62 protein-coding genes (1 of these 62 cut by a window edge) are annotated in these 56,773 nt (G+C 36.5%); 44 read left to right on the top strand and 18 right to left on the bottom strand.

Going from position 1 to position 56,773, the window contains the following annotated elements; translation table 11 throughout:
* Window positions 1-587, bottom strand: the 5' portion of a protein-coding gene (locus D7V20_RS09420; protein WP_120384039.1) for a DedA family protein. 64 nt of this gene lie to the left of the window's left edge; only the first 587 of its 651 coding nucleotides appear in the window; it begins with the start codon at window positions 585-587; its stop codon lies beyond the left edge, outside the window.
* Window positions 588-794: 207 nt separating this feature from the next.
* Here D7V20_RS09420 and D7V20_RS09415 point away from each other — a divergent pair, with 207 nt between their 5' ends.
* From D7V20_RS09415 to D7V20_RS09370, 10 genes are all read left to right on the top strand, one after another.
* Complete coding sequence (locus D7V20_RS09415; RefSeq protein ID WP_120384038.1) at window positions 795-1,211, top strand: DoxX family protein; 417 nt, start codon at window positions 795-797, stop codon at window positions 1,209-1,211.
* 247 nt (window positions 1,212-1,458) lie between these two features.
* Window positions 1,459-3,027 carry a glutamine-hydrolyzing GMP synthase gene (gene guaA / locus D7V20_RS09410; protein ID WP_120384037.1) on the top strand — a complete coding sequence of 523 codons (1,569 nt, stop codon included), beginning with the start codon at window positions 1,459-1,461 and terminating at the stop codon, window positions 3,025-3,027.
* A 247-nt stretch (window positions 3,028-3,274) separates the two neighbouring features.
* Complete coding sequence (locus D7V20_RS09405) at window positions 3,275-4,207, top strand: restriction endonuclease (protein ID WP_120384036.1); 933 nt, start codon at window positions 3,275-3,277, stop codon at window positions 4,205-4,207.
* A 167-nt stretch (window positions 4,208-4,374) separates the two neighbouring features.
* Complete coding sequence (locus D7V20_RS09400) at window positions 4,375-4,866, top strand: PadR family transcriptional regulator (RefSeq protein WP_120384035.1); 492 nt, start codon at window positions 4,375-4,377, stop codon at window positions 4,864-4,866.
* A 19-nt stretch (window positions 4,867-4,885) separates the two neighbouring features.
* Window positions 4,886-5,182 (top strand): DUF3861 domain-containing protein, encoded by a 297-nt coding sequence (locus tag D7V20_RS09395; RefSeq protein WP_120384034.1) that lies wholly within the window; start codon window positions 4,886-4,888, stop codon window positions 5,180-5,182.
* 41 nt (window positions 5,183-5,223) lie between these two features.
* Window positions 5,224-5,508 carry a DUF2798 domain-containing protein gene (locus D7V20_RS09390; protein ID WP_120384033.1) on the top strand — a complete coding sequence of 95 codons (285 nt, stop codon included), beginning with the start codon at window positions 5,224-5,226 and terminating at the stop codon, window positions 5,506-5,508.
* A gap of 282 nt (window positions 5,509-5,790) precedes the next feature.
* Complete coding sequence (locus D7V20_RS09385) at window positions 5,791-6,738, top strand: pirin family protein (protein ID WP_120384032.1); 948 nt, start codon at window positions 5,791-5,793, stop codon at window positions 6,736-6,738.
* Window positions 6,739-6,769: 31 nt separating this feature from the next.
* Window positions 6,770-7,168 (top strand): OsmC family protein, encoded by a 399-nt coding sequence (locus D7V20_RS09380; protein WP_120384031.1) that lies wholly within the window; start codon window positions 6,770-6,772, stop codon window positions 7,166-7,168.
* Between the two features lie 99 nt (window positions 7,169-7,267).
* Window positions 7,268-7,909, top strand: a complete 642-nt coding sequence (locus D7V20_RS09375) for a glutathione S-transferase family protein (RefSeq protein WP_120384030.1) — start codon at window positions 7,268-7,270, stop codon at window positions 7,907-7,909.
* Window positions 7,910-7,942: 33 nt separating this feature from the next.
* Window positions 7,943-8,545, top strand: coding sequence for an alpha/beta fold hydrolase (locus D7V20_RS09370; RefSeq protein WP_120384029.1), 603 nt, complete (start codon window positions 7,943-7,945; stop codon window positions 8,543-8,545).
* Between the two features lie 77 nt (window positions 8,546-8,622).
* On the opposite strand, the gene D7V20_RS09365 is transcribed toward D7V20_RS09370, so the two are convergent.
* From D7V20_RS09365 to D7V20_RS09355, 3 genes are all read right to left on the bottom strand, one after another.
* The gene (locus tag D7V20_RS09365) at window positions 8,623-9,231 is read right to left on the bottom strand and encodes an SPOR domain-containing protein (protein WP_120384028.1); all 609 of its coding nucleotides are present in this window, start codon (window positions 9,229-9,231) and stop codon (window positions 8,623-8,625) included.
* Window positions 9,232-9,258: 27 nt separating this feature from the next.
* Window positions 9,259-11,058 (bottom strand): arginine--tRNA ligase, encoded by a 1,800-nt coding sequence (gene argS, locus D7V20_RS09360; protein ID WP_120384027.1) that lies wholly within the window; start codon window positions 11,056-11,058, stop codon window positions 9,259-9,261.
* A gap of 219 nt (window positions 11,059-11,277) precedes the next feature.
* Window positions 11,278-11,874 (bottom strand): hypothetical protein, encoded by a 597-nt coding sequence (locus tag D7V20_RS09355; RefSeq protein WP_120384050.1) that lies wholly within the window; start codon window positions 11,872-11,874, stop codon window positions 11,278-11,280.
* Between the two features lie 343 nt (window positions 11,875-12,217).
* On the opposite strand from D7V20_RS09355, the gene D7V20_RS09350 reads away from it, so the two are divergent.
* The 14 genes from D7V20_RS09350 (at window position 12,218) to D7V20_RS09285 (ending at window position 27,772) form a co-directional block, all read left to right on the top strand.
* Window positions 12,218-13,915 (top strand): NAD-dependent malic enzyme, encoded by a 1,698-nt coding sequence (locus D7V20_RS09350; protein WP_120384026.1) that lies wholly within the window; start codon window positions 12,218-12,220, stop codon window positions 13,913-13,915.
* 160 nt (window positions 13,916-14,075) lie between these two features.
* On the top strand, window positions 14,076-17,450 hold the full coding sequence (locus tag D7V20_RS09345; protein WP_120384025.1) for a type VI secretion system Vgr family protein: 3,375 nt from the start codon (window positions 14,076-14,078) through the stop codon (window positions 17,448-17,450).
* Between the two features lie 5 nt (window positions 17,451-17,455).
* Window positions 17,456-17,992, top strand: coding sequence for a hypothetical protein (locus tag D7V20_RS09340; protein ID WP_120384024.1), 537 nt, complete (start codon window positions 17,456-17,458; stop codon window positions 17,990-17,992).
* Window positions 17,989-20,382, top strand: a complete 2,394-nt coding sequence (locus D7V20_RS09335) for a M23 family metallopeptidase (RefSeq protein WP_120384023.1) — start codon at window positions 17,989-17,991, stop codon at window positions 20,380-20,382. The genes D7V20_RS09340 and D7V20_RS09335 overlap by 4 nt, the downstream gene beginning before the upstream one ends.
* Window positions 20,383-20,392: 10 nt before the next feature.
* Window positions 20,393-20,857 (top strand): hypothetical protein, encoded by a 465-nt coding sequence (locus D7V20_RS09330; protein ID WP_120384022.1) that lies wholly within the window; start codon window positions 20,393-20,395, stop codon window positions 20,855-20,857.
* Window positions 20,858-21,302: 445 nt separating this feature from the next.
* Window positions 21,303-21,674: a hypothetical protein gene (locus D7V20_RS09320; protein ID WP_147395796.1), complete on the top strand. Its 372-nt coding sequence runs from the start codon at window positions 21,303-21,305 to the stop codon at window positions 21,672-21,674.
* A 78-nt stretch (window positions 21,675-21,752) separates the two neighbouring features.
* A complete protein-coding gene (locus D7V20_RS09315) occupies window positions 21,753-22,301 on the top strand; it encodes a hypothetical protein (RefSeq protein WP_120384019.1) in 549 nt (182 codons plus the stop codon).
* A gap of 13 nt (window positions 22,302-22,314) precedes the next feature.
* Window positions 22,315-23,229, top strand: coding sequence for a hypothetical protein (locus D7V20_RS09310; RefSeq protein WP_147395795.1), 915 nt, complete (start codon window positions 22,315-22,317; stop codon window positions 23,227-23,229).
* Window positions 23,230-23,284: 55 nt separating this feature from the next.
* Entirely contained in the window at window positions 23,285-24,028 is a 744-nt protein-coding gene (locus D7V20_RS09305) for a hypothetical protein (protein ID WP_120384017.1), read from the top strand.
* Window positions 24,029-24,360: 332 nt separating this feature from the next.
* On the top strand, window positions 24,361-24,492 hold the full coding sequence (locus D7V20_RS20310; RefSeq protein ID WP_268877892.1) for a hypothetical protein: 132 nt from the start codon (window positions 24,361-24,363) through the stop codon (window positions 24,490-24,492).
* 238 nt (window positions 24,493-24,730) lie between these two features.
* Complete coding sequence (locus D7V20_RS09300; RefSeq protein WP_120384016.1) at window positions 24,731-25,459, top strand: lysozyme inhibitor LprI family protein; 729 nt, start codon at window positions 24,731-24,733, stop codon at window positions 25,457-25,459.
* A gap of 88 nt (window positions 25,460-25,547) precedes the next feature.
* Window positions 25,548-26,264: a hypothetical protein gene (locus D7V20_RS09295; protein ID WP_120384015.1), complete on the top strand. Its 717-nt coding sequence runs from the start codon at window positions 25,548-25,550 to the stop codon at window positions 26,262-26,264.
* 207 nt (window positions 26,265-26,471) lie between these two features.
* On the top strand, window positions 26,472-27,092 hold the full coding sequence (locus tag D7V20_RS09290; RefSeq protein ID WP_120384014.1) for a LysE family transporter: 621 nt from the start codon (window positions 26,472-26,474) through the stop codon (window positions 27,090-27,092).
* Window positions 27,093-27,151: 59 nt separating this feature from the next.
* A complete protein-coding gene (locus D7V20_RS09285; RefSeq protein WP_120384013.1) occupies window positions 27,152-27,772 on the top strand; it encodes a LysE family translocator in 621 nt (206 codons plus the stop codon).
* 253 nt (window positions 27,773-28,025) lie between these two features.
* Here D7V20_RS09285 and znuB read toward each other — a convergent pair whose 3' ends face one another.
* Genes znuB through D7V20_RS09270 form a run of 3 tightly spaced genes read right to left on the bottom strand, consistent with a single transcriptional unit; the run spans window position 28,026 to window position 30,097 of the window.
* Window positions 28,026-28,826, bottom strand: a complete 801-nt coding sequence (gene znuB, locus D7V20_RS09280) for a zinc ABC transporter permease subunit ZnuB (RefSeq protein WP_120384012.1) — start codon at window positions 28,824-28,826, stop codon at window positions 28,026-28,028.
* Window positions 28,827-28,829: 3 nt separating this feature from the next.
* On the bottom strand, window positions 28,830-29,627 hold the full coding sequence (gene znuC, locus D7V20_RS09275; protein WP_120384011.1) for a zinc ABC transporter ATP-binding protein ZnuC: 798 nt from the start codon (window positions 29,625-29,627) through the stop codon (window positions 28,830-28,832).
* On the bottom strand, window positions 29,600-30,097 hold the full coding sequence (locus tag D7V20_RS09270) for a transcriptional repressor (RefSeq protein WP_120384010.1): 498 nt from the start codon (window positions 30,095-30,097) through the stop codon (window positions 29,600-29,602). Before D7V20_RS09270 ends, znuC begins: the two co-directional genes overlap by 28 nt.
* 148 nt (window positions 30,098-30,245) lie before the next feature.
* Between D7V20_RS09270 and D7V20_RS09265 the strand changes: the two genes are divergently transcribed.
* The 10 genes from D7V20_RS09265 (at window position 30,246) to D7V20_RS09220 (ending at window position 38,453) form a co-directional block, all read left to right on the top strand.
* Complete coding sequence (locus tag D7V20_RS09265; protein WP_120384009.1) at window positions 30,246-31,088, top strand: metal ABC transporter substrate-binding protein; 843 nt, start codon at window positions 30,246-30,248, stop codon at window positions 31,086-31,088.
* 170 nt (window positions 31,089-31,258) lie between these two features.
* Window positions 31,259-31,657 (top strand): ATP synthase subunit I, encoded by a 399-nt coding sequence (locus tag D7V20_RS09260; protein ID WP_120384008.1) that lies wholly within the window; start codon window positions 31,259-31,261, stop codon window positions 31,655-31,657.
* A gap of 103 nt (window positions 31,658-31,760) precedes the next feature.
* On the top strand, window positions 31,761-32,636 hold the full coding sequence (gene atpB, locus D7V20_RS09255) for a F0F1 ATP synthase subunit A (protein WP_120384007.1): 876 nt from the start codon (window positions 31,761-31,763) through the stop codon (window positions 32,634-32,636).
* An 83-nt stretch (window positions 32,637-32,719) separates the two neighbouring features.
* Complete coding sequence (gene atpE / locus D7V20_RS09250; RefSeq protein WP_089606191.1) at window positions 32,720-32,965, top strand: F0F1 ATP synthase subunit C; 246 nt, start codon at window positions 32,720-32,722, stop codon at window positions 32,963-32,965.
* Between the two features lie 39 nt (window positions 32,966-33,004).
* Window positions 33,005-33,475 (top strand): F0F1 ATP synthase subunit B, encoded by a 471-nt coding sequence (locus D7V20_RS09245; protein ID WP_004723424.1) that lies wholly within the window; start codon window positions 33,005-33,007, stop codon window positions 33,473-33,475.
* Window positions 33,476-33,486: 11 nt separating this feature from the next.
* On the top strand, window positions 33,487-34,023 hold the full coding sequence (locus tag D7V20_RS09240) for a F0F1 ATP synthase subunit delta (RefSeq protein ID WP_120384006.1): 537 nt from the start codon (window positions 33,487-33,489) through the stop codon (window positions 34,021-34,023).
* Between the two features lie 62 nt (window positions 34,024-34,085).
* Window positions 34,086-35,630, top strand: coding sequence for a F0F1 ATP synthase subunit alpha (gene atpA / locus D7V20_RS09235; protein ID WP_120384005.1), 1,545 nt, complete (start codon window positions 34,086-34,088; stop codon window positions 35,628-35,630).
* An 85-nt stretch (window positions 35,631-35,715) separates the two neighbouring features.
* Window positions 35,716-36,585 carry a F0F1 ATP synthase subunit gamma gene (gene atpG / locus D7V20_RS09230; protein ID WP_120384004.1) on the top strand — a complete coding sequence of 290 codons (870 nt, stop codon included), beginning with the start codon at window positions 35,716-35,718 and terminating at the stop codon, window positions 36,583-36,585.
* 26 nt (window positions 36,586-36,611) lie between these two features.
* Window positions 36,612-38,006: a F0F1 ATP synthase subunit beta gene (gene atpD / locus D7V20_RS09225; protein ID WP_120384003.1), complete on the top strand. Its 1,395-nt coding sequence runs from the start codon at window positions 36,612-36,614 to the stop codon at window positions 38,004-38,006.
* A gap of 27 nt (window positions 38,007-38,033) precedes the next feature.
* Window positions 38,034-38,453 (top strand): F0F1 ATP synthase subunit epsilon, encoded by a 420-nt coding sequence (locus tag D7V20_RS09220; RefSeq protein ID WP_120384002.1) that lies wholly within the window; start codon window positions 38,034-38,036, stop codon window positions 38,451-38,453.
* 45 nt (window positions 38,454-38,498) lie between these two features.
* Here D7V20_RS09220 and D7V20_RS09215 read toward each other — a convergent pair whose 3' ends face one another.
* Window positions 38,499-39,575 carry a hypothetical protein gene (locus D7V20_RS09215; RefSeq protein WP_120384001.1) on the bottom strand — a complete coding sequence of 359 codons (1,077 nt, stop codon included), beginning with the start codon at window positions 39,573-39,575 and terminating at the stop codon, window positions 38,499-38,501.
* Window positions 39,572-39,967: a hypothetical protein gene (locus D7V20_RS09210; RefSeq protein WP_120384000.1), complete on the bottom strand. Its 396-nt coding sequence runs from the start codon at window positions 39,965-39,967 to the stop codon at window positions 39,572-39,574. The genes D7V20_RS09215 and D7V20_RS09210 overlap by 4 nt, the downstream gene beginning before the upstream one ends.
* 120 nt (window positions 39,968-40,087) lie before the next feature.
* On the opposite strand from D7V20_RS09210, the gene D7V20_RS09205 reads away from it, so the two are divergent.
* Window positions 40,088-40,384 carry a hypothetical protein gene (locus D7V20_RS09205; RefSeq protein WP_120383999.1) on the top strand — a complete coding sequence of 99 codons (297 nt, stop codon included), beginning with the start codon at window positions 40,088-40,090 and terminating at the stop codon, window positions 40,382-40,384.
* 10 nt (window positions 40,385-40,394) lie between these two features.
* On the opposite strand, the gene D7V20_RS09200 is transcribed toward D7V20_RS09205, so the two are convergent.
* Window positions 40,395-40,838 (bottom strand): ATP-binding protein, encoded by a 444-nt coding sequence (locus tag D7V20_RS09200; protein WP_120383998.1) that lies wholly within the window; start codon window positions 40,836-40,838, stop codon window positions 40,395-40,397.
* Between the two features lie 102 nt (window positions 40,839-40,940).
* On the opposite strand from D7V20_RS09200, the gene D7V20_RS09195 reads away from it, so the two are divergent.
* The gene (locus D7V20_RS09195; RefSeq protein ID WP_120383997.1) at window positions 40,941-41,402 is read left to right on the top strand and encodes a hypothetical protein; all 462 of its coding nucleotides are present in this window, start codon (window positions 40,941-40,943) and stop codon (window positions 41,400-41,402) included.
* Window positions 41,403-41,434: 32 nt separating this feature from the next.
* Here D7V20_RS09195 and D7V20_RS09190 read toward each other — a convergent pair whose 3' ends face one another.
* From D7V20_RS09190 to D7V20_RS09175, 4 genes are all read right to left on the bottom strand, one after another.
* Complete coding sequence (locus tag D7V20_RS09190; RefSeq protein ID WP_120383996.1) at window positions 41,435-42,031, bottom strand: hypothetical protein; 597 nt, start codon at window positions 42,029-42,031, stop codon at window positions 41,435-41,437.
* Window positions 42,032-42,200: 169 nt separating this feature from the next.
* Window positions 42,201-42,746: a glutathione peroxidase gene (locus D7V20_RS09185; protein WP_120383995.1), complete on the bottom strand. Its 546-nt coding sequence runs from the start codon at window positions 42,744-42,746 to the stop codon at window positions 42,201-42,203.
* 162 nt (window positions 42,747-42,908) lie between these two features.
* On the bottom strand, window positions 42,909-43,433 hold the full coding sequence (locus D7V20_RS09180) for a hypothetical protein (protein ID WP_120383994.1): 525 nt from the start codon (window positions 43,431-43,433) through the stop codon (window positions 42,909-42,911).
* 183 nt (window positions 43,434-43,616) lie between these two features.
* On the bottom strand, window positions 43,617-44,390 hold the full coding sequence (locus D7V20_RS09175; protein ID WP_120383993.1) for an AraC family transcriptional regulator: 774 nt from the start codon (window positions 44,388-44,390) through the stop codon (window positions 43,617-43,619).
* Between the two features lie 277 nt (window positions 44,391-44,667).
* On the opposite strand from D7V20_RS09175, the gene D7V20_RS09170 reads away from it, so the two are divergent.
* Complete coding sequence (locus D7V20_RS09170) at window positions 44,668-45,552, top strand: DMT family transporter (RefSeq protein ID WP_120383992.1); 885 nt, start codon at window positions 44,668-44,670, stop codon at window positions 45,550-45,552.
* Window positions 45,553-45,987: 435 nt separating this feature from the next.
* Here D7V20_RS09170 and D7V20_RS09165 read toward each other — a convergent pair whose 3' ends face one another.
* Genes D7V20_RS09165 through D7V20_RS09155 form a run of 3 tightly spaced genes read right to left on the bottom strand, consistent with a single transcriptional unit; the run spans window position 45,988 to window position 48,917 of the window.
* Window positions 45,988-46,557, bottom strand: coding sequence for an L-threonylcarbamoyladenylate synthase (locus D7V20_RS09165; RefSeq protein ID WP_120383991.1), 570 nt, complete (start codon window positions 46,555-46,557; stop codon window positions 45,988-45,990).
* A 46-nt stretch (window positions 46,558-46,603) separates the two neighbouring features.
* Complete coding sequence (gene dprA, locus D7V20_RS09160; protein ID WP_120383990.1) at window positions 46,604-47,731, bottom strand: DNA-processing protein DprA; 1,128 nt, start codon at window positions 47,729-47,731, stop codon at window positions 46,604-46,606.
* Between the two features lie 25 nt (window positions 47,732-47,756).
* Window positions 47,757-48,917 carry a LysM peptidoglycan-binding domain-containing protein gene (locus tag D7V20_RS09155; RefSeq protein ID WP_120383989.1) on the bottom strand — a complete coding sequence of 387 codons (1,161 nt, stop codon included), beginning with the start codon at window positions 48,915-48,917 and terminating at the stop codon, window positions 47,757-47,759.
* Between the two features lie 123 nt (window positions 48,918-49,040).
* Here D7V20_RS09155 and def point away from each other — a divergent pair, with 123 nt between their 5' ends.
* The 4 genes from def to D7V20_RS09135 all read left to right on the top strand — a co-directional run bounded on the left by def (window position 49,041) and on the right by D7V20_RS09135 (window position 52,613).
* Entirely contained in the window at window positions 49,041-49,571 is a 531-nt protein-coding gene (def, locus tag D7V20_RS09150; protein ID WP_120383988.1) for a peptide deformylase, read from the top strand.
* 99 nt (window positions 49,572-49,670) lie between these two features.
* Window positions 49,671-50,123 carry a DUF2946 family protein gene (locus D7V20_RS09145; protein ID WP_171407794.1) on the top strand — a complete coding sequence of 151 codons (453 nt, stop codon included), beginning with the start codon at window positions 49,671-49,673 and terminating at the stop codon, window positions 50,121-50,123.
* Window positions 50,124-50,212: 89 nt separating this feature from the next.
* The gene (locus D7V20_RS09140; RefSeq protein ID WP_120383987.1) at window positions 50,213-52,279 is read left to right on the top strand and encodes a TonB-dependent copper receptor; all 2,067 of its coding nucleotides are present in this window, start codon (window positions 50,213-50,215) and stop codon (window positions 52,277-52,279) included.
* Between the two features lie 67 nt (window positions 52,280-52,346).
* Window positions 52,347-52,613: a DUF4199 domain-containing protein gene (locus D7V20_RS09135; protein ID WP_089606171.1), complete on the top strand. Its 267-nt coding sequence runs from the start codon at window positions 52,347-52,349 to the stop codon at window positions 52,611-52,613.
* A gap of 136 nt (window positions 52,614-52,749) precedes the next feature.
* Here the strand turns inward: D7V20_RS09135 and D7V20_RS09130 are convergent, their stop codons facing one another.
* Window positions 52,750-53,949: an oxygenase MpaB family protein gene (locus tag D7V20_RS09130; RefSeq protein WP_120383986.1), complete on the bottom strand. Its 1,200-nt coding sequence runs from the start codon at window positions 53,947-53,949 to the stop codon at window positions 52,750-52,752.
* An 84-nt stretch (window positions 53,950-54,033) separates the two neighbouring features.
* Between D7V20_RS09130 and D7V20_RS09125 the strand changes: the two genes are divergently transcribed.
* The 3 genes from D7V20_RS09125 to D7V20_RS09115 all read left to right on the top strand — a co-directional run bounded on the left by D7V20_RS09125 (window position 54,034) and on the right by D7V20_RS09115 (window position 56,691).
* Window positions 54,034-54,642, top strand: a complete 609-nt coding sequence (locus D7V20_RS09125) for a TetR/AcrR family transcriptional regulator (protein ID WP_120383985.1) — start codon at window positions 54,034-54,036, stop codon at window positions 54,640-54,642.
* A 127-nt stretch (window positions 54,643-54,769) separates the two neighbouring features.
* A complete protein-coding gene (locus D7V20_RS09120; protein ID WP_120383984.1) occupies window positions 54,770-55,414 on the top strand; it encodes an ATP-binding cassette domain-containing protein in 645 nt (214 codons plus the stop codon).
* An 11-nt stretch (window positions 55,415-55,425) separates the two neighbouring features.
* On the top strand, window positions 55,426-56,691 hold the full coding sequence (locus tag D7V20_RS09115; RefSeq protein WP_147395794.1) for a hypothetical protein: 1,266 nt from the start codon (window positions 55,426-55,428) through the stop codon (window positions 56,689-56,691).
* The last annotated feature ends 82 nt before the right edge of the window (window positions 56,692-56,773 follow it).

Here is a 56,773-nt window from a genome sequence, read left to right as displayed (position 1 = left end):
GGTAAAATGCTAAGAATAATAATGCCGAAAATTAAATGCGTGAAATTATCTTTGACAATTGGCATATTGCCAAATAAATAGCCCAATGTAATAAATGAACCAACCCAACAAATCGCACCAATCACATTATAGGTCAGGAAGAATTTGTAATTCATGCTACTTGCACCTGCAACAAAGGGTGCAAAAGTACGTGCAAAAGGAATAAAGCGAGCAAAGATAATGGTTTTTCCACCATGGCGATCAAAAAACTGAGAGGTTTTAACCAGATGTTCTTTATTAATAAATCTTGACTCGATCTCGAAAACTCGAGGCCCGATATATTTACCAATATGATAATTCACAGTATCGCCCAGTACCGCAGCAATAAAGAGCAAAATAATCAAAACGACAGGATCCATTGCACCTGTTGATGCTGCTAATGCACCAGCTGCAAAAAGTAAACTATCTCCAGGCAGGAAGGGCATGACCACCAAGCCAGTTTCTACAAAAATAATCAGGAACAAAATTCCGTAAATCCAAACCCCATAATTGGTAATAAATTCAAAGAGGTGTTCATCTACGTGCAAAATAAAATCAATCAGATCCATAAGGCAAAAACTATGCGAAATTGTGCACAAATCCTAGCAGTGTGTGCTATGAAAGTCAGTATTAAAACGTAAATAATTAAAGTTAAAAATTAAACTTTTTAAGCGTTCTATTTATAAGACGATGAGTCTGATTATCAGTATTTCTAAAATTTTTAAACGGCGCTAATATGAGTTCATATTTTAAACAAATTCAAAAAGGGTCGAAAAATGTTTAATCCAAATGTCATTGTAAAAAACATTGTCAATCAACCGAATACAGATGCGAGTTTAGCTTTAATAGCACGTGTGCTTATGGCCTATATTTTTCTTGTCGCTGGCTGGGGGAAAATCACAGGTTATGCTGCAACAGTAGGTTATATGGAGTCGATGGGCGTACCCGGAGCGCTATTACCTTTAACGATTTTAGTTGAGTTTGGTGGTGGTTTAGCGTTGTTATTCGGTTTTCAAGCACGCTTTGCTGCGTTTGGTTTAGGCGTATTTAGTATTATTACCGCTTTTATATTTCATGAGGGTACGCAAGACAGTATCAATTTTATGAAAAACTTTGCGATGGCGGGTGGTTTATTCTTTTTGATGTTACATGGCGCAGGTAAATTCAGTCTGGATCATGCGATTGAAAAATAATTTGAAAGTCTGAATTTTTTAATAAAAGCCAGATCTGTATCTGGCTTTTTTGCATCTTTATTTATATAAAATAAATCACTTGGCTTGGTATAAATGGATTGAATCCATTCAAAAAGCATGAGCAACTTTTGAATAATCTTCAATAAATTCTGAAAATCCAGTGAAGTTGATGGAATGGTGTGCGTCTAGCGTATAAAAATGCTAGAATATGGCGCTTATATTCATTTGCCTGCATAGTTGTTTACCCATGACTACCAATACTCAAATTACTGAAGACCGCATCCTCATCTTGGATTTTGGTTCTCAATATAGCCAGCTTATTGCACGCCGTGTACGTGAAGCTGGTGTATATTCTGAAATGTATGCTTTTGATATGTCTGAAGAAGACATTCGCGCATTTAACCCTAACGGTATCATCCTATCAGGTGGCCCTGAAAGTGTGCATGAAGAAGGCAGTCCACGTGCGCCAGAAGTTGTATTCAATTTAGGTGTACCTGTGTTGGGTATTTGCTATGGTTTACAAACCATGTCAGAACAACTTGGTGGTAAAGTAGAGCCGGGTACCGTTCATGAATTTGGTTATGCCGCTGTTGATGTTTTAGAGCGTGATCAATTGCTTGGTGATTTGAATGATGGCGACAACAAACTCAATGTTTGGATGAGCCACGGCGATAAAGTCAGTGCAATTCCAGCAGGTTTTAAAGTTACAGCAAGCACGCCAAGCTGCCCATTTGCAGCAGTAAGTGATGAAGCTCGCCGTTTCTACGGTGTACAGTTCCATCCTGAAGTTACACATACCGCAAAAGGTGCAGAGTTATTGTCTAACTTCGTACATAGCATTTGTGGCTGCCGTAATCTTTGGAACTCAGAAAATATCATTGACTTACGTGTTGAGCAATTACGTGAGCAAATTGGTGATCAAAAAGTTCTATTAGGTCTTTCAGGTGGCGTGGATTCATCTGTTGTTGCTGCACTTTTACATAAAGCGATTGGCGACCAGCTTACTTGTGTATTTGTAGACAATGGCTTACTTCGTTTAAATGAAGGTGAGCAAGTGATGGACATGTTTGCGAAAAACATGGGTATCCGTGTAATTCGTGCTGATGCGGAAAATCGTTTCTTAACTGCGCTTGCAGGCGAAGTTGATCCTGAGAAAAAACGTAAAATCATTGGTCGTGAATTCATTGAAGTCTTTGCCGAAGAAGCACGTAAGCTTGATGGCGTAAACTTCCTTGCACAAGGAACAATTTACCCAGATGTCATCGAATCTGCTGCGACTAAAAATGGTAAAGCGCATGTCATCAAATCGCACCACAATGTGGGTGGTTTACCAGATGATTTGGCTTTTGAATTGGTTGAGCCAATTCGTGATTTGTTTAAAGATGAAGTACGTCGTTTAGGTACAACTTTAGGTTTACCGCATGAAATGCTTTATCGTCATCCATTCCCGGGTCCAGGTTTGGGCGTGCGTATTTTGGGTGAAGTGAAAAAAGAATATGCAGATATTTTACGTCTTGCAGATGACATCTTTATGCAAGAGCTACGTGCCAGCGGTTGGTATGATAAAACTGCTCAAGCCTTTGCTGTATTCCAACCTGTAAAATCTGTAGGTGTAGTGGGTGATGGTCGTCGTTATGCATGGGTGATCGCACTTCGTGCAGTGGAAACTGTAGACTTTATGACAGCACGTTTTGCACATCTTCCTTATGATCTTGTCGATAAAATCTCGACTCGTATCATGAACGAGATCAAAGATGTTTCACGTGTGGTATATGACGTTTCTTCTAAGCCACCAGCAACGATTGAGTGGGAGTAAAACTGGGGTTTCAAGCAGCAACGCTGCTTGCCAGTTTTACGCCAAGCGCTCTGCGCGCGGCAGTAGGATTTCAAGAAACGAAGCCTCATGCCAGTTTTACGCCATGAACGAGTTTTAAAATGAAACTTTAAAAATGATGTGTAAGGTGTTCTTGGTAGAACCCTAGAAAATTACTCTTAAAAGAGCGCTTAGGCGCTCTTTTTCTTTTATACTGTTTTAAAAATTAGTATTTCGATTAGAGAGAATAATGCCTTTACCAACTTATGACCAATTAATGCTCCCATTAATGAAATTACTTTCAGAACAACAAGAAGCGATTAAGTTTGGTGAAATGGCTAAGCTTTTGGCAGATAGCTCAGGTCTTAGTCAAGAAGAGCTAAGTTTAAGGTTATCAAGTGGTACAAAAACAGTTTTTTATGATCGGGTTGGTTGGGCTAAAACATATTTAGCTAAGGCGGGTTTAATCAATCAGCCAAAACGTGGGTTTTGTGAATTAAGTCCTATAGGGCGTCAATTAGATTTAACAAAGCTAACAGGTATTACAAATGAATTTTTGATGCAATTTGAGAGTTTCTCAAATTATAAGTTGGGTGTTTCTAAGGAAGATCGGGAAAGTCAGCAAGAGAAAGATTTACTGCTATTACATACTGCAGAAGATACAAGAACACCTGATGAAATTATTACCGAGACAACTGAATTATTGAAAGAATCATTAAAGAGTGATTTATTGAGGTTAGTAAAAGAAAATAGTCCTGCATTCTTTGAACGTTTAGTCGTCGATTTACTCGTTACTATGGGCTATGGAGGATCACATCAAGATGCTGCTAAAGCCATAGGTAAAACCAGTGACGGTGGTATAGATGGAATTATCAGTGAAGATCGTTTAGGTTTAGATAAAATCTATATTCAAGCGAAGCGCTGGGAAAATACGGTTGGTCGTCCTGATATTCAACAATTTAAAGGTGCACTAGCTGATCAAGTTGCTAAAAAAGGTGTATTTATTACGACATCAACTTTTAGCAAAGAAGCTAAAGAATCTGCACTCAAGTCAGGTATTGTTTTAATTGATGGAAAAAAGTTAACGTCTTTGATGATTGAGTTTGGTTTAGGTGTTCAGATTGAAAGAAGTTTTCACATTTATAAAATAGATCAAGATCGATTTGATGAAGATAATTTTTAAGGACGCCTAGCGTCCTTTTTCATATCTTAACCTCCTTAAATTCAATTTTTATAAAATATAAATTCATTATTTATCAGAATATTGGAATGCATTTTTACATACCAACTTTACAAAAGATATATTAAGATATATCTTATCAATCATTAAAGATACAGATATAAAAGCAAATGATTGAAGAACAGCATCATCATGGGCGCCGTGGACGTCTGTTTGAAGCAGGGCGAATGAAACTATTGGTTTTGCACTTAATCCAACAATCACCGAAGCATGGTTATGAAATCATTAAAGAAATTGGTGATTTAGTCGGTGGCGGGTATAGCCCAAGTGCGGGAACAATCTATCCGACACTGAATTGGTTAGAAGATATGAACTTTGTTACGGTAGAACATACAGCAGGTGATCGTAAGCAATATCACATTACGCCAACAGGTATTGCACATTTACAACAACAGCAAACGATCACGCAAGAATTACTTGAGAAATTGCAAACTCGAAGAGAAATCCATAACAACGATCAGCTTTTAGATATACATCGTGCGATGGAGAACCTAAAAACATCCTTACGTTTAAAACTGAAAAATCAAGATTTTAACCCTGAGCAAGTTCGACAAATTGCTGAAAAAATTGATCAAGCAGCGGTCGAAATTACCCATCTTTAAACTGAGAGCGAGAGAAAATATGAAACAACATCAATACCATGTCACAGTACAACACCTTGCAGATGCACAAGGTAATCCATCTACTTATACAGAAAAATTAGAATTTGATGTTGGTAACCATGATGATATCTTTGTCATTCTAGAACGATTACAACAAGCTGAATTATTTGATGAGCAAACCACAAAATCATTTGCTGTCGGTTTAAAATTATTTGGTGAAGTGATGTTAGAGAATAAAAATCACGAATTATTTAAAGATTTTCGACCGCAATTTGGACAATTTATGAAACATCTTAAACAACATGTTAAAAAGTAAGCATTGTCAAATAACGGGTAAACCAAGGCTGTGAGGAAAACATGCAGAAAAACCCAAGTATGATTATCGGTAATATTCCAAAACTACCTGCAAAACATGCAGCTTGGATTTTACCGCTAATACTTTCATGCTTAATGAGTGCAGCAATCTCGATGTTTAATCTTTGGAAAAACTTAGGATTGGTCGATGGATTTTTTTCCAAATGGCTTTCTGTTTGGTTACTCTCGTGGGCAATTGCCTACCCAACTGTGCTGATATTCTTACCGATCGTTCGTCGATTAACAGGTTTAATTGTAGATCTTACACCACCAGAAATACCTAAATAGTTTTCTTTATTCAGCAACACGGTCGATTTAAAACAGTTTTATTCAAATCTAAAATGAGTCATGGATGACTCCAAAACCATCAGCAGAATGCTGTGTTCGCAAGTACCTTATTCTAAAGATAAAAGAATATTTACAACAAAAACAAAACTACTATTGTCCTATAGATAATATTCAGCGTATTAAGTTAGCTATAGGTTAAAGCAAATTTAACCGCTATGATCAATAAAATGGAAAGATGTTGAATAAACATCCTAAGCTGAACAGCAACTTTAGGATAATAAAATGACCAATAGTAACTATACTGAAATTTCCAATTCTGACGATTGTGAAAAATATGTGAATCAATTTATTCAAGATTTTCAGATTCGTTCTGCGGAAATAGGCAAAGGCACTGTCATTAAACGCGCTTTACCAAGCCGTCAAAAACGTATGATTGGCGCATGGTGTTTTCTAGACCATGCAGGCCCTGTCAATTTCCCTCAAGGTGATGGTTTAGATGTTGGACCACATCCACATATTGGTCTACAGACATTCACATGGATGATCGAAGGGACCATGATGCATAATGATAGCCTCGGTTCTAAGCAGTTAATCCGACCGAAGCAAGTCAATCTGATGACGGCAGGGCATGGTATCTCACATACGGAAGTCGCACCTGAAACTGAAACCAAAATGCATGCGGCACAACTTTGGATTGCGTTACCTGATGATAAGATCAATATGGCTCCACAGTTTGATCATTATCCAGTTTTACCTGTTGTTGAGCAGGACGATGTTGAATTTACCGTATTGGTTGGTGAGTTTAAGGACACCATTTCCCCAGTAAAAGTACATACCGCATTGCTTGGTGTTGATTTATATGCAAAAGAATCGACCAGCACACGTATTCCGCTTAATCCTAAATTTGAATATGGATTCATGGCATTAGAAGGTGAGGCGGTCATCAATGGTCACGAATTAGATAGTGACAATATGGTGGTGCTTGAACCTGGTATTCAGCATATCGACGTGCAATTACACAAAGGGTCACGTTTATTGTTGATTGGTGGTGAGCCATTTGAATCACCAATTCTGCTATGGTGGAACTTTGTCGGTCGAACACAGGAAGAGTTGAAAGCTGCAACTGAGCAATGGATCAATCAAGATGCTCGTTTTGGTACAATTCCTGAGTATGATGGGCCACGTCTAGAAGCACCTGCTTTCTCAGATAAAATGCGGGCTTCAAAGTAATATTGATGACAATAAAGACAAGGAAAACAACATGGCAGTTATTGCGAGTGCAAAAGTAAAAACCTTTCCAGAACAGTGGTCAGGTGAAATCAGTAGCGGTAAACATCGTTTCATTACCGATAAACCAGAGTCAATTGGCGGACAAGATAAGGGGCCTGCACCTTATGATTTTATTTGCTCAGGTTTGATTTCTTGTACCATGATCACTTTACGGATGTATGCAAAACATAAAGAGTTTGATCTAGGTGAATTTACAGTTGAAGCTTTTTTCAATGCCAATAAAGAAGGTAAAGAATGGATTGAACGTCGTTTATCTTTTGTTGAGCCTTTGTCAGATGAAATGCATCAAAAGGTTTTAGACATTTGTCAAAAAACACCTGTAACCAAGACCTTGTTGAGAAGTGTGGAAATCAATACGTCAATTCTCTGATTTGATTCGTGTAACCCAAAATGACACTTTGTCCCAAACAAAGTGTCATTTTTTTATGTGAATCCGTTATAGTCGATATACAAAATTGAGGTCACAAAAATGATTACACTACACCACTTAGAGCAATCACGTTCTTTAAGAATTCTATGGGCACTTGAAGAGTTAGGTGTCGAATATCAAGTTAAATTTTATAAGCGATTACCTACCTTTGCAGCACCACCTGAATTAAAACAAATTCATCCTTTGGGTAAAGCACCTGTTTTGACTGATGGTGATTTAGTCATCGCTGAATCTGCAGTTATTTTGGAATATCTTCAAACCACTTATGATACCGAAAATAAATTTAAGCCACAGAATCCCAAAGATTTAATGCAATACAATTATTGGATGCATTATGCAGAAGGTTCTTTGATGCCTTATTTGGTGATGACTTTGGTGATGAGCAATGTACCGAAGCATGTCCCATTTTTAATTAAACCCATTGCCAATAAAATTTGCGATGGGGTAAAGGGTGGCTTTATCAATCCACGGTTAAAAGAACATTCTGCTTTTTTAGAAAATTACTTGTCTCAGCATGAATATTTTGTAGGTGATTTCTCTTTTGCTGATATTCAAATGAGCTTCCCAGTTGTTGCGATGCAAGAGCGAGTTAAAGCCAATAATCCACAAATGGTGGCGTATGCAGAAAGAATTCAACAACGTCCTGCCTTTCAAATCGCTAAAGCAAAAAGTAATTTTTAGAAAGAGAAGCGTTTGAATGTGCTCAGTGATGTAATGAATATAATTTTCTTAGCAGGCGCATCGGGGAATACCGAATTTTGGCAACCTGTAATTAAGCAGTTACCACAAGCATATCAAAAGGTTGCTATTGCTTACCCAAGCTTTGGTGGCCATCCAGATCATGTTGCTGTACAAAGCTTTCAATCACTGCAAGATTACGTACTTGAACATATTCAAAAACCATCGATTGTTGTTGCACAATCTATGGGGGGAATTTTTGCAGTACAAGCAGCTTTACAAAAACCACAACACATCAAGGCTTTGGTTTTGGTTGCAACATCGGGTGGGATTGATTTAAGCAGTTTTGATGTAGCAGATTGGCGAGAAGATTATCAGCAAACTTTTGCTGTACCTGATTGGTTTGTTCAACATCAGTCCAATTTGGAGGATTCGCTTGATCAAATCACTTGTCCAGTACTGTTGATTTGGGGAGATGCAGATCCTATTAGTCCTGTCGCCGTGGGGCAGTATCTACACAGTAAAATTGTGCATTCGGAACTGCATATGATTCAAAATGGACGACATGATTTAGCACATGTTTATTCTGATCAGGTTGCTGAATTAATGCAGCACTTTTTAACCAAGTATTTCCTTTAAAATGATTTATACATAAAAAAGGATGCTTTAGCATGAATACTGCAGCATCCTTTTCTAATTTATTTATGAATAATCAATCAATTGCGTTTTACCACAATCGAATCAATTCCACTGTGTTGCAAAGTTTGTTGGGCAATCACAGCAGCATTTTGAGAATCATAAGGGCCAGAAATTACGCGATACCAAGTTTTACCACCCTCAGAACTTTGTACCACATCGGCAGATAAACCATTGAGAATAATTTCTGCACGACGAGCATCCGCTGCATCAGGATCATCATAACTCCGCACTTGTAAAATGTATTCAGGCTGAACTTGCACAGGTGTTGCAGGTTGCACTGAACCATCAACGCCAACGTCTACATCATTCGATTGAGTTGGTGCTTCTACAATCAGCGGTTGTTGCTGAGTTTTGGTTTCAGGAACAGCTTGATCGGGAATAGGGGTGACTTGTTGTTGTGGTAACAAATCATAGAAACGGTAATCTTTATTGGTATCTTCTTGATAATGCTCAGAAGTGATTTCGTTTCGAGGCTGTACAGGTGCCCACGGTTTCCAGAGCAACAATGCAACTGCAAAACTTAACACGATTAATATGACCACAAGCATACCTAACCATTTGGGAATCAAAGGCTTTTTAGGCTTATTTGGTCGTTCTGACACACCGCGCTGCGTTTTTCCAAACACGTGGACTTTCCTCTTGTTCCTTATTGTTTACATGCTTTCAGGCGCTGAAACGCCAAGCAATGTTAAACCATTTTTTAATACTTGTTGTACATTTAATGATAACAATAAACGTGCTTGAGATAATGCAACATTTTGATCATCAATAAATTTAACGCCATCTTGGGCATACCAGCCGTGGAATAATGCTGCAAGTTCTTTCAAATAATTCCCCACTTGATGTGGTTCATAGTTATTTGCTGCACGTACCATAATTTCAGGATAAGCTGCAAGCTTGGCTAAGATTTCAGTTTCAGATTCAAGTGTAAGCTGATCTGCGTTTTCACGCGCAGTTACTACATTCAAATCGATACCCGCTGTATCCGCTTTTTGTAAAATACTTTGAATACGCGCATGCGCATATTGAATGTAATATACGGCATTGTCTTTACTTTGTGAAACAGCAAGATCTAAATCAAAATCAATGTGTTGTTCAGACTTACGCATCACATAATAAAAACGTGCAGCATCATTACCCACTTCTTTACGCAAATCACGCAAAGTCACGAATTGACCAGAACGAGATGACATTTGTACCATCTCACCACCACGCCATAAGCTCACAAACTGAACTAAAAGTACGGTTAGTTTCTTCGAATCATAACCCAGCGCATCGATTGCTGCTTTCACACGTGTAATATAGCCGTGGTGGTCAGAACCCCAAATATCGATCAGGTCAGTGTAGCCACGTTGTAACTTATTTAAATGATAAGCTATGTCCGATGCAAAATATGTGGTTTGACCGTTACGACGTTTGACAACACGGTCTTTTTCATCGCCAAATTCAGTTGATTTAAACCAAATATTGCCTTCTTTTTCGTATAAAAAACCACGTTGATCAAGCATTTGCAAAGCTTCATCAATTTTTTCTATCAGAGAATCTTCACTAAACCATTGGTTGAACGTAACGCCAAACTCACCTAGATCATCTTTAATATCATCTAAAATGGCATGTAAAGCGGCTTGATGGAAAACACGATAGCCTTCGCCAATCAATTTTTGCGAATTAAAAATCAATCCATCAATGTGCTTTTCTTTGTCACCTGAAACAACAACTTTGTTGCCGTCTGCATCGAGTTCTTCAGCATATTGAACATCTTCAGGAACATCTAGGTAAACATCAGCAACAGGGCGTACATAAGCATCGCCATCTTTGTCGATAATGCTTTGTGCGATTTCTTTTACATAGTCGCCTTGGTAAGCATTTTTAGGGAAAACTAATGTTTGACCTGTCAGTTCCAAGTAACGTAAATAAGTCGATGTCGCGAGAATGTCCATTTGACGACCTGCATCATTGACATAATATTCACGATCAACTTTTGCACCTGTTGCTTCAAGTAAATTCGCAACCGTCATACCATAGGCCGCGCCACGTCCATGACCGACATGTAGGCTTGAGGTCGGGTTTGCAGAAACAAATTCAACTTGAATTTTCTTTGCGGCATTGACTTGAGTTTTACCATATTGGTCTTTTTGTGCTTGAATTTGATCCAAAACAGCAAAACGCTGGTCAGCATTTAAAAAGAAATTGATAAAACCTGGGCCTGCAATTTCTGCTTTAGAAATATCAACGACTTCAGGAAGGTTCGCTAAGATTTTTTCAGCTAGATCACGAGGTTTCATACCCGCTGCTTTAGCGCCAATCATCGCAATATTTGATGCGAAATCACCGTGGCTTCGGTCTTTCGTTCGCGTCAAAGTGCTGGTGTTATTCCAGTCAGATGGAAGAGTCCCTTCAGCTTTTAGGGATTGCATTGCATGATCAAGAGCTGCTTGTATGGCCGTATTCATAATCTATCGAAAAATAAATGTCGCAGAAAAACGCTAAATATAGCAAATTTCCGAGGCTTTAGGTGAATGCATTTGTATAGAATAAAAGGTATTCGATCTGAAATATTGAACAACTCAAATAAAGTATGCTTTTTAGAGTTTATTTCAGCTGTATAGCGACACGCTTTCTTGATCAGTCGTGGATATCATTTCTGATACCTAACATCAGTGAGAAAAAAATCATTCTCTACAGGTCACAGGTTTGTTTAATAGCTCAGCATGTGCATTCTCAAATGTATAAAGTTTTGAATTATTGAAAATCTTAATCGTCTTTGCTGTTTTTAGGGCTTGTTTAAAAGCGGGCATTTTTTTCGCATTGACCAAATCAAATGGATTGCCGTAATTTTTATTGTCAACTAAGAACTGAATTTGACCTGTTTGCGGGTCATGCGCTTTAACAAGATCTTTGCCATCTTTATCTTGAATTGTAAAACCTGACTGTTGTGAAGGAATTTTACAATTGAGTCGAAAATACAGCATGTTACCATCGGTCGATTTATTTTGGAGGGTATAAATGCCTTGTAGATCATTTTCAACATATACCCACTGTCCAGTTGGCATATTCAGTGTCATTTGTTCTAATTTTTCAAGCGTGGCTTTGCTGGCATCCACGACACCTTGCTGATCTATTTCTGGGGCTTTTGTTTCACCCAAACCGACTAAGCTTTTAACTTTATCTGTGGTTTTGGTTACTCCCGAAGATACTTTTTGAACAGTTTGACAGCCTGAACAAACCAGTATTGTACTCATAAGCAAGATATTTAATTTGTAATTCATATTGTTATAGGTTTTGAGCTTTGTCATCTTGTTCATAAAATAGAGCCAATAGGGAAGAAAAGCAATCATTCATTAAAAAATCTAACAAATTAGATCAAGTCTTTTGTTATAAAAAAGATAATATTTTGATTGAGGAATATAAGTTGCTTGATGATTTGACCAATATTTGATGCTAGAAATAACTAAATTTAATTTATCAATTTGTAAAATACTCTAAATATCATTATCACGTATCTAAATACCCATTCCTGCAAAAATAGGCTTAAGCTTATATGTGACCAAAGTCTTAGTTAAGCAAGATATCGAAGTTGAATAGCGTATTGACTTCAAAATGAGAATGGAAATGACAACGGAAAATTTGAAAAAGTATCCTTTATATATTCCTTATGCAGGAAATACCCTGCTGGAACTCCCAATGTTAAACAAGGGTTCAGCGTTTTCTGAAGAAGAGCGAATTCGTTTTAACCTGCATGGTTTGATTCCTCAAGTGATCGAAAGCATCGAAGAACAAAGCCAACGCTCATATCAACAATATTGCTCATTTAGTGAAGCAATCAATAAGCATATTTATTTACGAAATATCCAAGACACAAATGAAACGCTTTTTTATCATCTGATTGAAAATCATCTCAGTGAAATGATGCCGATTATTTATACTCCGACAGTGGGTGAAGCATGTCAGCGTTTTTCTGACATTTATCGTCGCCATCGAGGTGTCTTTATTTCTTATCCTGATCGTCAACATATTGATGATATTTTACATAATGTAAATCGTAAAAATGTCAAAGTGATTGTGATTACAGATGGCGAGCGGATTCTTGGCTTAGGTGATCAAGGGATTGGTGGTATGGGAATCCCAATAGGTAAATTATCACTTTATACGGCATGTGGTGGTATTAGCCCTGCTTATACATTACCGATCACACTGGATGTAGGGACCAATAATCCGCAACTTTTAAATGATCCAATTTATTTAGGTTGGAATCAGCCACGTATCAATGGTGAAGAGTATTATACGTTTGTTGATGAGGTGATTGCTGCGGTTAAACGCCGTTGGCCAAAAGCATTGATCCAATTTGAAGACTTTGCGCAAAAGAATGCGATGCCTTTATTGGAAAAATATCGTGATCAGATTTGTTGTTTTAATGATGATATTCAAGGAACTGCTGCAGTTTCAGTCGGAACTTTAATTGCTGCTAGTCGTGCAGCAGGAAAACAACTGAAAGACCAAAAAGTTGCATTTCTTGGGGCGGGTTCAGCAGGTTGTGGTATTGCTGAACAGATCATTGCACAGATGGTGGCAGAAGGTTTAACCGATGCTGAGGCACGTGCGCAAGTCTTCATGATTGATCGTTTTGGTTTAATCACTGAAAATCAGCCTAATTTGTTAGATTTTCAACGTAAATTGGCACAAAAAACCGATCAAGTTGCGCATTGGGGCAATGCAGAAGAAATCATCTCATTACTGGATGTAGTGAAAAATGCGAAACCTACTGTATTGATCGGTGTATCTGGTCAGCCGGGGTTATTCACTGAAGAAATCATTAAAACTTTAGCTGAAAATTGTGAATATCCAATCGTTTTACCATTATCTAATCCAACTTCACGGGTAGAAGCTGTTCCTGCTGATATTATTGAATGGACCAATGGTAAGGCATTAATTGCAACGGGTAGTCCATTTGCACCAGTGAATTATCATGGTCAAACCTTTAATATTTCACAATGTAATAACTCTTATATCTTCCCAGGTATTGGCTTAGGTGTGATTGCTGTTCAAGCGACACGCGTGACGGATAATATGCTGAGTGCTTCGAGTACTGCACTGGCTGATTGTTCACCAAAATTGCATGATAAAAATGCAGATTTGTTACCTGATTTGAATGAGTTGCAGAAAGTATCCCGAATTATTGCTTTCAATATGGCGAAAGCTGCAATTGCGGATGGTGTTGCACCTGCAATCAGTGATGAGCAATTACAGCAAAACATTGAAAAGAACTTCTGGAAACCAGAATATCGTGAATATAAACGCGTGCCTTTCTAAAGTTGGTCTCTATTCATTTATGAGGGGGCGATATCGTCCCCTTTGTTTTATATAACTTAATAATAATTTGAATTTCTATCTTTTTCTTGATTTGTTGAGTTGTATTTTTAACTTTTTTGTTTAAAATATCTTTATATATAATTCACTACAAATAATTAAAATGTTAAAAAATATTCATGCATTACTAGAACGTTTTGGTTTAGGACCGCAAAAAAGAGCGATTCATGTTCAATTTTCGAATCCAGTGCTCAATGCCAATGTATTTCTACAGTGTATTCAAGGTACACAACATATCAATCAAGGCTTAAAGGCAGAATTATTGTGCCTATCGGTCAATGCACATATTGCACTCAAGCAATTTATTGGTTGCCAAGTTGCTGTAGATCAAGTGACTGATTTTGGTGAACTTTATCGAACTACGGGGATTATCACTGAAGCGAGTCAGGGGCAAAGTGATGGGGCACTCACTGTTTATAAAATCACACTCGAAGATGCAACCAGTTTATGGCACAAGCGCCGTAACAGCCGAGTATTCATGAATAAAAGTGTGCTGGAAATTTCAGAAATTTTATTCAAAGAATGGCAAACCAAAAGCGCATTATTTGCATCAAGTTTAAGTTTAGACTGCCGCAGTTTAACCAAAGACTACGACATACGACCGCTGATTATACAGATAAATGAAACAGACCATGAGTTTTTAACACGTCTTTGGCGTAGTGAGGGTATTAATTGGTTGATTGATGAATCAACACCAATTGTTCCTGTTTCTGCAACAGAAATTCAAGCACAGAAACTGCGTTTGATTGATGATAATTCTCAATACAAAGCGATACCACGACGAGTGGTTCGTTTCCATCGCAGTCATGCGACTGAACGTTTTGATACGATTACCAGTCTAATTGCAAAACGTTCCATTCAATCTACTGCAACTCAAGTTCAACGTTGGCAAGCCGATTATTTATCGCAAGAACAGCCTTATGCGATGTTAAGTCATCATCAGCACAGTGAGCAACGAGACAATGAAACTTTAAGTTTAGAACAGGCGTGGACACTGAGCCCTGCATGGACGAGTGATCTAAAAGGTGAGGATCAGACGACCATGTCGAGTTCGGCACAACTGGATCAGATGAATGCGCAACTGATGCGCTATCAGGAATTACAATCTAAATATTTTACTGCAATTAGTTCTGTACGAGATGCACAAGTCGGTTATTGGTTTGAGCTGAAAGAGCACCCAGAGATTGATCAGCATGAAGGCGCTGATCGAGAGTTTTTAATTACAGGAAAAACATTTTATAACCAAAATAATTTACCTAAAGAGCTACAAGATCAACTCTCAAAATTACTCAATTTAAGCTATTGGCATCACTTAATTAAAGATCAACGTCAAGCCAATGAATTGTCTTTGGTGCGCCGTAGAATTCCGATAGTCCCTGAATATAACCCTTTAACACACCGACCAGCAGTATTTCCGCAACGTGCCAAAGTGGTTGGGCCTGAAGGCGAAACGATTTATGTAGACCAATGGGGACGCATTAAAGTTCGCTTCTTATTTACCCGTCAGGAAGACAATACGCATGATTGCGGAGCGGGTTCGAATGATAATGATATGGATTCTGCTTGGGTCGATGTACTCACGCCATGGGCAGGCGAGGGGTATGGCACACGGTTTCATCCGCGGATAGGTGAGATCGTTGTGATTGATTTCTTTGACGGCAATGTAGATCGCCCATTTGTTGTGGGACGTTTGCATGAAGCCCAACGTCATCAAACCAAGTTTGATGGTAAAGGACAGCTCCCAGATACTAAAAAACTCAGTGGTATTCGTTCTGCAGAAGTAAATGGCTCAGGTTTTAATCAGCTTCGTTTTGATGATACTACAGGGCAGATCAGTGCCCAGTTACAAAGTAGTCATGCTGCGACTCAATTGAATTTGGGCAATCTAAGCCATCCGAAAGATAAAGCAAGTAGTGATGGTCGTGGTGAAGGCTTTGAGTTGCGTACAGATGCTTATGGTGCGGTGCGAGCGGGTAAAGGAATGCTGATTAGCACCTATGCGCAGGAAAATGCACTTGCTGAGCATTTGGAAGCAGCACAAGCTCAATCTTTACTGAAACAAGGTGCTGATAGCATGAATATGCTCAGTGAAATTGCAGTAAAACAGCAAACTGATGCGTTGAATGTACTGAATAGACTACCAAAACTGATCAATTCTTTAGAATTGAAAGGTGCTAATCAAGCGCTGCAAGCAACTGTTGGACTATTTAAAAATGCAGTGAGTCGTGATCCAATTTCGGCTTTGAAAGATTGTGGTGGCTTTATTGATGATATCCAAAAATTTGGTACGGACTCTAAAAATATTATTGATGAATTTAAAGACTTTTTTAATGAAGCAACAGAGTCTGTCGATAACTTAAAAGCGTTTATTGAAAACATGGAAGAACATGGTTCAGATTTGCTAAAGGTTAAACTCATAGGTTTAAAAGACCAATTTGATTCTGATCCTTTTGCTGGATTAAAAGGCTTAGGTAAAGTGATTAGCAATGTTGAAATCAAAGATTTTGATGTCATGAGCCCATGTGGAACATTTAGCAAAGGTAGTAAATTGGATGTTAATCCAATGCAGGCACTCAATTCTTTGCAAGGTTTTATGGAAGGTTATACCCAAGACTTAGAGAATAGTGATGATGAAAAGGATCAAGCGCAAGGCAAGATTTTCCGTCAAGCGTTGATGTTATTGGCATCTCCGAATGGTATTGCTTTAACCACACCAGAAGACATCATTTTACAAGCTTCTCAAGATATTGCTGAAAGTGCTCAAGGTTCGATTAATTTAAGTGCGCAGAAGAATATTGTCGCTCATGCGCTGGAGAAGCTGAGTTTGTTTGCAGCTGAAAAAGGCATAAGTGCTTATGCAGCCAAAGGTCCAGTCAAAGTACGCGCTCATGATGATTTGATTGAAATGATTGCGAAAAAAGTCATTAAGTTTATTTCAACTGAAGGCAAGATTGAAATGATCAGTGCAGAGGGCTTTGAATTTACAACTGGTGGTTCGAAACTTGTGATGAATAAAGATGGTATCTTTTTTAAAACAGGTGGTTATTTTGATGTTAGGAGTGGTCAGCATGTGTTTAAGAGTGGGGAGATGGTGCATGCTGAACTGCCAAAAATGCCAGAGAGTGGGATATTTAGTCGAAGATTTGATTTTGGTGATTTATTTGGTAAAGATGAATTAAAACAAGAGATTAAGTTTAAATTTATAAATCATTCTCGAAAAACTGAATTCATTGGGATATTAGATGAGTTTGGACGTACGCAGCGTTTTTTTAGTGATTCGTCAGATAATGTTGAAATTCAATTTATTAGTAGTAGTGACGATGAAGGTATTATACCTACAAAGAAATTAGATGAAGATTTTTATAATCATGATACTGGGGATTTAGTAGATGATGGAATTCATAGTCAGCTTGAAGAAGCTTTAGATGATGAATATAAAGATGACTTAGAAGATGATTTTAATAAATTTGGAGTATAAGAGAGATGAAACGAAGTTTAATATTAGTGTTGAGCACATTTATTTCAATCCAAGCTTTTGCTGAAGAAAATGCTTGTGAAAAAATTTGGGATATCTTCAAAAATAAGAATCAAAGTATTAAAATTGATAAAAGTAATATCCCATGTAAACAAATTTGGGAAGATGCCAATAAAGCAAAACTTGTAAAGACTATTGGCTTAAACCCAAAAGATGTTCAATGGATGTCAACAGGGGAGTGTCAAGTTATTGAAGTGAATAAAAATAAATACCAAGTTTATTATGCTTATCTGAAAAATGACCGTAGTGATATAAGAATCATTAATGATATTGATGGTAATTATTTTTCATATTTCAGAAATTTAGGTCGTTATGATATGTTTGAAGATAAGTTTTCTCCAACAAAAAAAGCAAATAAAAATGGTGTTGAGTTAATTTGTCCTGGGTTGGGTGATTTTGAGAAATTAAAACCTATTTTAAGTTCATATATTAATAATAAAAAAATTGATATTAAGGGATTTAGTTTTGAGGACTTAAATAAATGAAAAATGGTAAATCTATAAACCAAAAATCTTATCCATTAACGAGATATGGATTTATTTGTGCTGTTTCAAGAAAAGAATCTTCATCAGATTTAAGTCTACCTTTAACTGCACTTATAAATATTAATGCAAGCAAAATAAGAAACTCTCTGGGTTATATTGGTTTTTTTCAATTTGGTGAAGCTGCACTTATCGATCTTGGCTATTATAAGCATTGGAATAATAATTCTGATAAAACAAAGATAAATGATTGGACTGGGAGTTGGGTCGGGCACAATGGTGTTAATTCTTTATCAGATTTTTTGAAATCTCCAACTAAGCAAATTCAGATCATTGGAGAATGGATAGATCTTCTTTGCAAACGATTAAGAAATCGAAACTTTAATGAATATTATGGGAAAATAATAAATGGAATTGAAATTACTGAATCAGGTGCAATTGCAGGGGCTCATTTAGTTGGCGAAGGAGGGTTAGGTTCTTTTCTGGGTATACCTGGTTTTAAAGGAAACTATAACGAATCAGATGGAAATAACGTTCATATTAGTAAATATATTAATATGTTCAATCATTATGATTTAGAAAGTTGTTGTAACAGGAAGATATATATATCATTAAAAAATCAAATAGGACAAATAGCAAAAAATAAGAAAGTAACTATTGAGTCTGAATATAGTGGTAAGTTTAAGCAATCTAAGTTTATTGTAAACGCAGAATCAGATGAGCAAGGATTATTACCTGTTATTATTAGACATCCAGGCAGTAAAATTGTAATTAAAGCAGATGGTAAGCAATCAGCTGTTATCACACAAGCCATTGATAAAAAACAATCTATTGAATTAAGAATAAGTGAAGATATTAAAGTTCAATCTGTATTACAAAAACCTGCTGAACCAGAACCAAAACAAGAAAAAGTTGTTGTCGTTGAACATAAAATGAGTGATTCTAAGAAAGATGAGGTGAGAACAGAGGCTTCTAAAAATATAAAATTTGATATATCTATAATAGAAGCTGACACAAATAGAAAAATAACAAATATGAAATTTTTTGTAAGATATAAAGGTAAAATCAAAGAACATACTTCTGATGATTCAGGAATAAAAACAGATCTCATTGCTGAAGAGGGGGAGAGCTTAGATATATTAATAAATGGCAGTAAAGGTTATCAGAAATTAAAAACAATATCTGTAACTAAAGGAATAGAAAATAGTTGTATATTAGTCGCACTAGGGCTTGTAAGCGTAAAATTGAAGATACATGATAGTAATGGTAAGGTTATAAAAAAAAATAAGTTTTTTGTCTCATATAGAGGTAGAGAAATAGAAAAAACAACAGATACTAATGGCTTTATTCAATTAAAAATGTTAAATGCATTTGTGTATAAACTATTGCTTTCAAATAAAAAACCTGTTTTGACATTAAGAAATGATCCAAGTATTTCAGTGATCAATGTGAACTTAAATCCTGCTGCTACAACAATACAGATGCTTCCAGTGGCTTCAAATACTCCAACAAAGACAGTATCAGCAAAAACAGCACCAGCGGCAGAAATCCCAGCTAAGAATGAAGAGAGCTTTGTTGATTATTTAATTGATTTTATTCCTTCGCTAGGGAAAACTGAGAATGTTCATACAGAGAAAAATGGTAATCCTTTAACAAAGCAATATGGTAATGATGTTTTATTCACTATAAAAACAATAAATAAAGAAACAGGTAAGGAAGAGAATCTTTCCTATTCAATTAATTACAATGGCGCAAAAAGAACACACTTTACAGGGCAAGATGGAGTTGGATTGAAAAAACATAGAGGAGAGGATGGGAAGAAAATAGAAGTTATTGTAGATATAAATGGAAAAGATCAAGTCCTCTATACTGCAACTCTAAAAAACCCTATGCCTATCATTGAAATAAGAATGGATAAGCCAAAAGATGATGGATCATATTTATTCCCACTAAAAGTACGAACAAATTCTTATAAAAAAGGCTTTGCTCGATTTGGTTCCAATCGAAGTAGAGGAAAGCGAAAGCATGCTGGATGTGATCTTTATGCTTCAGCAGGGACAGAAATTAGAGCGATGGCTGATGGTGTGGTAAGAAGTATTTATTATTTTTATGACAATACTGATGCCATTGAGATTACTCATCAAAAGCATATTATCCGTTATGGTGAAGTAAGAAAGGGTAAAGCATTAGTAAAGGTAGGTGATAAAGTTGTGAAAGGGCAAGTAATAGGTCATGTTGGTAGTTTAACAACTAAGGGTATTCCAAGTATGATGTTGCATTTGGAAATGTACTCAAATCCAAGTAATAAAGGCACTTTAAGTGGTACAAGTGTCTATAAACGGCGTTCGGATTTAATTGACCCAACACCATTTTTAGATAGCGCATCATTATGAGCACTCATTCATGAATAATATTTATATCTTAATTTTTATAAGCGCTTTAATTGCATGTAGTGATAAAAGCCAGAATAAAACACAAAACAGTTCAAATAATGAACCAAATGTAATGGATACCAAAGTACAAATACAACAACCTACTGGTACAAGTGAAGTTTTGGTAGTAGGTGAAACAACGGAAGCTGTGGATAAGACAGTTACAACGAGAGAAAGTAATCAAGCAGTTCAAATTTCTTGTTCAAATCAAAATATTACAGAATGGTATGGTTTTGATGAGTCCACTGCTGAGCCAAAATGTGAAGTTGTAAAGGATTTTAAGTTACCATCTTATAAATGTGATGTTTCTAAAAATGCTTTTGGTGCAGATAAGGATGCAATTTTATTGGAGAATCAAGAACAACGAATCTTCGTTTATTCAAACTCTCTAGATTGTAATGAAATTTTAGAGATACGAAATTCTAATGCACCATAAAATTGATATCTTAAAATCTATATTTTAAGTTTTATTGAGATGGTGAGCTACAATTTTGATAGAAATAATTGGTGCTTGGACGTTAATTATGAAATTTATAAAGAAAACAGTAGCATTTATGGTTCTAATGAGTAGTGTGAGTTTATATGCAGTAGCTGATAATACCCAACAATGTTTAAAGTATTGGAATGAACAAAAGGAAATTGATCTAAAAAGTTCGGGTTTAAAGCTTTTTATACCCAAGATGGGAATAGTAGAAAACCCAAAATATTAGGAACAAGTTTTGCTCCTAGTCATTATCATCATTTACATATTGGAACATGCATACCAAGTCTAGAGGATATCTAATATGAGGTTTTTATTAGTTTATATATATACGTTTTTATTCGTTGGGTGCGGTTTTAATACTCAGAATACTCAGAATACTCAGAATGAATTTTTGAAAATGAATATTGGTAATAATTATAAGCAACTAGAAAAAGAAAATAAAATTAAAATAGATAAAAGTACTAAGGGCATTGATGGTTGTTTTTATGCGGAAAGTAAAGATGAAACTATAGATTATATCATTGTTAATGATGTAATTTCATCTGCAATGTATAGGCGTTCTAGGTTTGTGAATGCTACTTCTAAGGAGGTAAAAACAAAGTTTGAAAATTTTGAATATATTAATGATGAGTATGATGAAAATTCTTATTATTTAATAAGTAAAATAGATGAAGTTAATGGTGTAAAATTTCATATTGTGAATGATAAAGTATTTGAGGTCTATTATGGTGAGCTAGGTGAGCTTAGATTTCAAGAAGGTTGCTTGTAGTTTTTTAAAAATCAAAATTTTAGTAGAGAAATAAATAATAAATAGAATTTAATTTATAGCAATGTGGGGAGATTTTAAATGAAAAGATATATATGGGTTATGTTTGTATTTCTATCTATAAATACATATGCTGAAATAGAATTTCCTTTTAAATCAGATTCATTATTTATAAATAATAGTTTTATTGATTTAAGTAAATATGAATTTAGTAGGAATGATTTAAAGTTATTTTATTCGGGTGAGGATGAAGCTCGAATTCTACAAACGATGAAGAAGAAAATATCGGGTAAAGAATATTTGCTTGCACTAGTTGCTGTTAATTTTAATAATTATGAAGGAGCGGGTCCTGCACAAGTTATATTTTTATCTGGTGGGGAGAATAGAAAGAAAAATTATCAAAATACAATATTTATAGCTATGGGAGGGAAATTTCCAATTATAGATGATGAAGTTAAAGGATTTCATGCAATTAATGAAAAGAAGTTAAAAAATTATTGTATTCAAAGTTTTTTACTCAATGCTGATTTAAGTAAAATAGAAAAAATGAAATGTGTGGGAGATGATCCTAGTAGTGAGAATAGAAGCTTTAAGTTTAATATAGAAAATTTAAGGTATGATGAAGTCTAAAATAGGTATAAATATGTGGTTATTAAAAAGTATAACAACTTTTGCTTTATTATTCATATCAATAATTGCTTGTTCAGAAGTAGATGAAAAAATAATTGATAAAAAGGATGTAGATAGTTGTTCAATAGACTTTGATGAGGTGGATTTTTGCACACAAGAAAATCTAAAAAAATATAATGGAGTACTTCAAAAAAATATAGCAAACTTTAATGGTGATAAATACCTTTTAAATTTTAAATATAAAAAATATATATATTTTGCTGTTATTGATTTAAAAGGAGGTAAGGTTTATAGTTTTCCAGCATCTATAACTCTGTTAGAGAGAGGTCAAGATATATCCTTTTCTAAAGATAAAAATATATTTTGCATTAATGGTAATTTCAATCAATATCAAAATTCGTATAGAAACGTGAGATCTTGTTATTTCTATAATAATGGTAATTTTAATTTAAAATCTAGAGATGAAATTAAAAATAAATCAAATAATCAAGTAGTCAATGGAGTTTTATTTAAAAATAATGTTGTAACTGTAAATATTCCAAATGACTCTGAGTTTTACTCTAAATGTAGGGGAGGTAGTAGCCAGAAAAAATGTCAAGATTTGAGTAATAAAAATGATTATTTTTATCCGAGTTCAGAAATAGGAAATATCATTGTAAATGTAGATAAATTTATTGGAGATCAAAATATAAAGAAAATTAACTTTGATACTTTTAGATTTATATCAAATGGTGAAGCGGTAGTTTATTCTATAGGAGAGAAATATTACGAAACAGATGATGGGTTGTCTTCAAATTTTTATTTAATCAAGTTGAAACCAAAAGTGGAAGTTATTGATTTAGGTTCGAAATATTATATTGATAGTAGGTATAATTTGAGCTATGTAGATATTTCTGGTGTTAAGAAAAATATTAAATTGGAGTTTTGAAAGAATTTTTTTTTAGATGGAATGAGTTAATATAAAGATTATAAAGGGATTTAATGTGTTTAAAATTGTATATAAGAAGATGCTAATCACTATTTTTTTTAGTATAAGTTCTTACGCTTGTGCTGGAGAATATCAGAACAAATGTGATGGTAATAGTGTTATATCTCAAACTAATTGTATCAAGAAAGAAAATTTAAGCTTACAGTCACAATTGAACTTGCAAAACAATAAAAAACAAAACGATTATAGTAAATGGCTAGGAGATTTAAAAATTAAGTGTGAAGGAAAAGTAAATTATTCATCTGGTGGGGGAGTTGGATTAATAAAGGAGCAATGCTATAACGATGAGTATAAGAATAGAATAAAATATCTTAATGATAAGATTAAACAAAAGCAAAAAAATAGTGATGGTTTGGAAATAACAAATTTGCCTTATAATTCTCAAGATCATGTGAATTGCTTATTAAAAAACAATAAAAAAAGTTGTGGTAAGATTAATTTAATTAATATTACTGAATTATCAGAAGTTTATAATTTTATTGATGAAAGTAATGGTGCTTCAGTAATATTTCCTGAAACAGAGAGTGGGGTGATTTTGATTGCCTCTCCATCATCATCAGATTCAGGAGGGGTATTAATTAACTTAATATCAATAAATACTCTTGGTTTGATAAAACAAGTTTCATTAGATGCTTCAAAAAATGTATTAATTAGTAATAATTATGAAATTTCATATATTAAAAATGGGAAGTTGTTAAAAATTAATTTGAACAAAAACGGTGAATTTGTTAGTAAATAAGTTAAAAGGATAGTTGGTATTACTTTTCTTGAATTGTTTTATTTAATTTGGTTTATATTTATAGGCTTATTTTTAATATTAAGGTAATTATTATGAAAATTTTTTATAATTTAAAAAAGTACTTAGGGTGTTTAATATGAAAAAATCATTTTAATCCTATCTAGTCTGGTATTAGTATCTTGCTCTAAGGGTTTTGAAATAGATAACTCAAAATAGCAAAGAAGTGCTTAATACAGATTTTAGTATGTATGGTTTCAATGGTATTAATATTAATGATAAATTTTTCTTCTAATCTAGTTGAAATAACTGATAGTCGTATTGAGGATTGTTTCATGGCTCAGAAAAAATCAGCAGATAAAGATGTTAATTTTCAAATAATGAATGATCAAATTTCGGTAATTCCTTCCATGGAAAATGGGAGATCATCATATACTGGTGTTAAAGTTGGTGATGATGAAAAATGATTTATTTAAAGCATAAAACTAGGAAGTTTAAAAAATTAGAAAACCCATATGGAGATCCAAAAAGATGAATATTCTATTTTTTGGAATGATGATAATCAAAAGATCGGAACTAGATATGATATTGAAAGTCAAAAATTATTTCTATAAGTTTTGGCAATCAGGATTTAGTATTAATGGAAGGTTATGCTTGAAAACCTCAGGCCATTTTTAGATAGCACATCATTATGAGCACTCATTCATGAAGAATATTTATATCTTAATTTTTATAAGCGCTTCAATTGCATGTTCGAATACGATGGGTTCAAAACAGCAAAAGATAGATGAAAAAACTATTTATGCAAATAGTGAACAGGATTTGAATAAAAAATATTTGGATATAAAGAATTATATTCGAGATAATCAGCCTGAGCTAAAGTATTTAGTTGATAATCAGCGAGCGTGGTTGAAAAATAGAAATGTGAAGTGTCAATTTGATGGTAAAAACCTTAATTTTGAAAATTATAAGTGTTTAAGTGATAGTAATTATCTAAAAGTGCAGGATTTTAAAAAAAACTATTTAAACTTTGATAGTTTGGAAAATAGTTTAATAAGACCTTTTAGCTATACAGATGGTATCGGGAAAAAATTAGAGATAGGAGGATGTTGGTGTAGCGAGAGCATGATAAAAATTTTAAAAGATAAAATATATGTATATCAAGCATGTGATGATAAATTAAAAACACCAAGAATATACAAAATTGTTGGAAAGAAAATTGGCGAATTTTCTGTAGAATATCAGATTGATACAAATAATAATGGTGTTGCAGAGTTTAACTTGTCATTTGTTACAAATGGAAAAAATGTTTGGAATGTTGTACCAACAGTTTTTAGAAAAGATGATTTAATTAATTTAAATTTTTCAATTAATTATACTACTGATATAGATATAAATGTTGAAAAGCTTGATTGTTCTGATTCAGAAGAATGATTATTGAAAGCTTAATGTTCTATTTTTTGAAAATTTATAAAAATATTTATCTGATAAGTTGGAGTAAAAATGTGAGAAGAAATCCTATATGATTTTAAATAGAAAAACTGTACTAATAGTATTATCCATTATCTACTCATCTTTAGCTTGGTCTAATGAGATGTTAATAAAAGAGAATCATAAAGTTTATTTTAAAAGTAATAATTCTAAAATATTTCTATTTGAAGATCAGAATTATTGTTTTGATAAAGATGCTTTTTCAATAGAACACCTAACTAACGATGAAAGAAAATATTTGGTTGTTAATTATACAGAGGATTGCAATCCGAGTGGAGAGCACAAAATATTTGAAATTGCTGATAAAAAGGCAGTTAGCTTTTACCTTGCTTCATTATATGATCCTGAGTTTTTTCCAAATGAGGGTAAAATAGTTGAAAGATTTAAAGATGGAGCTATTGGTTATACTAAAATATATACACTAAAAAACAATAGATATAATTTAACTGAGGAAGTAAAAACGCTAGATGATAATATCAATCTCAGTACTACATTCAATAATGGGGTGAAGAAATTTCAGCTAAAAGATAATTCAAACAAGAAAATAAAATCATTTAATATTAGTGTGGATAGGTTATATTTATATGATGATAATTTTAAGAAGAAAAAATCTTATTTTGTAAAAGGAGATATTTTAAGTTTATATGAAATTGTTGAAATTAAAAATAATTTATACATAAAAGTTGGTTATAAAGGGAATGATCAAATAGGATATGTGCTTTTAAAGAACCTCATTTTAGATATTTAAAGCCTTTTTCCGTAAACAGAAGGCTTTAAAATGGATATCTCGTTTTGTCCTAGGCTTCCTTCAGCTTTACTCAGCAAAATGGACAATTACACAAATAAATGGTTCCCCTTACTAAAGGGGGATGAACATTCTTTAATCCTCAAATTAATCGAAAAGTAACGTATTAAAATCGCTATAATGTATTTTTAAAATTTCTTCGTTTCAGCTATGTCCTATCAAGTTTGGTTTGCTTATATGTTGGCCTGCTGGGTGATCAGTATCTCACCTGGTGCTGGTGCAATTGCATCGATGTCGAGTGGTCTAAACTACGGTTTCCGTAGGGGATATTGGAATGCAATCGGTCTACAACTGGCATTATTGCTGCAAATTGCAATCGTGGCGGCAGGTGTGGGGGTTTTATTTGCAACGACCCCTTGGGCCTTCTTGGTTGTGAAATGGTTTGGCGTTTTGTACTTACTTTATCTTGCTTATTTACAATGGACAGCGCAGACTCAATCGATTGATATTCAAAAAGAACAACCAACAAAGTCGATTCCAAAATTGATTGCTTACGGCTTTTTAGTCAATATCAGCAATCCTAAAGCGATTGTTTTTCTTCTAGCCGTTTTACCGCAATTTTTAGATTTATCGAAACCACAATGGATTCAATATGTGACCATGGCAATCACGATGGTAACAGTAGATTTGATTGTTATGGCAGGTTATACAGGTTTGGCTGCCAAAGTTTTAAGACTGTTAAAGTCACCCAAGCAACAAAAATATATGAATCGAACCTTTGCTGTACTCTTTAGTTGTGCGGCTGTGTTGCTGAGTTTGGTGCATCAATAATGATGAAAGTTGCGATGATCTATTGACTTGAAAATAAAATATAAAATACAGGAAATGATTTGAATTATCTAGAATTTTATCTATATGTGATCAGTGTCGTTGTGATGATCGCAACACCAGGACCTGTCATGATCTTAGTAGCAAGTGCAGGTTTAAAAGGCGGTTATCGTAAATCCTTACAAACAATCGTGGGGACAAATCTTGCATCTTTGGTTTTGATTGCTGCTTCAATTTTAATTTTAAAGGGCATGCTGAGTGTAGATGAAATACTCTTTGTTTTGATTAAAGTTTTAGGTTGCCTCTATATTGGTTATTTAGGTGTTCAGATTTTAAAAGAGGCATTGTCTAAAGAGGATCAGCCGTTAACCACGGTCTTATCTCCCATCGATGGGGGTTTAGTAAAAGGGTTTCTTGTCGGTATTTCAAATCCTAAAGACATCATTTTCTTTTCTTCATTTTTTCCACAATTTATTGGCATTCATTCAAATATCAATATCAGCCTGTTTATTCTAGTGATCGCATGGATTATTTTAGATTTTCTAACCTTATCTGTGGTTTATCTATCTTTTAATAAGCTGTCTAAAAGTCGCATTTACCCAAAAATTTTAGCATTATGTGGAGGTATTCTGGTCATTATTGCTGTGTACGGTTTATATATTTCACTACAGAATATTTTTTAAAGCTTTAAAAGCGCTGTTTGAAAAGGTCGTATTAAGCGATAATGCTAGTCAGTTAAGAGTAATTTAGTCATTACTTATCTAAGAATCTCCCCCTAACCCCCCCCCTCTTTAAAAAAAGAGGGGTAACTATTGAGAATTTAAAATAATTTTAGATTTCTTGCGCAGCAGTGCTGCTCATCCCTCCTTTATCAAAGGTGAGGAGCATGCTCCGCAAGGTGAGGATTTAAAAAGCCTTAACTGATCAGTATTAGTGCTAAGCGACCTTTCTCATTTTCATTACACAGAAAGTCACAGCAAAAAGTAAAGACATGCACAATACAATACTTAAACCTGTTGAAATATTGAGTGCAGCGCTCGACCATAAACCGACAGTTACGCCTATTTGTGCAACAATAAAAGCATTGAGAACCATTTGCTGAGGTGAGTGCGATACTAAGCGGGAAGTTAAAGCTGGAATGACCAGTAAAGCACCCATTAATAATGATCCAACAGCACGTAATGCTAAAACGGTGAATAAAGCCAAAAGTAACATAAATATTAAACGTTGCCATTTCGCATCAATCCCTTCACTCACTGCAATATCAGGGTCAATCGCGATTTGAATCTGCGCTTGCCAATATTTATAAAGTATTGCCAATGCACCAATAATAACCGCTGTAAAAGTCGCTAAATCAGGCCATTCTATGGTGAGTAAATCACCAAACAAATAACTGAGTAATTCTGGACGTAGCGCAGGTAAATGCTGAATCAACAATAAACCAGAACACAGCAGGGTTGCAGAACATAGCGCCAACAAAGCATCATTCGGAAGGCGAGGGTCATGTAAAACCCAAAGAATGGCGACCAATAGAATCGCAGTAAACGTCACGCCCAGCCAAAGCGGTAAACTAAGCACCGCAGCAAGTGCTACACCGAGCAATGTACCGTGTGCCATCGTATCGGCAAAGAACGACATTCTACGCCACAACATTAAACAACCTAAAGGTGCAGTGAGAAACACTAAAAGTGTGCCCATAATCCATGCAGGTAACAGTAATTCTAACCATTCCATCATGGTTTAAGCTTCCGGTTCAGGGTGAATGTGTGGACGTGGATCATGCTCACAAGTTTTCGCTGCATCGCCATGTGCACAATGATCATGGTGGTGTTGGTAAAAAGCCCGTTGAGTCGCATAAGTATCGCCAAATAAAGCTTGATATTCAGGATGTTGTTGAATGCTATCGGGTAAACCACTACAACAAATATGTTTATTTAAGCACACCACACGTTGTGTACCTTGCATCACCCATTGTAAATCATGGGAAACGATCAAGATGGCACAACCATAGCGTTCAGGTAGGCTACGAACATAGCTATACAATTCAGCTTCGGACTGAATATCCAAACCTTGCATGGGTTCATCGAGGACTAAAATATCAGGTTGACGTAATAAAGCACGTGCTAATAAAACCCGTTGTCGCTCACCACCTGAAAGTTGTTGTACTTTAGAATTTTCGAGTTTGGCAATGCCTGTATCTCGAATAATCTCTGATTTAATCGTTTTGTCGCATTTTTCAAGATCAAGTAAATCTTTGACACGTAAAGGCAAGCTATGAGATGGGTTGAATTTTTGTGGGACGTAAGCCAGTTTTAACTTTTTCTGACTGATAATTTTGCCTGAATTAGGTTTTAAAATACCCAATAGGACTTTGATTAATGTCGATTTTCCTGCACCATTGGGACCAATAAGTGTGACAATTTCTTTCTCTTGTAATGAAAAATCGATATTTTTTAAAATGTCACGGTCATCAATGCGCACATTGACGTGTTGCAATTGAACTAGCGGATTTATACCTTGTTCGAGCACTGCTGGCATATTCCTGAAATCTCAATAATACTGTGGTGGGCGTTAAAGCCATCTGAATTTGAAAGCTGATCAAGCTGTTCAATCAGTCCTTTTGCAGCAGCTTCTTTGACAATATGACAACTTGTACAAATTAAAAAAGCAGCTTGATGCCCTTCACGTGGGTGACAACATGGAATATAGGCATTAATCGAGGTTAAACGGTGAATAAACCCTTTTTCCAATAAAAAATCTAAAGTCCTATAAACAGTGGGCGGAGCAGCAGGGCGTTCAGAAGCCCCTTTCATTTTTGCTAGCAGGTCATAAGCACCAACAGGACCTGTGGCATTCAAAATCAACTCAAGCACTTCTTTACGTAAAGGTGTAAGGCGCGCGCCAGAAGTTGCACAAAGATTTTCTGCTTCTGATAGACGAGCTTCTACATTGAGATGGTCGTGTACACCATGTAAAGTGTCATGGTGTTCGTGTGAACAAACGCTCATATCAGACCTCAGGACTTGTTATTTGGATAATGACAGGAATCGTGAATATTAACATGAAGCATAATCAACTTACGAATAGCATAGGTATTTTTTAGCTTTTGTTATATTATAACAATAATAGCATAAATTTTTCTGGTAATACATTTTCATGAATCGCATTATTGCTTTTTGTTTATGTGCACTTTTTTTTAGTGTTACATGGGCTCAAGCACCATTGGTGGTGTCAACTCATCCTATTTACTTGATTGCAAAAGAAATTACACATGGTGTTGAAGAACCTGTGCTGTTATTAGGCAATCAAACAGGTCACGATGTACAACTTACACCATCAAATCGTAAAACGATTATGGATGCTTCTTTGGTGATTTGGGTGGGCAAAGAACATGAGGCGCCCCTTGAAAAAGTTTTAGGTGATAATGCAAAAGCTGTTTCTATTCTCAATTCAGGCATTATCCAAGCATTGCCTCTACGCAGTACACGCGGCGTAGTGCAAAAAGATACAGTGGATACTCATGTTTGGTTAGATCCCAATAATGCAGTACGTATAGGTTTTTTTGTGGCAGCATTACGTTCACAACAATATCCTGAAAATAAAACTGCCTATTGGAATAATGCTAAAAACTTTGCTAAAGAAATGTTACTTGCCTCGCAGAAAGTCACTAGTGCAGGTGTCGCACGACCTTACTGGGCATATCATGATGCATATCAATATTTAGAACGTTCTTTAAATTTGAAATTTGCAGGCGCATTGACTGATGACCCGCATGTTGCCCCGACAGTCGCGCAGATTAAATTTTTAAATGACACGCGTCCTTACAAAAAAATGTGTTTATTGGCTGAGTCGAGTGCAAGCCCAAGTCAATACCGAAAATTAGGTGCAATTGCATTTCAATCGGTAGATGAAACTTTAGCAAAACAACAAGATTTTGTGGTTGCATGGCAAACTTTGGCGCAAGAAACACAAGCTTGTGTACTTAATGCGCGGAAATGACGTAAAAAATAATCAACAATTGTTCATATGAAAAGCAAGCTACATTTTAAAAAATCACGACTAAGGTCGGGAAAAGATTGCATGTTCAGGGGTGTAACTCTATAATGCCTGCGATTAAAAACGATCATCAGCTAAACTTGTCAAGCATTTGTGCTGTGAGTGGGTAAAAAATGAGCCAAACTAATCGCTTGATTGACCGACGATTAGCAAAAGCTTTGGTCTATTTACAAGCGTTAATGATTCCTGTTTCAGCCTTGATAGCGTGGGTCTTGAAGGACACAACTGCGGCTTTGAGTGCAACATTAGGTGCACTGTTATGTTGGCTTGCAAGTTGTTATTTTTCTTGGCAATCGTTTCGAGCAGCAGGAGCGCGTGCTTCAAAGCAAGTTCTTTCGAACATGTATAGAGGCTTGATGGGCAAATTTGCAATTGTGATCGTTGGTTTCATTTTAATTTTAAGCAATGTCAAGCCGTTATCTCCGGTTGCATTGTTTTGTGGTTTTATTCTCGTTCAAGCAATGTCGTGGGTCGCTCCTTTTTGGGTGGCACGTCAACAAAAACGAGTATAAGCGCAGCAGAAATTGAAAATTTTTTTGGGGATTAACGAGATATCATGCAGCACGCGATATTCGTTAACTCTATTTATTATTTGACATTGACCAGGTGTGATTTATGGCTGCTGAAGAACATGCCCTGACTTCGACCGAGTATATCAAGCATCACTTGACCAACATGACCTATGGCAAAATGCCAGATGGTACTTGGAAATTGGCTGAGACTGCTGAAGAAGCTCAACAGATGGGGTTCACTGCTATTCACTTGGATTCAATGGGTTGGTCAATTGGCCTTGGTTTGATTTTCTGTTTGATTTTCTGGTGTGTGGCGAAAGCTGCAAACTCTGGTGTTCCTACCAAGTTCCAGTCTGCAATCGAAATGATTATCGAGTTTGTTGACTCAAGTGTTCGTGATACGTTTCATGGTAAATCACGTTTAATTGCACCTTTAGCCTTGACCATTTTTGTGTGGATTTTCCTCATGAATGCGATGGACTTAATCCCTGTTGACTGGATTCCTTATTTAGCTCAACAAATTGGTGCAAGTGTATTTGGTATGGATCCGCACCACGTTTACTTCAAGGTTGTTCCATCTACAGACCCTAACATTACCCTAGGTATGTCATTGTCTGTATTTGCACTGATCTTGTTCTATAGTATTCGTGAAAAAGGTATCGGCGGTTTCGTCGGTGAATTGGCACTTAACCCATTTAATCCAAGTAACCCAGTTGCAAAAGCGTTACTTATTCCAGTGAATTTAATTCTTGAATTGGTAACATTCCTTGCACGTCCAATTTCATTGGCACTCCGACTATTCGGTAACATGTATGCGGGTGAATTAATTTTCATTCTTATCGCTTTGTTACCTTTCTGGATCCAGTGGGCGTTGTCTGTGCCTTGGGCTATCTTCCACATTCTTGTTATTACGTTGCAAGCCTTCATTTTCATGATGCTTACAATCGTATACTTGAGCATGGCAAGCGAAAAACATTAATGGTATTGCCTAACTATCATCGGGTGGTTAGGTATAATTTTTTTACTTTAATTTGGTATAAACCTAACCTCTGAGGAATTATCATGGAACTCACTTTAGGTCTAGTTGCAATTGCAGCTGCTATTTTGATCGCTTTTGGTGCTTTAGGTACTGCGATTGGTTTTGGTCTTTTAGGCGGTCGCTTCCTTGAAGCTGTTGCTCGTCAACCAGAATTGGCTCCACAACTTCAAACTCGTATGTTCTTAATCGCAGGTCTTCTTGATGCTGTGCCTATGATCGGTGTTGGTATTGGCTTGTTCTTCATCTTCGCTAATCCATTTGTAGGTTAATCAGCTTAATTCCGAAATTCACTATTTGAGGAATTTGCAATGAATATCAACCTCACATTGTTTGGCCAAGCGATTGCATTTGCGATTTTCGTCGCATTCTGCATGAAGTTTGTATGGCCACCACTAATCAATGCGATTAGTGAGCGTCAGCGTAAAATTGCTGATGGCTTAAACGCTGCAGAGAAAGCGAAAGCTGATCTTGCTGATGCGCAAGCGCAAGTTAAGCAAGAAATTGATGCGGCGAAAGCACAAGCGGCTCAATTGATCGAACAAGCGAACCGTCGTGCGGCACAATTGGTCGAAGAAGCGCGTACTCAAGCATCTGCTGAAGGTGAGCGTATTCGTCAACAAGCGAAAGATGCTGTTGATCAAGACATCAATTCTGCTCGTGAAGAATTACGTCAACAAGTTGCTGCTCTTGCAGTTGCTGGTGCAGAGAAAATTCTGAACCAACAAGTTGACGCAGAAGCTCATAATGCCATGCTGAATCAGCTGGCTGCTAAACTTTAAGAGAGGCGAATATGGCTGAATTCTTGACGTTGGCACGCCCATACGCTAAAGCAGCATTTGCTTATGCATCTGAGCAAAATGCGGTTGACTCTTGGTCTACTGCGTTACAACTGCTCAGTGCTGCGGTGCAAGATGAAGCATTCTCCGCTTATTTAAATCGCCCTGAGTTGACGCCTGCTGAGCAGGTTGGTCTTTTTGCGAAAGTTTTAGGTAATGAACAGACTGCGGCAGTGTCAAACTTTTTGACACTCCTTGCAGACAATGGCCGTTTGGCGTTGTTACCTGAAATTGAAACAGAATACGAGCAACTCAAATCACAAAATAACAAAACTGTAGATGTTGTTATTGAATCAGCTTTCCCGCTTGATTCAGTACAAGAACAGAAGCTAGCTCATGCGTTAGAAAAACGTTTTGACAGCGCTGTGAAAGTTACAGTTGAAGTAAATCCAGCACTTATTGCTGGTGTTGTTATTCGTGCAGGCGACCAAGTGATAGATGATTCTGCGCTTAGCAAGCTTGAAAAAATGCGGACTCGTCTTCTTGCGTAATTATTTCTAAAAATTACAGCGTAAATGAAGACTGAACTTAAAAAAGATTGAGGTATAGCGCAATGCAACAACTGAATCCATCCGAGATCAGTGCGCTCATTAAACAGCGTATCGGCGATCTGGACACCAGCGCGACCGCTAAGAACGAAGGGACCATTGTTATGGTTTCCGACGGTATTGTGCGTATTCACGGCCTTGCTGATGCAATGTACGGTGAAATGATCGAATTCGACGGCGGCTTATACGGTATGGCACTGAACCTAGAACAGGATTCAGTGGGCGTCGTTGTTTTAGGTAACTACTTAAGCCTTCAAGAAGGCCAAAAAGCGCGTTGCACAGGTCGTGTATTAGAAGTTCCGGTTGGTCCAGAACTTTTAGGCCGTGTAGTCGATGCTTTGGGTAATCCAATTGATGGTAAAGGCCCAATTGATGCAAAATTAACTGATGCTGTTGAAAAAGTAGCACCAGGCGTAATTTGGCGTCAATCAGTGGATCAACCTGTACAAACTGGTTATAAATCAGTAGATACAATGATCCCTGTAGGTCGTGGTCAGCGTGAGTTGATCATTGGTGACCGTCAAACTGGTAAAACAGCAATGGCGATCGACGCGATCATCGCTCAGAAAAATTCTGGCATTAAATGTGTATACGTAGCAATTGGTCAAAAACAATCGACTATCGCTAACGTAGTACGCAAGCTAGAAGAAACTGGTGCTATGGCGTATACCACTGTTGTAGCAGCAGCTGCAGCCGATCCAGCAGCAATGTTGTATTTGGCTCCATATTCTGGCTGTACAATGGGCGAATACTTCCGTGACCGTGGTGAAGATGCGTTAATCATTTATGATGACTTATCTAAACAAGCGGTAGCGTATCGTCAAATTTCATTGCTTTTACGTCGTCCACCAGGTCGTGAAGCGTATCCAGGTGACGTATTCTATCTTCATTCACGTCTACTTGAGCGTGCTTCTCGCGTATCTGCTGATTATGTTGAGCAATTCACTAAAGGTGAAGTTAAAGGCCAAACAGGTTCATTAACTGCATTACCTATTATTGAAACTCAAGCAGGTGACGTATCTGCATTCGTACCAACCAACGTAATTTCGATTACAGATGGTCAGATCTTCCTTGAAACTTCATTGTTCAACGCAGGTATCCGTCCAGCTGTAAACGCAGGTATTTCTGTATCGCGTGTTGGTGGTTCTGCTCAGACCAAGATCATCAAAAAATTGTCTGGTGGTATCCGTACTGCTTTGGCGCAATACCGTGAATTGGCAGCATTTGCTCAGTTCGCTTCTGATCTTGATGAAGCGACTCGTAAGCAACTTGAACATGGTCAACGTGTAACTGAATTAATGAAGCAAAAACAATATGCTCCTTATTCAATTGCTGACCAAGCTGTTTCAGTTTATGCATCTAACGAAGGCTACATGGCTGACGTTGAAGTGAAGAAAATCGTAGACTTTGATGCTGCGTTAATTGCTTACTTCCGTTCAGAACATGCTGCGTTAATGCAAAATATCGATGAAACTGGTGATTATAACAAAGACATCGAAGCTGCAATTAAAGCAGGTATTGAAAGCTTTAAAGCGACTCAAACTTACTAATTTCAATTTATGTTGTTAGTTATGGTTTGGTTCACGGATCAACCTTCGGAAGCTCGAAAGGGCTTTCGAATACTAGGTTAAGCGTATGGCAAATTTAAAAGAAATTCGCGCCAAAGTAGCTAGTATCAAGAGCACGCAGAAAATTACTCGCGCGATGCAAATGGTAGCAGCTTCTAAGATGCGTCGTGCGCAAGAGCGCATGGCTCAGGGCCGTCCGTATGCCGAAAATATGCACCGTGTAATTGCTCATTTGGTTCAAGCGAATCCTGAATATAAACATCGTTATATGGTTGAACGCCCTGTAAAACGCGTTGGCTATATCATTGTTTCTTCAGATCGTGGCCTTGCTGGTGGTTTGAACATTAACTTGTTCAAAAAAGTGGTAAAACACGTACAGCAGCAACAAGAGCAGTCAATTGAAGTTCAATTTGCTTTGATTGGTCAAAAAGCGGTTTCGTTTTTTAAAAACTACGGCGGTAAAGTACTTGGCGCAACTACGCAAGTAGGTGATGCACCAAGTCTTGAACAGTTAACTGGTTCTGTACAGGTGATGTTAGATGCGTTTGATAAAGGCGAGTTAGATCGTATTTATCTTGTATCAAACGGCTTTGTCAATGCTATGACTCAAAACCAAAAAATCGAACAACTTGTTCCTTTAGCTGCGGCTGAAACGAACGAGGGTCTAAACCGTCAGTACGGTTGGGATTATCTCTATGAACCTGAAGCTGAAGAGCTTCTAAATGGTTTGTTGGTTCGTTACATCGAGTCTATGGTTTATCAAGGCGTGATTGAAAACATCGCATGTGAGCAATCTGCTCGTATGGTTGCAATGAAAGCTGCAACTGACAACGCAGGTGATCTCATCAAGAGCCTACAACTCATTTATAACAAGCTGCGTCAAGCCGCGATTACTCAGGAAATTTCTGAGATCGTTGGTGGTGCCGCTGCCGTTTAACATTATTTTGAATTGAGGAGACAGCAATGAGTAGCGGTCGTATCATTCAGATCATCGGCGCGGTTATCGACGTCGAGTTTGAACGCAACAGCGTTCCTAAGATCTATGACGCTCTCCAAGTTGACGGTACTGAAACTACTTTAGAAGTTCAGCAACAACTTGGTGATGGCGTAGTTCGTACTATTGCAATGGGTTCTACTGAAGGCCTTAAGCGTGGTTTGAACGTAACCAATACTAACGCACCGATCTCTGTACCTGTAGGTACAGCGACACTTGGTCGTATCATGGACGTTCTTGGTCGCCCAATCGACGAAGCTGGTCCTGTTGCAACTGAAGCGCGTTTACCGATTCACCGTCAAGCACCTTCTTATGCTGAACAAGCTGCTTCTACTGACCTTTTAGAAACTGGTATTAAAGTCATTGACTTACTTTGCCCGTTTGCAAAAGGTGGTAAAGTTGGTTTATTCGGTGGTGCGGGTGTTGGTAAAACCGTAAACATGATGGAATTGATCAACAACATCGCTAAAGCGCACTCAGGTTTATCTGTGTTTGCTGGTGTTGGTGAGCGTACTCGTGAAGGTAATGACTTCTATCACGAGATGAAAGATTCTAACGTTCTAGACAAAGTAGCAATGGTCTACGGTCAGATGAATGAGCCACCAGGTAACCGTTTACGCGTAGCGTTAACTGGTTTGACGATGGCTGAGTATTTCCGTGACGAGAAAGACGAAAACGGTAAAGGCCGTGACGTTTTATTGTTCGTAGATAACATCTACCGTTATACACTAGCGGGTACTGAAGTATCAGCACTTCTAGGTCGTATGCCATCTGCAGTAGGTTACCAACCGACGCTTGCAGAAGAGATGGGTGTTCTTCAAGAACGTATTACTTCGACTAAGTCTGGTTCGATTACATCTATCCAAGCGGTATATGTACCTGCCGATGACTTAACAGATCCATCGCCTGCTACAACATTTGCGCACTTAGATGCAACTGTTGTATTGAGCCGTGATATCGCATCTTCTGGTATTTATCCAGCGATCGATCCACTTGACTCTACTTCACGTCAGTTAGATCCTTTGGTTGTTGGTCAAGAGCATTATGAAATTGCGCGTGCGGTTCAAAACGTACTGCAACGTTATAAAGAGCTTAAAGACATCATTGCAATCTTGGGTATGGACGAGCTTGCAGAAGAAGATAAGTTGATTGTTTACCGTGCGCGTAAAATCCAACGTTTCTTCTCTCAACCGTTCCACGTAGCTGAAGTATTTACTGGTGCGCCTGGTAAACTTGTACCACTTAAAGAAACAATTCGTGGCTTTAAAGGTCTTTTAGCTGGTGAATACGATCACATCCCAGAACAAGCGTTCTATATGGTTGGTGGTATTGATGAAGTGATCGCTAAAGCCGAGAAGCTTTAATTAGCAACTCTAATTTAGGAGATTCACATGTCGACTATGCAATGTGATGTTGTAAGTGTTAAAGAGTCTTTGTACTCAGGCACTGTGACAATGCTTATCGCAAAAGGTGCTGGCGGTGAATTGGGTATCATGCCTGGTCACGCTCCGTTAGTCACTTTGCTCAAACCGGGCGCAATTCGCGTTCTGCTTGAAAACGGTACAGAAGAGTTAATCTATGTATCTGGTGGTGTTCTAGAAGTTCAACCACATGTTGTTACGGTTCTTGCAGATACTGCAGTCCGTGCAGAAAACTTGGATGAAGCTGCAATTATTGAAGCACGTAAAAATGCTGAACAATTGCTTGCAAATCAGAAGAGTGATGTGGATACGGCTGCTGCGTTGGCATCTCTGTCAGAGATTTCAGCTCAGTTGGATACTATCCGTAAAATGAAGAACCGTGCTCAATAAGACATGGTTTAACATTGAAGAGACCACCCGAAAGGGTGGTTTTTTTTATTCAAATATCTGAATCGTAAGATAATCATCCTCTATTATATGTAGATGATTTTGATAATTCGTACTTTTAGGATAAGTTCGCCAATTTGTTACATTATTGGACAAGATATTTATGCTTGAATTTTGAAGATATAAATTTTCTATATCCTCGAAGACTAAGCCAAAATGAGTTTTTGCACTATCAATAATATTTCCAATCGCTTTTTGACTAGTATCTACTTCACTGACTTTATTGATATTATTATGATGATACTCATATAAATTTAAGTCTTCACCGAACAAATATATTTTGTCTTCAAACACCCAAGAATTTATGTATTTTTGAGTTGAGTTAGGAATTTCATATTCAGTAGGTTCTTCATCTTTAAGTGTTTTAAAATATTTATTTTTTTCTATAGTATCAGTTAATAGTTTTAGATGATCCTGATTTATTGTCTCAAATTTTAATAATTCTTGTTTTAGTTGATTCTTTAGAATGGCAATACCTGTATTTTGATCCCACTCACAACCGATCCATTCTTTTGCACTTAACTGTTTTTCCTTGATTAATTCATAACTATCAGCTTTTGTTCTTGTGAAAAGTTCAAATGCTCCTTCGTAACCACAACTTATAATTAATCTGTCCAGCGTACCAACAGCTAATTCAAAAACCTTCTCATCCCACATTTTTTTTACATTTTGAGAGAATTCAAATTTAACTTTTCGGTTTTCTATAGATCTATTGCCAACTACTGATTTAATACCATCAGCTGATGAAATAATAAATTTATTCTTATAAATGTCTAAATCAGTTGGCCATGAATCTAGCTCTAAGGTATCAATAATTAAACTATTTAGAGAATTATGATAGATAATGTATTCATTGTCTAACTGAGATATGTTTTGAGTGTTATTTTTCGAAAAGCAATTATGTAATAAATTCCAGTTCACGGTCGGGCAGTTCGTGTAGTTTAATATTTCATTCCATGCGTACGAAGTTAAGCGAAGCTGAGTATCTATAAGGAAAAGTGATCCAGAATATATAAATGAATCTATAAAATCACCTTCAATCTTTATTTTTTTTGTTATTGTCATTTTAGCTTTCCTTGAACCCATTTTGCGTAAAAGCGTTTATCGATAAAGCCATGATTAATCCATGCATTGATAATATTTTGAGGGGGATGGTCATATTTGGATTTTGCTGAAACAGGATAACCATGCCATGTACCATTGGTATCGCTTGTATATTTAGCAATATACAAGATGTCAGTTGCATTTCCTTTATTAGGCCTTTCAGTGCCTATAGGTGTTAAAACTGGAATATGCTTCGGAATGGACCAAATTACATCTTGAGATGAGTTACACCATCCATTAGCTATTCCTGTTGAAAAAATTAAGAGTTCTTCAATTTCTTTAGGAATCCATTGACTTTTATTTTTGTTGCCATTGCGATGTTGAGGGTTAACTTGATAACAATTAAAATTCATATACATATTTAGAATATAATATATTGAAGTGTAACAAATTTTTTTGTATTTAAAAATAGGATAGAATTACTATCGAAAGGATTTAGTTCCAATTTGAATATGTAATGACGGATACATAGAATGCACCTCATCGAACAACAACCCCATTTTTGGGAACTCTACCAAAATCAAGATCACTACTACCTGAGTATTGCTGTAGATATGAGTTCAGTCGTATCCTGTTGGGATATAGGCTTAACTGAAGTAGAAATTCAGAATTATCAAAATAATGGACGTATTGCAATCGAAGAACTCGCAAACTCTATTGTGACTGAAACCTATTGTGGGGATTTTTCCAACTTAGAGGCAAGGAAAGTTTCTGAGCAAATTCAGCAAGAGCTTCAAGCTGCATATAAAATTTGGCGTACTCAGCAATAATAAAAGACGTTTAGTCAGATATTACATGAATTGAAAAACCATTATTTTCGACCAGTTTTACGGTAAAAAGCGTATCAAAACCTTCTGTAATATTAGGGATTTCCAATCTATAAAAAGTTGCTTTAACTCCCTTTTCGGGAATATTGGCTTTACCTTCACGTTGTGAATTGCGCTGTAAAGTGCTGTTTAAATCTGTTTCAAAATAATAAGAAATCACTTCAAATCCATACGCTTTTGCACGTTGGATATATCGAGCGCGGTCAGATCTAGTCATGTTGGTATTATCAATCACGATTTTTGTTTTAGAAGCTAACGCTGCTTCAAAAATAATATTTTCACGATGGCGTGTTTTTAACATATCGAGGTTAATGCGTAAATGAGTGTGATAAAAGTACTGTTGGTAAAATGTCGATTTCCCTGAAGCTTGAACACCTGTGAAAATAATGAGTTGCATAGTGACTACAAAAAATGATCATTTCTGCATTAAAACACGTCATCGGCTTTGCTACAATTTATTCATTGTCATAAAAATGAATACATTTAAAAGAACAGTAAAATGAAGAATTACTTTAAAACATTATTTTTATTGCCTATTTTTATCTGTATGGTTGCTTGTCAACCAAATCAGTTTGTGACTACACCCAATGCGCCGACTGAAGCAAGTTTGGTTGCAGATTCTGTGGAAAATGGCTTGGAAACACAACTGAATATTGATTATATCGCTGCATTCAAAAACTTGAAAATGGCTTATAGCAGATGTGTGGCATTTACTGGTGAGCACGATTTTGTATTTACTGACAGTAAATTAGAAACAGATTTGGAAATGGGGACTTTATTTGCACGTACAGAAGGTGGTGCGTACTTGTCTAAAACATTGGTTGAATCAGTCGGAAAGGATAAAACCCGTTTAACTTTGTTTTTACCATCCAATTATAAATTTGCGAAAACACGTCTAAAACAGGATATTAAACGTGCTCTTGGACAAGATTCACAATGCAATATTGCTCAGCCAATATAAACATTAGCATCAATATTTGGCTAAAGCTTAGACTAACTTTGTGACGATTTATCATTCTCAGAAGTCGGAATCATCATCCCTGCAAGCTTTAACATATCTGTTTGAATATGATCCATCTGTTGTTGAATTTTATTAAAATCAACTTTGGAAATATCCAAGTTACCATTTAACAGTGATGAATTTAAAACTTGTTTATTGGCGTGAAGGACCTGCTGACGAATACCATCAATTTCCTGACTCTTTAAATCTAGTGAAATCAAAGCTGTATTAAAAGCTTGTAGTTCACGTGTTAAAGTCTGAACTGTATTTTGCAATTCGGTTTGGTCTTTGGTTTCGATCGCTTGCTGTAAATCGGATTGAGCTTGTTGAAGCTTTTCAACATAGTTACCCGTTTTAAGCTGAACATTGGCAACATCCCGTGCGATATAGAACATATTGCCTTGTTTTAGATCTTCAACGTTTTTTTGCTCAGATTCACTCGAGTGATTAGACTCCGAATGAGTTGTTTCGGATTGCGAAGTATGCTGCTCTTGTGGTGACGGTGACGTAGCTTGATCACATCCTAACAGTAGAATGCCGGAAGTAAAAATAACAAAAGGTAAAACAGCACCTTGCAAAAGCTTTTTCATCATTATCCAAAATTAAATTGATTTGGTATTTCGCTAATATAGAGTGAAAAAGTGGAGAGATTGAGGATTGTTGCAAAGCATATACAGTTTGTAACGGTAAGCGACTTATACCGCAGGATGAAACAAAAAGAGTGCCATGAATAGCACTCTTTTTGAGAGTTGGAGGGGATTATTTATTGAGTTCGGCTTCAATTGCAGAGGTGATGCGTGGGTCATCAGCCGTGATATCTGGTGCAAAACGTGCGACAACTTCACCATTTTTATTGATTAGGAATTTCTCAAAGTTCCAAAGTACTTCTGGTTTTGGATTTGGAGTTAAACCATAGTCGACGAGGTCTTTCCACCAAGGGCCTTCACCTATACGCTCTGGAATCGCATGAATTAAAGTCTCATAAAGTGGATGCTTATCATCACCAGCAACTGAAATCTTTGCAAAAAGTGGGAAGTCCACATTATACGTCAAAGCGCAAAATTGCTGAATTTCATCATTTGTACCTGGTTCTTGAGCAAGGAAGTTATTTGCAGGGAAACCGAGAATTTCTAAACCTTGATCCTTTTTGTCTTGATATAGTTTTTCAAGCCCTTCGTATTGTGGTGTTAAGCCACATTTTGAAGCGACATTGACAATCAGTAGAACCTTGCCTTGATATTGGTTTAAAGTGCTGCTTTCACCTTTGATGGTATTTACAGGAATATCGTAAACTGTATTGCTCATGTTACTGTCCTAATACTTTAAATGATGGATTTAATGTGAATGTTTTAATAGTTATGTTTTAACGATAATCCTGAAAAACAGCAAGTTGCATTTGTATATCTCAAGTAATTAAAAAGCAGATCATGTGATCTGCTTTACAATTGTGACGAAGATCGAATTAAATTACGGTGCAGTATTGGCTTTTGCTTGGAGCGCTTGCATTTCATCCATTAAACTTTTTTGAAGTTCTATTCCTCTGGTTTGAATTTGTTTAACTTTTTCAGGATTTGGTGGGCTTGCTAAGCCTGCTTCAGACATTTCTATCCCTAAATTGTTCGACTCTTTAATTTTATCACGTACAGAAACAACCTCTGTACTTTTTAAAGCCAACCCATCTAGTTCTTTATTAAAACCCGTGACATACGTTTTCATTTTATTTACAACGCCTTCGAGTGCAGCTTTATCGCCTTTCTGAGCAGCTTGCATGACTTCACTTTGAAAATCTAAAGCTTCTTTGGCTTTATTTGTAGACAGTGTTTGAATCTGAGCTAAATCACTTTTAATGTCTGTTGCATTATCCGTACTAAGTGTTACGGCAGCTACCGCAGGTTTACTGTCCGTAGCAGAAGATGCATCAGCAGGTTTTTTGTCACAAGCAGTTAAAGCAAAAGCAGAAACACACAATGTAGCGATGAATATTTTCTTCATTATTTATACCTTTAATTTTATAAGTTCAGATACTTTGGATTTTTATTCCAAGTTCAAAACAACAAGATGTTGAATATTAAGCACCTGATAGAAAATGCCGATATTTCATATGGTTTTCTATAGTAGTTTTGTACATAAGTGCGTTGCAGATGATATTTTTCATCGAAATTATAAAGAGATAGTTTAAGTGTTACGGACTTGAGCAGGGGGTTGCCCTGTGTAACGTTTAAAAAATTCAATAAAACTTGAACTGTGTTGATAGCCCAATTCTAAGCCAATTTTTTTAACGGAATAACCACGTTGCAGCAAGGAGATTGCATAAATAATTTTAGCTCGATTACGCCATTCAGATAACGGGAGTTTTAATTGTTCCTGACAAAGTCTGAGTGCATGTCTTTCAGTAATTTGGAAGGTATTTAAGACTTCATGCAGGCTTTTTGCAAAAAATATTGGATTGGATAGGTCTTGCAGAATGGGCTTTAAAATCGGATGTTCACTTTGAGGTAAATAATGTTCATAACAGCTACTGTTTTGGATTTGATCTAGAAGCAATTGCAGCAGGTGTTGATAATACGTATGTGATGGAATATTTTGTTTTTGTTGATCTAAAATTTCTTCAATCGTTTGACGAAAGAAGGCGCGGATATTTAAAGTCTTCGTGGTTTGGGGGAGTGATTGACATAAATCAGGATGGATACGGATACAAATATAATGTGTGCGTTGATCATCCAAAGCCGTACAACAATGTTCAGTCTGTGGTGGAATCCATAAGCCATAACTTGGTGGCGAAAGATAAGTTTGATCTGCAACTTTTAATTCTAAAGTGCCATTTAAACTCAAATTAAAATCACCCCATAAGTTTGAATGCGGGGTAACCACATCATCTTTTTTATAGAAAAACTCTTCTACAGAAATCATCGTGTCGAATTGCAGATTGTGATTGAGTTTAAATGGCATATTTGAGTGATCAACTTAGATTGATTTCTGCATTGTACATGTTGTTAAAATACTTTTTTGCGTCAAGATTGTTGAAAGTGTGCTAACAATGAAGTCGTTGCTAAAATAATAAATTCAATGAAGATGATTCAGCATAATGTTTGCTTTCACGTATAGCGTGTCTGAATTACCCTATAGATGTCTGAAATACAATATTTAAATTTATTCCGACTTAATTGATAATATTTCTCATATTCTTCATCAAATCGTTAAAACTATGTATACCGATTCCAAGCCCATGTGGTGGGCAGTATGTTTACCTATTCTCGCTGTATTGATCTGGTCTTTGAATATCGCAGTGACACGTTATGTGACTGACTATATTTCGCCCGTGAGTATTAGTTTTTACCGTTGGATGGTTGCATTCATTATCTTAACACCATTGATGTTGCCAAAAGTTTGGAAACAACGTCAGCTTATTCAACAACATTTAGGACAATTTGCTGTATTGAGTGCCTTTGGAATGGTGTTATATCAAGGCTTAGCCTATACCGCAGCACACTATACTAGTGCAACCAATATGGGAATTATCAACGCCTTTATACCTGTATTCACGATTTTTGTTTCAATGCTGATTTTGAAGGAAATTCCAAATCGTTTTGCGGTAATCGGCAGTTTCATTTCCTTCTTTGGCTTGTTATATGTGATTGGGCAGGGGAATTTCTCGAATTTGGCTCAACTCGGAGGGCACTGGGGCGATCTATTGATGGTCTTAGCTGTATTCTTCTATGCTTTCTATGGTGTATTCCTTAAAAAATGGCAATTGAAAGTCCCTTTACTGATCAGTTTATATGTGCAAGTTGGGTTTACACTGATTTATCATTTGCCATTTGTATTCTATTTAGGGATCGACCCGATTAATCAAGACAATGTTGCAAGTGTGTTATATGCGGGAGTATTTCCATCACTGGTTGCGCCCTTGTTATGGATGGTCGCTGTGCAATATTTAGGACCTAATCGCACCAGTATTTTTATGAATTTAATGCCTATCTTTACTGCAATTATCGCTTACTTCTGGTTACATGAAGCATGGACGGTTTTTCATACAATTGGAGGTGTCGTTATCTTAATTGGTATTGCGATGGCGCAAAAAAAGTCAAATAGTGTCAAAAATGGTACATAAATCGAATAAAATCCAGCTGTTGTAGCGTGAAAAATGAACAAACAAAATGTTATTTTATGACTTTGATAAAATTAATTTATATCTAATGCAGTGAAAATTTATGAATTATTTAATTAAAAGCTTAAATAATAAAATAAATTGAATAACTTAATTTTATTGTTTGATATGAAGTGATTTTGTTATAGGTTTTAAGTCTTAATTGTATGTAAATATTGCATTTGTATTGAAACAGTATTTGTAGCATAATATTTCTATTGGGATTGATTAAGTCATTTTTAATCTTAAATCCATACAGTTTCTTAATACCCTCTGGATGTGGTTATACCCATCCTTTTTTATGCTCAGCCAACCCTATATATGGCTGAGTTTTTTTTTGCTTTTTTACGTGTTTTTTTATAAGAAAAATGTATATTTTGTTCAAAATAATATCGTCATTTAAGCGCGTATTATTTGTCCAGTAGATGCATCTATAATCCGACTAGGTTCACGACTTAAGCCTAAATCGCCGTTTAGATAGTTCAATTCAGCTCCAAAATATTGGCTGGCATCTTGTAATGATCTTGCAGGTTCTAAACCTGCGGGGTTTGCACTGGTGGATACGATGAAGCCATTAAAAGCATTGCATAATGCTGTACATAAAGGGTGATTGGTGACACGAATCGCGACTTGCGTATGATTACCTTTAATCCAGTGTGGGATACGCTCATCAGCATTCACCAACCATGTCGTTGCACGATCAGTTCTGGAGCGTTGTGTCCAAGAATCAATGACTTGTTTACGAATATGAGGTTCTAGGTCAGTAAGTAAATGCTCGACTTGCGATACTTGACCTGCCAATAAGATGACACCTTTTTCAATCGAACGTTGCTTAAGTTTTAAAATTTCTAAAAAAGCATGTTCATTCAATGGGTCACATCCTAGACCCCATACCGCCTCTGTAGGATAAGCCAATACTTTACCTTGTTGAAGAACCTGAGCAGCTTCAGCGACTGAGGTTGTAATCATCTAAATTCACCATGTTCATTTATACAAGAGGAGGCTATTGTGAACCTTAATGACTCACTCGGCAACGTAAGTAAAGCCCCGATTGCTGGATACATAAGCCTAAAAGTTCCAACTCCATAAGGTAACTGGTTAATTCTGCTGTATTTAATTCTAATTTGATCGCAAGGGTATCCAAATCTTGTCCAACCCAATCTAAGTGTTGGTAAATGTTAAACAGGTGTGGTGGAATTTCTGGAATTTGTTTTTCATTTTCAGCATGTTGAGCGCAATGCCATTGCGTTGGTAGTGCAAGATCTTCAATGATCTGTTCAGGGTGGTCAACGAGGATTGCGCCTTCACGAATCAATTGATGGCAACCCTGATGATGTTCACTATAAATATGCCCTGGAATCGCAAAAATGACTTTACCTTGTTCAGCCGCCGTTTGAGCAGTGATTAAAGAACCACTACCTAACTGAGCTTCTGCAACTAAAATCCCTAAGCTTAAGCCACTGACGATACGATTACGATGTGGAAAGTTACGTGGGATTGGTTGTGTTTCAGGTAGGTATTCACTAATAACCGTACCTGAGTTTTGTAAAATCTGTTCTTGTAAATGTCTGTTTTGACTCGGGTAAACAAGGTCCAAACCTGACCCAACAACAGCAATGGTTCGATGGTTTTTTAAACCACCCATATGCGCAGCTTCATCAATACCTTGCGCCAAACCACTGGTAATGAAAAAACCTTTTTCACTTAAATAATAAGCAAAATCATAGGCAACTTGTTTGCCATGAGGACTAGGTTTACGACTACCCACAATTGCAATTTGAGGTTGGCTTAAATTTTGAAATGATCCTTTTCCAAAAATAATTGGAGGATGATTGCTATAAGGCAGTAGCTGTTGAGGATATTGTTGTTCAGTATCGAGCAGAATAAAATCACTATGTTGTTTGATTTTTTCTAGGCAGTGATGAAACTGAGCTTGTCCAGTTATTGTTGGAAATTCTTCAGCTCTTTGCAGATGATGTTTATGTATTTTAAGCTCAGGCCAACGTTTTAAATTTTCAGTTAAAACAGCATTGGAAATCGAGCCAAAATAGTTTTCCAGTTTACGAAAACTAGAAAATGAATGTTGAACCAAATACCAAAGTTTGATGGTATCAAGTTGATCATCAGGTATTTGATTCAACATTAGAAATTACAATGCGCGCATGGGTTTAGTTACCTGCGTCATCTGTCATAGCAGGTGGTTTGATTTCTGCACCTACTTTAATTGGTAAATTACTTTCCAAGACATAGGCATAGCTCAATTGGTCAAAGCTCTTAAAGATCATCAGCGTCCCAATTTTTTGGCTTGGTAATTTGATTGATTCTTTAGTTTTTGGATCACGAACTGTTTCACCTTGTTGGTAAACACTAAAGACTTGACCTGATTTTGCACCATGTAAACTACCACGATCAATCGTCACCACACTATGTTGCGCTGCTGTACCAATAGAGCCCTGAACTCGAACGACTTTGCCGCCTGCAGTGACTTCATTGGTTGTGGTTGGGTAGAACAGGCTTGGTAATTCAGCGTCATAACGTGGTAAGACATAATCGCCACGACGAACTTCTGCATTATAACTGTCCGTTAATTCAAGCGTAGTCACATCATTTTCACCTGCAACCGCAACGGCTGAAGCCACTTCAGTGAGCTCGATTCCAGCACTGAATTTTTTGCCATTGGCATCAAGAAATTCGTAAGGTTGACCTTCACGGTATACGCCATAATGCTGACCGACAACTAAACCATTACCACGAGCATACACAGTCTGACCTGCACCTGTAATCACACGATTATCCGCAGCGCCAATGGTATATGGAATGTTTTGTAAAGATTCAGGGCTGATCACAATACTGTGTTCTAACCATTGTTGGATATCTGAAAGTGGAATCACAGAGATTGCACTGCTTAAGGGTTCAACACGCACTTGTGGTCGTAGCGATGTACCGCCTTGATGACGACGGATAATACCTTCACAGCCATCACCTTCATCTACACCAATCAATGGGCGACCATCTAAAGTACACAGCAGTAGCTTGTCTCCAGGGTAAATCCAGTGTGGATTTTTAACGTGTTTATTGCTTGCCCAGATTTCAGGCCAACGCCAAGGTTTGCTTAAAAACTTCCCAGCGATTCCCCACAAAGTATCGCCACGTTTAACCACATAAACATTCGGGGCGCTAGCTTTGAGTGCAGGGGGATTAACATTCGGACTTGCATGTGTCATTTCCATGTAAGTGAATCCTGCACTTAAACATAGCGTTACAGCAAGTAATTGCTTCTTGAACCCCTTGGCATGAAAGTTCGTTATGCCAGTTAAAACCTTTTTCATTATCATAATTCCTAAAATTATGTATCTATATGCGTTATAATAAGCATATTACACACATTTTTTTAATGAAGCATATTCTTCATTTAGTTTTAAGATCAATGGCATAGCAAGAGAGGGTACAGTATGGCCTTATTAAATATTTTAAGTTTTCCTGATCCCCGTTTGCGCACCATTGCAAAACCTGTCGATACCGTGACGGATGAAATTCGTCAGTTGGCAGCAGACATGTTTGAAACCATGTATGAAGCGCCAGGTATTGGTCTGGCTGCTACACAGGTCGATCATCATATTCAGCTTATCGTCATGGATTTGTCTGAAAATAAAGATCAGCCTATGGTGTTCATTAACCCCAAAGTGACGCCACTTACGGAAGAAACGTTACCTTATGAAGAAGGCTGTTTATCCGTTCCTCAAATATACGATAAAGTTGAGCGTCCGTCACGTGTAAAAATCGAAGCAATTAACCTTGATGGTAATGCTTTTGAGTTAGAGGCGGATGAACTGCTTGCTGTTTGTATTCAGCATGAAATGGATCACCTCAATGGTAAGCTGTTTGTCGATTATTTATCCCCTTTAAAACGTCAAAGAGCACGTGAGAAAGTGGAAAAAGTGGTACGTTCACGTGAAAAGCAAAAAGTTGCCGTAAAGCGTTAATTATTTGAACTTTGCTTTTCAGTACAGTTTAAAATTCATTGTAAATACAAGCCCAATTTCGATTGGGCTTTGTTATACTCCACGCTGAAAAATGTTGAGATGAACGTTTTGTTGAGAATAGGCTTACTGCTGGGTTTTATAGCAGTATTTTTACAGATCGCTGTATTTTTACAGCCTTTGCTACCGAAGCAATATCAAATTGCACCGGTCTGTGAAACTATTTCTCAAGCTTTGGTGCAAAGCCAATTTTATGAAAAACATCAACAAAGCACCCATCACCAACATAGTACGCATCATCAGCATTCCATGTCGCATGATGCGCATCGTATTTCGACAGAATCTGCTTCGCATCATCATGATGCAAATCATCAATGCCAATATTGCACGGTCTATGGCAATTTAGTTTTACCACCTGAATTGGAGGTTAAAGCTGTTCTAGATCGGCTACACGTTCGCTTAATCGCATTCCAAGACGCGTTTTGGCATGTTTATTTTGCCTTACAACGACTCTTTCTGATTCCTCAAGGTCGAGCCCCACCACTTTTTGCATAAATCAAAACTTAATTTTCTAGGGTCTTCATTGACTCTAGCCCTTGTGCTGCTTTAACCGCAGCTCATATTTATGATTTAAGAGAAAGAAAATGGCTCAACCTCAATTCTTTTTACAGCCCTTATCGGCTGCGATTTGTCTCGCTTGTTATTCTTCAACCAGTATCGCTGCACAGCTAGATCATGACACTGCTCAATTAGCGCCAATTGTAGTCACTGCTCAGCTAAATAACGATGCCAATGGTTTAATTATTCATGCAGATCCGAAACAACCGATTCAACCTGTTCCTGCAACAGATGGTGCAGATTATTTACAAAGTATTCCTGGCTTTAGTTCAATCAAAAGCGGTGGAACCAATGGCGATGTGACTTTCCGTGGCATGTTTGGTTCACGCATTAAAATTTTATCGGATGGCACTGAAAACTTAGGCGCTTGTCCTGCACGTATGGATGCGCCAACCTCTTATATTCAGCCTGAAAGTTATGATCGTATTTCTGTAATCAAAGGCCCACAAACCGTTCAATATGCCAATACAGGTTCGGCGGCAACGGTTATTTTTGAACGACAAAAACCGCAATTATCGAAAGATAAAAACTATCTCGGACAAGCCAGTGTTTTAATCGGTTCGTTTGGTCGTCTCGATCATAATATTGAAGCGGCGGTGGGTGATGAGAAAAAATATATTCGTTTAAATGCCAATCGTTCTGAGTCAAACAGTTACCAAGATGGTGATGGTCATACGGTTCCTTCTGCTTGGGAGCGTTGGAATACCGATTTAGCTTTAGGCTGGACGCCTGATGACGATACATGGATTGAATTGACAGGTGGAAAAGCCGATGGTGAGGCTGAATATGCAGGTCGAGCGATGGATGGCTCACAGTTTGCTCGTGAAAGCTTAGGCTTAAGATTTGAAAAGAAAAATCTAACGGATGTGATTAAGAAAGTTGAAGGGCAGGTGAACTATAGCTATAACGATCATGTGATGGATAATTTCCGTTTGCGTACACCACCAATGACTCATGACATGATGACTCATCAAATGCTACCTAATCCATCAGAAATGCAGGTTACACGCCGTACGTTAAATTCACGTTTAGCCATGACCAGTGAATGGGACAAATTGAGCCTGATTACAGGAATTGACACGCAGCAAAATCACCATGCTGGCAGTATGAAATCCATGATGATGAATATGCCGTTAGCGACCAATATGAAGTTTCATTCATACGGTGCTTTTGGGGAATTCACGTATCAATTGAATGATGCCTATAAATTGGTCTCAGGTGCACGAATTGATCAAGTCAAAATTGATGCGCTCAAACTCAATGATGAGCGTAAAGAAACCTTGCCAAGTGCTTTTATCCGTGTGGAAAATCAGCATCCTGAACATCATGCCAAATCGTATATCGGTTTGGGTTATGTAGAGCGAGTACCTGATTATTGGGAGTTATTCAGTACAGCGCATGGCAATACAGGTATGTCAAAGCCAACATTTAACGACCTTGATACTGAAAAAACCTTGCAACTTGATATGGGCTATCAACATGAACGTGGTGCATTTAGCTCATGGGTTTCTGCCTATGCAGGTTTGGTGAATGACTTTATTTTATTGAGTTATCATCATCATCCGACTACTGGTATGGGTGGTCATAGCCATGGTTCTTCTTTTAGTGCAGGTGCTAAAAATGTAGACGCTGTAATTGCAGGTGCTGAAGCGGGTATAGGTTATCAATTTACCGATGCGATTCAAGCCGATCTCAGTACCATGTATGCATGGGGAGAAATGAAAGATAATCATGATCCACTTCCTCAGATTGCGCCTTTGGAAGGCCGTTTCAATTTAAGATATGTGCAAGATAAATATTCTTTAGGTTTATTATGGCGTGCAGTGGCAAAGCAGGATCGTATTAACCTGAATAAAGGTAATATTGTGGGTTATGACATTGCTGAAAGTAAAGGTTTTAGCACACTCGCATTGAATGCAACTTATAAAGTGATGAATGATGTAGATCTTGCTGTTGGTATCGACAATGTTCTTGATAAAACCTATACCGAACACTTAAATAAGCTGGGGGTTGGTGTAGATGGACAAGTCGGTACTGAACAATTTAACAATACGGGTCGCAATTATTGGGCTCGCATCAGTATGAAGTTTTAATATATTGAATAATCAGTAAAGCAATTTTAATCGTTTAAATGATAGATTTAATTTAAGAGGTAAAAGTATGAGTAATGAGCAAAATTCGAGTAATAAATTGTCGCCTGAAAAATCGTTTTGGGGATGGAAGTTACTGATCATTGCAATTATTTTAGGCTTTCTTTTTATGGTGGTTTTCTATTTGGCGATCACCAATGAGCCAGACTACATGCCGAGTCAGAAAAATAAACAGATGCAACATACCGAAGCGCAAATGCCTGCAATGCAACATGATGAGCATATGCAAATGCAACAAACAGCCTCAGAAGCAACGGCTTCACATCACCATCAATAATTTATTCGTGATGATGTGATTGAGTCACTGATTTTTTGATGTTTTATTGCATTGTTTTTTTGTCGTATCTAAACAAATAAGGAAGCTCAGGCTTCCTTATTTTTGATTTTTCAATCTGTTGTATCTGATAAGAAAATTAGTGCATGCTTGCCAGTTGTTGACTTTGTTCCTTATACAATTCGAGTCCTATCTTTTGCATTTCACGACCATTTTTAAGTAAAAAGTCATCGAGCACTTTAAAGCGTTTTGCACCTGTATAAAGTAAGGCATTTTTTGCAAATAAATAGTAAGCAAACCAAGAGGCAGATTGCGCCTTTAATCCAAGCTTTTTCATTTGCTTGCGACCAATAAAAAATTGGGTAATTTCCAAATGCTGTTTGTAGGCAAGTTTTTGTTGTAGTGGACGTAAATAGCGGTATGGGCGTTCAAAAGGCTCTTTAGATAAACTTGAACCAAGTGAGATACTACTTTCATCTGCATCAGGATGAGTGAAGCGTAGCCAATAAATCAGTTTCCAACTTTCAGACTCTTTGTCGATTAGCCATTTCTCATCGATCCCCATTAGCCATCCTGCATATTTCCAAAAATGCAGAAAACTATCAACTTCACGTTTATTGGGGAAAATACCTAGCGCACGTATTCCAATTAAAACCACAGCACTAAAGGCAATATTGGTCATGGCTTGATCATATTGGTTAATCGGTGTCCCCCAAGTTTCGGCATCCCATTTTTCAGATTTATTCAATTGAAAACGGACAAGAGCATGGATAAAGCGCACATAAATCGTCGAAGTAAAACCTGCATTGAAACGTTCAAAAGCATGGGGTTCCGTGATATCCATCCACCATTTACTGGTTTCAGCCAATCTTTTACTTGCTTGTTTGTTCAATGCACCTGTCAAAATCAGCGGTTGATTGAAGCCAGGGTAGAGATAGCCCGTCATGAGTGATAAATCACGTAAAATAAAGCTATTATTAACACCGAGTTTATAAGTGAACCGTAATGAATCATCGATTTTGTGTTGATCGTACCAACTTGGTTTTTGTTCTACTTGTTTAAAAAACTCTGTCAGTTTAGGGATTTGATGTGGTAATTTTTCGAGACCTTGATATAACGCCGTTTCAAAGTATTTACGATGTTCTCTAGGATTTTGCATCACCCAAGACATGACTTTATCCATAGCAATATCACCCGTTTGCAATGACTCATTTAAAGATAAGTATTCTGCATAGGTGGGTTGGATATGATCATGGGCTATATAACCTAAAATTTTGGCTTTCAGGTCAGATTTCAACATCTTTTCAAATGGTGCTAAGCGTTTTGGTCGAGTTTGCATTGTAGTTTTCCCCAACTTACGGTCTAATAAAACTCTAATATGAATATTTATTCGTATTCAATTCGCATTTAAAAAGGTCGAAGAATGAGAAAAAAACCACAACAACAACGTGCCAAAATCATCGTGGAAAATATTCTTGAAGCCGCACAGTTGTGTATTGCTGAACAAGGTTTATTGCAAGTGACTACGCCAAAAATTGCAGAAAAATCAGGGGTGAGTGTCGGTTCAATTTATCAATATTTCGAAAATAAAGATGAAATTATTCAAGAATTACTCAGTCGAAAAAGTGAAAAATTGGGTTTGGCATTAAAGCAAATTGCAATTACACAAGAAGGATTAGCAATAGAAGAAATCATCCCGCTTTGTATTCAATTCGGCTTTGATATGATGAAAGCAGATAGCGGTTTCTTCATGGAAATCCTAAAAAATTGGCACGGTTATAATAATTCTGAAGCGGCACAAATTTTAGAAAAACACTTTTATGAAGTGGGTTTGTATGTATTTAGTCGATTTTTCCAACATTGGAGTTTTGAAACGCTGAAGAACAAGTCTTTTGTGATTATTAATAGTACTTTATTTACCATGATGCGGTATGTCAGTAGCACAAATTTTCTTATTTCAGAACAACAGCTTAAAAAGGAACTGACATTGATGATTTTGGCTTATTTGGAACAAGATTTACATCAATGTTAAAAGAAATAATTATTCAGAAAAATAAGCACTAAGAAAAAGACAAATAGAAATGACGACACTTGCGCGTATATAGTTGGTGTTGTAGATTGTTAAAAATAAAATTTTTCAATTATTTAAGTATAAAAATATGAGTCATGGCAACAATACTGTATCTACTCGATTAGAGAATGTCTCTAAGGAATTTTCTGAAAAAACGATCTTTGATACATTGAATTTTACATGGCAAGGTTTTGGTATCTATAGTTTGATCGGTGAAAATGGTGCAGGTAAATCAACTTTATTGGGCATGATTGCAGGGTTGTTGGATTGTGATTTAGGAAAAATTTTTATCAATCAACAACAATGCCTTTTGAATAACCAAGAATATAAAAAATTAGTCACCTATGTACCTGATCATAGTCCTATTTATGATTTTATGCGGGGACAAGAGTTTTTGGATTTAATCTGTAGTATTAGAAAATTAAATCCTGATTGTTATCAGATATATATTGAAAAATTTAAATTAGATAATTTTTTGAATACTACTTTTGCCGAAATGTCTTTTGGTACAGCTAAAAAATTCCTTTTAGTTTCTGCATTAATGACAGAAGCACCTATTTTACTGCTGGATGAGCCAAACAATGGGTTAGATCAAGCAACATTACAGGCTTTTCAACAAATTCTGATACAACAAAGTAAAACCAAGCTGATTTTAATGTCTTGTCATGATCAGCACTTTAGAGACAGTGTAAATGCAAAAAGTATTAGGCTTGATGCGCTGAAAACAGGGTGAGCTTGAATCAAATGATTAAGGCAATCATGCCAGTTTCGGCAGAAAGAAAGCTTATAGGTCAACTTATACAGTACCGTTTGAAATTTTATATTCAGACAACTGCTGATGCAGTACAGCGACATAAGCATCTGATCTTGTTGGTGGGTTTACTCGCTGGGCCGATGATATTTGCTGTCTTACTTGCTTTAGCAAAACCACTGATCAGTATTTTACATGCTGAAAATATGTTGGAAAGTATCAAAATATGGAGCATTTTTCTGTTTATACATTTGTTATGGAGTAGTTTTCAACAAAAAGCATTAAATGGTGGTGAGGGATACCAATATATTGCAATGACACCATTAACATTACGTATCCGAATAAGTGTTGAATTAGGATTTTTGGCACCACTAAGTTTCGCTATTTTATTACCTTTTATCATTGCACTTGTCTATGTGTGGGCAACAGACACATTTTATCAGGCGATCATAGATAGTTTTTTGATTGTTTTATGGGGAATAGAACTATTACTGATCCAAATGTTGGTTTGTCAAAAAAATAAATATCTTATCGCTTTATGTCTTGCCTCATTTCTTGCGCCGTTGTCTTTAGTGCTGTTTAAAGTCGAAATATTATCAATCTTTATCTCTTTTATATTGGTCGCCGTGACTTATCGACAATGGGTGATCGCTAAAATCAGTAAACCGAGAAATATTCAACTTCCTCAAGTTTTACGAATTCAGGCTAAACATTCTGTAAATATTAATTGGCTCAGAGTCAGTTTACGAAAAATATTGAATAAACAAGTGATGAAGCAACACATACTATTCTTTATTTTTGCCTTTAGTGCCAGTGTTGTACTGGCGTGGTTTGCGCAACAAAAAGATACGTGGATTTTACTTTATATCGCATTAAGTCCGCTTAGGCTCATGAATCTTATGAGTGCTTTTTATATCACAGCTATTTTACTATACATCGTAACCATTAAAACCATGCTTGCTAGTACTTATACAACAACAGCGAGATTTTGGCTCAGTCAGGGTATTTCAAATCGGCAAGCGCTGATTTCAGAAACTGTGGTTTTATGGGGAATCGCAGTTATTGCCGCATTGCCTACATTGATTTGGATCATACTTTCAAATGGAATGGTAAAAAGTTTGTTTATGATTGGACTGATGATGTTCGCTGTAGCACTCATTCAACATATTTTCAGACAACCAGAGCGAGTTCACGGTACTGTTACATTGGTTTTAACCACAATATGGTTTGTTATAAGCTATTTGTTGCTTTCTTTTTAAGCAAAAAAGCGATTTTTATAATAAAAAAAGTCAATTTGGAATAATAAACAACCAAACGCATGGAAAATTAAAAAATAAATTG

The sequence above is a fragment of the Acinetobacter rongchengensis genome, from assembly GCF_003611475.1.
Classification (GTDB): Bacteria; Pseudomonadota; Gammaproteobacteria; order Pseudomonadales; family Moraxellaceae; genus Acinetobacter; species Acinetobacter rongchengensis.
The sequence above is the reverse complement of the archived record's forward strand: the minus strand, read 5'-3'. Positions and strand labels throughout refer to the sequence as shown.

Excerpts from the sequence above, each read along its gene's own strand:
- D7V20_RS09415 (WP_120384038.1), top strand. The coding sequence starts at position 795 with ATGTTTAATCCAAATGTCATTGTAAAAAACATTGTCAATCAACCGAAT.
- guaA (WP_120384037.1), top strand. The coding sequence starts at position 1,459 with ATGACTACCAATACTCAAATTACTGAAGACCGCATCCTCATCTTGGAT.
- D7V20_RS09405 (WP_120384036.1), top strand. The coding sequence starts at position 3,275 with ATGCCTTTACCAACTTATGACCAATTAATGCTCCCATTAATGAAATTA.
- D7V20_RS09400 (WP_120384035.1), top strand. The coding sequence starts at position 4,375 with ATGATTGAAGAACAGCATCATCATGGGCGCCGTGGACGTCTGTTTGAA.
- D7V20_RS09395 (WP_120384034.1), top strand. The coding sequence starts at position 4,886 with ATGAAACAACATCAATACCATGTCACAGTACAACACCTTGCAGATGCA.
- D7V20_RS09390 (WP_120384033.1), top strand. The coding sequence starts at position 5,224 with ATGCAGAAAAACCCAAGTATGATTATCGGTAATATTCCAAAACTACCT.
- D7V20_RS09385 (WP_120384032.1), top strand. The coding sequence starts at position 5,791 with ATGACCAATAGTAACTATACTGAAATTTCCAATTCTGACGATTGTGAA.
- D7V20_RS09380 (WP_120384031.1), top strand. The coding sequence starts at position 6,770 with ATGGCAGTTATTGCGAGTGCAAAAGTAAAAACCTTTCCAGAACAGTGG.
- D7V20_RS09375 (WP_120384030.1), top strand. The coding sequence starts at position 7,268 with ATGATTACACTACACCACTTAGAGCAATCACGTTCTTTAAGAATTCTA.
- D7V20_RS09370 (WP_120384029.1), top strand. The coding sequence starts at position 7,943 with ATGAATATAATTTTCTTAGCAGGCGCATCGGGGAATACCGAATTTTGG.
- argS (WP_120384027.1), bottom strand. The coding sequence starts at position 11,058 with ATGAATACGGCCATACAAGCAGCTCTTGATCATGCAATGCAATCCCTA.
- D7V20_RS09355 (WP_120384050.1), bottom strand. The coding sequence starts at position 11,874 with ATGAATTACAAATTAAATATCTTGCTTATGAGTACAATACTGGTTTGT.
- D7V20_RS09350 (WP_120384026.1), top strand. The coding sequence starts at position 12,218 with ATGACAACGGAAAATTTGAAAAAGTATCCTTTATATATTCCTTATGCA.
- D7V20_RS09345 (WP_120384025.1), top strand. The coding sequence starts at position 14,076 with ATGTTAAAAAATATTCATGCATTACTAGAACGTTTTGGTTTAGGACCG.
- D7V20_RS09340 (WP_120384024.1), top strand. The coding sequence starts at position 17,456 with ATGAAACGAAGTTTAATATTAGTGTTGAGCACATTTATTTCAATCCAA.
- D7V20_RS09335 (WP_120384023.1), top strand. The coding sequence starts at position 17,989 with ATGAAAAATGGTAAATCTATAAACCAAAAATCTTATCCATTAACGAGA.
- D7V20_RS09330 (WP_120384022.1), top strand. The coding sequence starts at position 20,393 with ATGAATAATATTTATATCTTAATTTTTATAAGCGCTTTAATTGCATGT.
- D7V20_RS09320 (WP_147395796.1), top strand. The coding sequence starts at position 21,303 with ATGAATATTGGTAATAATTATAAGCAACTAGAAAAAGAAAATAAAATT.
- D7V20_RS09315 (WP_120384019.1), top strand. The coding sequence starts at position 21,753 with ATGAAAAGATATATATGGGTTATGTTTGTATTTCTATCTATAAATACA.
- D7V20_RS09310 (WP_147395795.1), top strand. The coding sequence starts at position 22,315 with ATGTGGTTATTAAAAAGTATAACAACTTTTGCTTTATTATTCATATCA.
- D7V20_RS20310 (WP_268877892.1), top strand. The coding sequence starts at position 24,361 with ATGGCTCAGAAAAAATCAGCAGATAAAGATGTTAATTTTCAAATAATG.
- D7V20_RS09300 (WP_120384016.1), top strand. The coding sequence starts at position 24,731 with ATGAAGAATATTTATATCTTAATTTTTATAAGCGCTTCAATTGCATGT.
- D7V20_RS09295 (WP_120384015.1), top strand. The coding sequence starts at position 25,548 with ATGATTTTAAATAGAAAAACTGTACTAATAGTATTATCCATTATCTAC.
- D7V20_RS09290 (WP_120384014.1), top strand. The coding sequence starts at position 26,472 with ATGTCCTATCAAGTTTGGTTTGCTTATATGTTGGCCTGCTGGGTGATC.
- znuB (WP_120384012.1), bottom strand. The coding sequence starts at position 28,826 with ATGATGGAATGGTTAGAATTACTGTTACCTGCATGGATTATGGGCACA.
- znuC (WP_120384011.1), bottom strand. The coding sequence starts at position 29,627 with ATGCCAGCAGTGCTCGAACAAGGTATAAATCCGCTAGTTCAATTGCAA.
- D7V20_RS09270 (WP_120384010.1), bottom strand. The coding sequence starts at position 30,097 with ATGAGCGTTTGTTCACACGAACACCATGACACTTTACATGGTGTACAC.
- D7V20_RS09265 (WP_120384009.1), top strand. The coding sequence starts at position 30,246 with ATGAATCGCATTATTGCTTTTTGTTTATGTGCACTTTTTTTTAGTGTT.
- D7V20_RS09260 (WP_120384008.1), top strand. The coding sequence starts at position 31,259 with ATGAGCCAAACTAATCGCTTGATTGACCGACGATTAGCAAAAGCTTTG.
- atpB (WP_120384007.1), top strand. The coding sequence starts at position 31,761 with ATGGCTGCTGAAGAACATGCCCTGACTTCGACCGAGTATATCAAGCAT.
- atpE (WP_089606191.1), top strand. The coding sequence starts at position 32,720 with ATGGAACTCACTTTAGGTCTAGTTGCAATTGCAGCTGCTATTTTGATC.
- D7V20_RS09245 (WP_004723424.1), top strand. The coding sequence starts at position 33,005 with ATGAATATCAACCTCACATTGTTTGGCCAAGCGATTGCATTTGCGATT.
- D7V20_RS09240 (WP_120384006.1), top strand. The coding sequence starts at position 33,487 with ATGGCTGAATTCTTGACGTTGGCACGCCCATACGCTAAAGCAGCATTT.
- atpA (WP_120384005.1), top strand. The coding sequence starts at position 34,086 with ATGCAACAACTGAATCCATCCGAGATCAGTGCGCTCATTAAACAGCGT.
- atpG (WP_120384004.1), top strand. The coding sequence starts at position 35,716 with ATGGCAAATTTAAAAGAAATTCGCGCCAAAGTAGCTAGTATCAAGAGC.
- atpD (WP_120384003.1), top strand. The coding sequence starts at position 36,612 with ATGAGTAGCGGTCGTATCATTCAGATCATCGGCGCGGTTATCGACGTC.
- D7V20_RS09220 (WP_120384002.1), top strand. The coding sequence starts at position 38,034 with ATGTCGACTATGCAATGTGATGTTGTAAGTGTTAAAGAGTCTTTGTAC.
- D7V20_RS09215 (WP_120384001.1), bottom strand. The coding sequence starts at position 39,575 with ATGACAATAACAAAAAAAATAAAGATTGAAGGTGATTTTATAGATTCA.
- D7V20_RS09210 (WP_120384000.1), bottom strand. The coding sequence starts at position 39,967 with ATGAATTTTAATTGTTATCAAGTTAACCCTCAACATCGCAATGGCAAC.
- D7V20_RS09205 (WP_120383999.1), top strand. The coding sequence starts at position 40,088 with ATGCACCTCATCGAACAACAACCCCATTTTTGGGAACTCTACCAAAAT.
- D7V20_RS09200 (WP_120383998.1), bottom strand. The coding sequence starts at position 40,838 with ATGCAACTCATTATTTTCACAGGTGTTCAAGCTTCAGGGAAATCGACA.
- D7V20_RS09195 (WP_120383997.1), top strand. The coding sequence starts at position 40,941 with ATGAAGAATTACTTTAAAACATTATTTTTATTGCCTATTTTTATCTGT.
- D7V20_RS09190 (WP_120383996.1), bottom strand. The coding sequence starts at position 42,031 with ATGAAAAAGCTTTTGCAAGGTGCTGTTTTACCTTTTGTTATTTTTACT.
- D7V20_RS09185 (WP_120383995.1), bottom strand. The coding sequence starts at position 42,746 with ATGAGCAATACAGTTTACGATATTCCTGTAAATACCATCAAAGGTGAA.
- D7V20_RS09180 (WP_120383994.1), bottom strand. The coding sequence starts at position 43,433 with ATGAAGAAAATATTCATCGCTACATTGTGTGTTTCTGCTTTTGCTTTA.
- D7V20_RS09175 (WP_120383993.1), bottom strand. The coding sequence starts at position 44,390 with ATGCCATTTAAACTCAATCACAATCTGCAATTCGACACGATGATTTCT.
- D7V20_RS09170 (WP_120383992.1), top strand. The coding sequence starts at position 44,668 with ATGTGGTGGGCAGTATGTTTACCTATTCTCGCTGTATTGATCTGGTCT.
- D7V20_RS09165 (WP_120383991.1), bottom strand. The coding sequence starts at position 46,557 with ATGATTACAACCTCAGTCGCTGAAGCTGCTCAGGTTCTTCAACAAGGT.
- dprA (WP_120383990.1), bottom strand. The coding sequence starts at position 47,731 with ATGTTGAATCAAATACCTGATGATCAACTTGATACCATCAAACTTTGG.
- D7V20_RS09155 (WP_120383989.1), bottom strand. The coding sequence starts at position 48,917 with ATGAAAAAGGTTTTAACTGGCATAACGAACTTTCATGCCAAGGGGTTC.
- def (WP_120383988.1), top strand. The coding sequence starts at position 49,041 with ATGGCCTTATTAAATATTTTAAGTTTTCCTGATCCCCGTTTGCGCACC.
- D7V20_RS09145 (WP_171407794.1), top strand. The coding sequence starts at position 49,671 with ATGAACGTTTTGTTGAGAATAGGCTTACTGCTGGGTTTTATAGCAGTA.
- D7V20_RS09140 (WP_120383987.1), top strand. The coding sequence starts at position 50,213 with ATGGCTCAACCTCAATTCTTTTTACAGCCCTTATCGGCTGCGATTTGT.
- D7V20_RS09135 (WP_089606171.1), top strand. The coding sequence starts at position 52,347 with ATGAGTAATGAGCAAAATTCGAGTAATAAATTGTCGCCTGAAAAATCG.
- D7V20_RS09130 (WP_120383986.1), bottom strand. The coding sequence starts at position 53,949 with ATGCAAACTCGACCAAAACGCTTAGCACCATTTGAAAAGATGTTGAAA.
- D7V20_RS09125 (WP_120383985.1), top strand. The coding sequence starts at position 54,034 with ATGAGAAAAAAACCACAACAACAACGTGCCAAAATCATCGTGGAAAAT.
- D7V20_RS09120 (WP_120383984.1), top strand. The coding sequence starts at position 54,770 with ATGAGTCATGGCAACAATACTGTATCTACTCGATTAGAGAATGTCTCT.
- D7V20_RS09115 (WP_147395794.1), top strand. The coding sequence starts at position 55,426 with ATGATTAAGGCAATCATGCCAGTTTCGGCAGAAAGAAAGCTTATAGGT.